Source organism: Haloarcula salina, assembly GCF_010119195.1.
GTDB lineage: Archaea > Halobacteriota > Halobacteria > Halobacteriales > Haloarculaceae > Haloarcula > Haloarcula salina.
In genome coordinates this window covers 57,672-113,835 of the sequence record NZ_WRXL01000006.1, presented here as the reverse complement: position 1 = coordinate 113,835, position 56,164 = coordinate 57,672, and the positions used below count along the sequence as shown (strand labels likewise).

52 protein-coding genes (2 of these 52 only partly in view) are annotated in these 56,164 nt (G+C 66.5%); 24 read left to right on the top strand and 28 right to left on the bottom strand.

Annotation, left to right across the window (positions count from 1 at the left end; genetic code table 11):
- Positions 1-53, top strand: the 3' end of a protein-coding gene (locus tag GM656_RS19380) for a DUF4112 domain-containing protein (protein WP_367397975.1). It extends 349 nt beyond the left edge of the window; the window shows 53 of its 402 coding nt (coding positions 350-402); its start codon lies beyond the left edge, outside the window; its stop codon occupies positions 51-53.
- Between the two features lie 218 nt (positions 54-271).
- Here the strand turns inward: GM656_RS19380 and GM656_RS15655 are convergent, their stop codons facing one another.
- Entirely contained in the window at positions 272-607 is a 336-nt protein-coding gene (locus GM656_RS15655) for a hypothetical protein (protein ID WP_162414621.1), read from the bottom strand.
- Positions 608-981: 374 nt separating this feature from the next.
- Between GM656_RS15655 and GM656_RS15650 the strand changes: the two genes are divergently transcribed.
- Positions 982-2,145, top strand: a complete 1,164-nt coding sequence (locus tag GM656_RS15650) for an acyl-CoA dehydrogenase family protein (RefSeq protein ID WP_162414620.1) — start codon at positions 982-984, stop codon at positions 2,143-2,145.
- A 43-nt stretch (positions 2,146-2,188) separates the two neighbouring features.
- Complete coding sequence (locus tag GM656_RS15645) at positions 2,189-3,496, top strand: DUF362 domain-containing protein (protein ID WP_162414619.1); 1,308 nt, start codon at positions 2,189-2,191, stop codon at positions 3,494-3,496.
- A gap of 21 nt (positions 3,497-3,517) precedes the next feature.
- Here GM656_RS15645 and GM656_RS15640 read toward each other — a convergent pair whose 3' ends face one another.
- Genes GM656_RS15640 through GM656_RS15630 form a run of 3 tightly spaced genes read right to left on the bottom strand, consistent with a single transcriptional unit; the run spans position 3,518 to position 4,364 of the window.
- A complete protein-coding gene (locus tag GM656_RS15640; RefSeq protein ID WP_162414618.1) occupies positions 3,518-3,877 on the bottom strand; it encodes a hypothetical protein in 360 nt (119 codons plus the stop codon).
- 47 nt (positions 3,878-3,924) lie between these two features.
- Positions 3,925-4,110 carry a hypothetical protein gene (locus GM656_RS15635; RefSeq protein ID WP_162414617.1) on the bottom strand — a complete coding sequence of 62 codons (186 nt, stop codon included), beginning with the start codon at positions 4,108-4,110 and terminating at the stop codon, positions 3,925-3,927.
- Positions 4,107-4,364 (bottom strand): hypothetical protein, encoded by a 258-nt coding sequence (locus GM656_RS15630; RefSeq protein WP_162414616.1) that lies wholly within the window; start codon positions 4,362-4,364, stop codon positions 4,107-4,109. The genes GM656_RS15635 and GM656_RS15630 overlap by 4 nt, the downstream gene beginning before the upstream one ends.
- A gap of 347 nt (positions 4,365-4,711) precedes the next feature.
- On the opposite strand from GM656_RS15630, the gene GM656_RS15625 reads away from it, so the two are divergent.
- Positions 4,712-5,245: a type IV pilin gene (locus GM656_RS15625; protein WP_162414615.1), complete on the top strand. Its 534-nt coding sequence runs from the start codon at positions 4,712-4,714 to the stop codon at positions 5,243-5,245.
- A 121-nt stretch (positions 5,246-5,366) separates the two neighbouring features.
- Here GM656_RS15625 and GM656_RS15620 read toward each other — a convergent pair whose 3' ends face one another.
- From GM656_RS15620 to GM656_RS15600, 5 genes are read right to left on the bottom strand one after another with little or no spacing between them, the layout of a single operon-like run.
- Complete coding sequence (locus GM656_RS15620; RefSeq protein ID WP_162414614.1) at positions 5,367-5,816, bottom strand: PTS fructose transporter subunit IIB; 450 nt, start codon at positions 5,814-5,816, stop codon at positions 5,367-5,369.
- Positions 5,813-7,495, bottom strand: a complete 1,683-nt coding sequence (gene ptsP / locus GM656_RS15615) for a phosphoenolpyruvate--protein phosphotransferase (RefSeq protein ID WP_162414613.1) — start codon at positions 7,493-7,495, stop codon at positions 5,813-5,815. Before ptsP ends, GM656_RS15620 begins: the two co-directional genes overlap by 4 nt.
- A gap of 2 nt (positions 7,496-7,497) precedes the next feature.
- Positions 7,498-7,776: an HPr family phosphocarrier protein gene (locus GM656_RS15610; protein ID WP_162414612.1), complete on the bottom strand. Its 279-nt coding sequence runs from the start codon at positions 7,774-7,776 to the stop codon at positions 7,498-7,500.
- Positions 7,773-8,249 (bottom strand): PTS sugar transporter subunit IIA, encoded by a 477-nt coding sequence (locus GM656_RS15605; RefSeq protein ID WP_162414611.1) that lies wholly within the window; start codon positions 8,247-8,249, stop codon positions 7,773-7,775. The genes GM656_RS15610 and GM656_RS15605 overlap by 4 nt, the downstream gene beginning before the upstream one ends.
- 14 nt (positions 8,250-8,263) lie before the next feature.
- Positions 8,264-9,400: a PTS fructose transporter subunit IIC gene (locus tag GM656_RS15600; RefSeq protein ID WP_162414610.1), complete on the bottom strand. Its 1,137-nt coding sequence runs from the start codon at positions 9,398-9,400 to the stop codon at positions 8,264-8,266.
- A gap of 244 nt (positions 9,401-9,644) precedes the next feature.
- On the opposite strand from GM656_RS15600, the gene GM656_RS15595 reads away from it, so the two are divergent.
- Positions 9,645-11,600, top strand: a complete 1,956-nt coding sequence (locus GM656_RS15595) for an archaea-specific SMC-related protein (protein ID WP_162414609.1) — start codon at positions 9,645-9,647, stop codon at positions 11,598-11,600.
- Positions 11,601-11,606: 6 nt separating this feature from the next.
- Here the strand turns inward: GM656_RS15595 and rdfA are convergent, their stop codons facing one another.
- Genes rdfA through GM656_RS15555 form a run of 8 tightly spaced genes read right to left on the bottom strand, consistent with a single transcriptional unit; the run spans position 11,607 to position 20,479 of the window.
- Complete coding sequence (gene rdfA, locus GM656_RS15590; protein WP_162414608.1) at positions 11,607-12,221, bottom strand: rod-determining factor RdfA; 615 nt, start codon at positions 12,219-12,221, stop codon at positions 11,607-11,609.
- 52 nt (positions 12,222-12,273) lie between these two features.
- On the bottom strand, positions 12,274-13,443 hold the full coding sequence (locus tag GM656_RS15585; RefSeq protein ID WP_174242994.1) for an ABC transporter substrate-binding protein: 1,170 nt from the start codon (positions 13,441-13,443) through the stop codon (positions 12,274-12,276).
- Between the two features lie 2 nt (positions 13,444-13,445).
- A complete protein-coding gene (locus GM656_RS15580) occupies positions 13,446-14,699 on the bottom strand; it encodes an ABC transporter substrate-binding protein (RefSeq protein WP_162414607.1) in 1,254 nt (417 codons plus the stop codon).
- Positions 14,696-15,913, bottom strand: a complete 1,218-nt coding sequence (locus GM656_RS15575; protein WP_162414606.1) for an ABC transporter substrate-binding protein — start codon at positions 15,911-15,913, stop codon at positions 14,696-14,698. Before GM656_RS15575 ends, GM656_RS15580 begins: the two co-directional genes overlap by 4 nt.
- The gene (locus tag GM656_RS15570) at positions 15,910-17,133 is read right to left on the bottom strand and encodes an ABC transporter substrate-binding protein (protein WP_162414605.1); all 1,224 of its coding nucleotides are present in this window, start codon (positions 17,131-17,133) and stop codon (positions 15,910-15,912) included. The genes GM656_RS15575 and GM656_RS15570 overlap by 4 nt, the downstream gene beginning before the upstream one ends.
- A gap of 51 nt (positions 17,134-17,184) precedes the next feature.
- A complete protein-coding gene (locus GM656_RS15565) occupies positions 17,185-18,159 on the bottom strand; it encodes an NAD(P)/FAD-dependent oxidoreductase (protein WP_162414604.1) in 975 nt (324 codons plus the stop codon).
- A 2-nt stretch (positions 18,160-18,161) separates the two neighbouring features.
- The gene (locus GM656_RS15560; RefSeq protein ID WP_162414603.1) at positions 18,162-19,385 is read right to left on the bottom strand and encodes an ABC transporter substrate-binding protein; all 1,224 of its coding nucleotides are present in this window, start codon (positions 19,383-19,385) and stop codon (positions 18,162-18,164) included.
- Positions 19,386-19,444: 59 nt separating this feature from the next.
- Entirely contained in the window at positions 19,445-20,479 is a 1,035-nt protein-coding gene (locus GM656_RS15555) for a HEAT repeat domain-containing protein (protein WP_162414764.1), read from the bottom strand.
- A 341-nt stretch (positions 20,480-20,820) separates the two neighbouring features.
- Here GM656_RS15555 and malA point away from each other — a divergent pair, with 341 nt between their 5' ends.
- The 4 genes from malA (at position 20,821) to GM656_RS15535 (ending at position 29,099) form a co-directional block, all read left to right on the top strand.
- Positions 20,821-22,803, top strand: a complete 1,983-nt coding sequence (malA, locus tag GM656_RS15550; protein WP_162414602.1) for an alpha-amylase MalA — start codon at positions 20,821-20,823, stop codon at positions 22,801-22,803.
- A 128-nt stretch (positions 22,804-22,931) separates the two neighbouring features.
- A complete protein-coding gene (locus GM656_RS15545; protein WP_162414601.1) occupies positions 22,932-27,461 on the top strand; it encodes a glycoside hydrolase family 15 protein in 4,530 nt (1,509 codons plus the stop codon).
- Positions 27,462-27,502: 41 nt separating this feature from the next.
- Positions 27,503-28,447, top strand: a complete 945-nt coding sequence (locus GM656_RS15540) for a sugar phosphate nucleotidyltransferase (RefSeq protein WP_162414600.1) — start codon at positions 27,503-27,505, stop codon at positions 28,445-28,447.
- Positions 28,448-28,748: 301 nt separating this feature from the next.
- Positions 28,749-29,099 (top strand): DUF7510 family protein, encoded by a 351-nt coding sequence (locus tag GM656_RS15535; RefSeq protein WP_162414599.1) that lies wholly within the window; start codon positions 28,749-28,751, stop codon positions 29,097-29,099.
- Between the two features lie 12 nt (positions 29,100-29,111).
- Here GM656_RS15535 and GM656_RS15530 read toward each other — a convergent pair whose 3' ends face one another.
- Positions 29,112-30,167, bottom strand: a complete 1,056-nt coding sequence (locus tag GM656_RS15530) for a glycosyltransferase family 4 protein (RefSeq protein ID WP_162414763.1) — start codon at positions 30,165-30,167, stop codon at positions 29,112-29,114.
- Positions 30,168-30,330: 163 nt separating this feature from the next.
- Here GM656_RS15530 and malQ point away from each other — a divergent pair, with 163 nt between their 5' ends.
- Positions 30,331-31,821: a 4-alpha-glucanotransferase gene (gene malQ / locus GM656_RS15525; protein ID WP_162414598.1), complete on the top strand. Its 1,491-nt coding sequence runs from the start codon at positions 30,331-30,333 to the stop codon at positions 31,819-31,821.
- 166 nt (positions 31,822-31,987) lie between these two features.
- A complete protein-coding gene (locus GM656_RS15520; RefSeq protein ID WP_162414597.1) occupies positions 31,988-32,341 on the top strand; it encodes a DUF7344 domain-containing protein in 354 nt (117 codons plus the stop codon).
- Positions 32,342-32,354: 13 nt separating this feature from the next.
- On the opposite strand, the gene GM656_RS15515 is transcribed toward GM656_RS15520, so the two are convergent.
- Positions 32,355-33,149, bottom strand: coding sequence for a TrmB family transcriptional regulator (locus GM656_RS15515; protein ID WP_162414596.1), 795 nt, complete (start codon positions 33,147-33,149; stop codon positions 32,355-32,357).
- A 287-nt stretch (positions 33,150-33,436) separates the two neighbouring features.
- On the opposite strand from GM656_RS15515, the gene GM656_RS15510 reads away from it, so the two are divergent.
- The 5 genes from GM656_RS15510 to GM656_RS15490 all read left to right on the top strand — a co-directional run bounded on the left by GM656_RS15510 (position 33,437) and on the right by GM656_RS15490 (position 38,619).
- A complete protein-coding gene (locus GM656_RS15510; protein ID WP_174242993.1) occupies positions 33,437-34,267 on the top strand; it encodes a TrmB family transcriptional regulator in 831 nt (276 codons plus the stop codon).
- Positions 34,268-35,443: 1,176 nt separating this feature from the next.
- Complete coding sequence (locus tag GM656_RS15505; protein ID WP_162414595.1) at positions 35,444-36,223, top strand: IclR family transcriptional regulator; 780 nt, start codon at positions 35,444-35,446, stop codon at positions 36,221-36,223.
- Between the two features lie 111 nt (positions 36,224-36,334).
- Entirely contained in the window at positions 36,335-37,498 is a 1,164-nt protein-coding gene (locus GM656_RS15500; protein ID WP_162414594.1) for an amidohydrolase family protein, read from the top strand.
- Positions 37,495-37,893, top strand: coding sequence for a Rieske (2Fe-2S) protein (locus tag GM656_RS15495; RefSeq protein WP_162414593.1), 399 nt, complete (start codon positions 37,495-37,497; stop codon positions 37,891-37,893). Before GM656_RS15500 ends, GM656_RS15495 begins: the two co-directional genes overlap by 4 nt.
- 39 nt (positions 37,894-37,932) lie before the next feature.
- On the top strand, positions 37,933-38,619 hold the full coding sequence (locus GM656_RS15490; RefSeq protein WP_162414592.1) for an RraA family protein: 687 nt from the start codon (positions 37,933-37,935) through the stop codon (positions 38,617-38,619).
- 69 nt (positions 38,620-38,688) lie between these two features.
- Here the strand turns inward: GM656_RS15490 and xacF are convergent, their stop codons facing one another.
- The gene (xacF, locus tag GM656_RS15485) at positions 38,689-40,140 is read right to left on the bottom strand and encodes a 2,5-dioxovalerate dehydrogenase (protein ID WP_162414591.1); all 1,452 of its coding nucleotides are present in this window, start codon (positions 40,138-40,140) and stop codon (positions 38,689-38,691) included.
- 197 nt (positions 40,141-40,337) lie between these two features.
- Between xacF and GM656_RS15480 the strand changes: the two genes are divergently transcribed.
- The 5 genes from GM656_RS15480 to GM656_RS15460 all read left to right on the top strand — a co-directional run bounded on the left by GM656_RS15480 (position 40,338) and on the right by GM656_RS15460 (position 44,704).
- Positions 40,338-41,282 carry a glycine betaine ABC transporter substrate-binding protein gene (locus GM656_RS15480; protein WP_162414590.1) on the top strand — a complete coding sequence of 315 codons (945 nt, stop codon included), beginning with the start codon at positions 40,338-40,340 and terminating at the stop codon, positions 41,280-41,282.
- Position 41,283: 1 nt separating this feature from the next.
- Complete coding sequence (locus GM656_RS15475; RefSeq protein WP_206673728.1) at positions 41,284-42,033, top strand: ABC transporter permease; 750 nt, start codon at positions 41,284-41,286, stop codon at positions 42,031-42,033.
- The gene (locus GM656_RS15470) at positions 42,030-43,064 is read left to right on the top strand and encodes an ABC transporter ATP-binding protein (RefSeq protein WP_162414589.1); all 1,035 of its coding nucleotides are present in this window, start codon (positions 42,030-42,032) and stop codon (positions 43,062-43,064) included. The genes GM656_RS15475 and GM656_RS15470 overlap by 4 nt, the downstream gene beginning before the upstream one ends.
- Positions 43,057-43,731 (top strand): ABC transporter permease, encoded by a 675-nt coding sequence (locus GM656_RS15465; protein WP_162414588.1) that lies wholly within the window; start codon positions 43,057-43,059, stop codon positions 43,729-43,731. Before GM656_RS15470 ends, GM656_RS15465 begins: the two co-directional genes overlap by 8 nt.
- A 166-nt stretch (positions 43,732-43,897) precedes the next feature.
- Positions 43,898-44,704, top strand: coding sequence for an aldo/keto reductase (locus tag GM656_RS15460; RefSeq protein ID WP_162414760.1), 807 nt, complete (start codon positions 43,898-43,900; stop codon positions 44,702-44,704).
- Positions 44,705-44,838: 134 nt separating this feature from the next.
- On the opposite strand, the gene GM656_RS15455 is transcribed toward GM656_RS15460, so the two are convergent.
- The 3 genes from GM656_RS15455 to GM656_RS15445 all read right to left on the bottom strand — a co-directional run bounded on the left by GM656_RS15455 (position 44,839) and on the right by GM656_RS15445 (position 47,044).
- Positions 44,839-45,939 (bottom strand): MFS transporter, encoded by a 1,101-nt coding sequence (locus GM656_RS15455; protein WP_162414587.1) that lies wholly within the window; start codon positions 45,937-45,939, stop codon positions 44,839-44,841.
- A 298-nt stretch (positions 45,940-46,237) separates the two neighbouring features.
- Positions 46,238-46,582, bottom strand: coding sequence for a hypothetical protein (locus GM656_RS15450; RefSeq protein ID WP_162414586.1), 345 nt, complete (start codon positions 46,580-46,582; stop codon positions 46,238-46,240).
- Positions 46,583-46,627: 45 nt separating this feature from the next.
- Positions 46,628-47,044, bottom strand: a complete 417-nt coding sequence (locus GM656_RS15445; RefSeq protein ID WP_241692801.1) for an EamA family transporter — start codon at positions 47,042-47,044, stop codon at positions 46,628-46,630.
- A gap of 344 nt (positions 47,045-47,388) precedes the next feature.
- On the opposite strand from GM656_RS15445, the gene GM656_RS15440 reads away from it, so the two are divergent.
- Positions 47,389-49,020 carry a BCCT family transporter gene (locus GM656_RS15440; protein WP_162414585.1) on the top strand — a complete coding sequence of 544 codons (1,632 nt, stop codon included), beginning with the start codon at positions 47,389-47,391 and terminating at the stop codon, positions 49,018-49,020.
- An 18-nt stretch (positions 49,021-49,038) separates the two neighbouring features.
- Here the strand turns inward: GM656_RS15440 and GM656_RS15435 are convergent, their stop codons facing one another.
- Positions 49,039-49,467, bottom strand: a complete 429-nt coding sequence (locus GM656_RS15435) for a universal stress protein (protein WP_162414584.1) — start codon at positions 49,465-49,467, stop codon at positions 49,039-49,041.
- Between the two features lie 114 nt (positions 49,468-49,581).
- Here GM656_RS15435 and GM656_RS15430 point away from each other — a divergent pair, with 114 nt between their 5' ends.
- A complete protein-coding gene (locus tag GM656_RS15430) occupies positions 49,582-50,835 on the top strand; it encodes a saccharopine dehydrogenase family protein (protein ID WP_162414583.1) in 1,254 nt (417 codons plus the stop codon).
- 756 nt (positions 50,836-51,591) lie between these two features.
- On the opposite strand, the gene GM656_RS15425 is transcribed toward GM656_RS15430, so the two are convergent.
- On the bottom strand, positions 51,592-52,443 hold the full coding sequence (locus GM656_RS15425; RefSeq protein ID WP_162414582.1) for a translation initiation factor eIF-2B: 852 nt from the start codon (positions 52,441-52,443) through the stop codon (positions 51,592-51,594).
- 202 nt (positions 52,444-52,645) lie between these two features.
- Here GM656_RS15425 and GM656_RS15420 point away from each other — a divergent pair, with 202 nt between their 5' ends.
- Positions 52,646-52,966 carry a DUF7130 family rubredoxin-like protein gene (locus GM656_RS15420; protein ID WP_162414581.1) on the top strand — a complete coding sequence of 107 codons (321 nt, stop codon included), beginning with the start codon at positions 52,646-52,648 and terminating at the stop codon, positions 52,964-52,966.
- A 682-nt stretch (positions 52,967-53,648) separates the two neighbouring features.
- On the opposite strand, the gene GM656_RS15415 is transcribed toward GM656_RS15420, so the two are convergent.
- From GM656_RS15415 to GM656_RS15405, 3 genes are all read right to left on the bottom strand, one after another.
- Positions 53,649-54,644 (bottom strand): formylglycine-generating enzyme family protein, encoded by a 996-nt coding sequence (locus tag GM656_RS15415; RefSeq protein ID WP_162414580.1) that lies wholly within the window; start codon positions 54,642-54,644, stop codon positions 53,649-53,651.
- Between the two features lie 6 nt (positions 54,645-54,650).
- A complete protein-coding gene (locus tag GM656_RS15410; protein WP_162414579.1) occupies positions 54,651-54,902 on the bottom strand; it encodes a hypothetical protein in 252 nt (83 codons plus the stop codon).
- A 103-nt stretch (positions 54,903-55,005) separates the two neighbouring features.
- Positions 55,006-56,164, bottom strand: the 3' portion of a protein-coding gene (locus tag GM656_RS15405; protein WP_162414578.1) for a sulfatase family protein. 308 nt of this gene lie beyond the right edge of the window; only the last 1,159 of its 1,467 coding nucleotides appear in the window; its start codon lies off the right edge, out of view; its stop codon occupies positions 55,006-55,008.

The window sequence follows — 56,164 nt, the reverse complement described above, 5'->3', positions numbered from 1 at the left end:
AGTGGAACGTCGAACTGGCAGTCGAAGACCTGGCCGGCGCGACCGAGCGCTGAGCTACCGGTCGGTCTGGTCAATGGGGAACAAGACCGGGTGGGTGACACCCGGCGGGCAGCCGCCCTCCCGTACAGGGGAGCAAGGGAACACGGCCGCTGGGAGCGTACGAGCACGCTTCGTGCCCGCACTGGATACTGCACGCTATCGGGTGTTTGTTATACGCCTCTTTCTCGGTCGCCAAACGCCGCTGCCCGCGTGGTCGGCGGCGGCGGGACACTCACTCCTCGATCGTGAGCTGGGGGCCGGGCTTCCAGGTGTTCCCTTCGAGCACGACGAGGTCGTACCGTTCGAGCACCTGCAGCGTGTCCACGACCGCCTGCGCGTCGAACGTGACGCTCATCGTGTCGGGGAGCTTCTGTGCGATGGCGCTCCGCGTGCCGCCGTCCATCCGGACGACGGTTTCGAGCAGCGTCTCGAGGTCGTCGAGGAGCGGCGCGAGCGACGTCGTCCCCGACTCTTCCATCGATAGCTTCGACATGACTTCTTCGTAATCTCCGGAGATCTCCATCGATACCGTAACGTTCTCGTCTTCGATGTCGTCTTCGTCGCTCATAGTAGCCAATGTGTGCACACCTGTAGAAATACGTTTCCATATCTAACTGTGCGACACCATCTCCGCTCCGTTTATCGTCAAAATATGGGTGGCTACAATGCTGGATGTGCGGACGTGCTGTCGCAAATCCGGGGGTACAACGGCCCGAAATGGCCGTACTTTTAAATATATGGTGTTCTCTACGATAGAATAGGATTATAAACCGCCAAAATGGATGTAGAGTTGGCAATACGATCTCATATCTGCCCGTCTGGGTAACACTACTGCTTCCGCTGTCGTACAGCCCGACTCGTGGCCCGATTTCGCGGTCTGCCCCAGGCTTCGACCGGGGGACTCGGAGAAATCCTTACCTGAGACGCAGCCGTTGGAGGCGTATGATCGATTACCTCGGCCTGGAGGCCGATCTCGGCGAGGAGGAGCGGATGGTCCGCGACACCGCCCGCGAGTTCGTCGAGTCGGAGGTCAGGCCCGATGTGGGGACTCATTGGCTCGACGGGACGTTCCCGACCGACCTCATCCCGCAGATGGGCGAACTGGGGTTCTACGCGCCGACTATCGAGGAGTACGACCTGCCGGGGATCAGCGAGACGGCGTACGGCCTCCTCATGCAGGAACTGGAGGCGGGCGACAGCGGCGTCCGTTCGATGGCCAGCGTGCAGGGCGCGCTCGTCATGTACCCGATCCACGCCTACGGCAGCGAGGCACAGAAAGAACGGTGGCTCCCGTCACTCGGCAGGGGCGAGCGGGTGGGTTGTTTCGGACTCACCGAACCGGAACACGGCTCGGACCCCGCGAGCATGGAGACGAGCGCCGAGCGCGACGGCGACGGGTACGTCCTCAACGGGTCGAAGACCTGGATCACGAACGCGCCGATCAGCGACCTCGCGCTGGTGTGGGCGCGCGACCGCTCCGCCGACGGCGACCCGGTCCGGGGCTTCCTCGTCGAGACGGACCGCGACGGCGTCACGACGAACGAGATCGACGAGAAACTCTCCCTTCGCGCCTCGATCACCGGCGAGATCGCGCTCCAGAACGTCCGCGTCCCCGAGGGGAGCGTCCTCCCGGGCGTCGAGGGGATGAAGGGGCCGCTGTCCTGTCTCACGCAGGCCCGCTACGGCATCGCCTGGGGCACGGTGGGGGCCGCGAGAAACTGCTTCGAGACCGCACGCGCGTACGCGACAGACCGCGAGCAGTTCGGCCGCCCCGTCGCCGGCTTCCAGCTCCAGCAGGAGAAGCTCGCGGAGATGGCGACCCAGATCACGACGGGGCAACTGCTCGCCCACCGGCTTGCCGACCTCAAAGAGCGGGGCGACCTCCGGCCGGAGCAGGTGTCGATGGCCAAGCGACACAACGCCCGGATGGCCCGCGAGCAGTCCCGCGTCGCCCGCGAGATGCTCGGCGGGAACGGCATCACCGCCGACTACCCGCCGATGCGCCACCTGACGAACATGGAGACCGTCTACACATACGAGGGAACCCACGACATCCACTCGCTCGTGCTCGGCCACGACCTGACCGGCATCTCGGCGTTCGAGTGAGGCCGATCGCGGATTTTGTATGGCGCGCCGCCGTTCGTCCGGTATGGACTTCCCCGACCGAGCGGCCGTGGACGACCTCATCGAACCACAGCCGCTCCCCGCGTTCGCTCGGGTCAGGTACGACCCCGAGACCGCCAGCGTCGCGGATCCGGTGGCGGCCGCCCGGGCCGAACTCGACGCCCTCGACTTCGACCGGCTCGACGCGGGAGCCACCGTCGCCGTCGCCGTCGGTAGCCGCGGCATCCACCGCATCGACGACATCGCCCGGGCCGTCGTCGAATCTATCCGCGAGCGGGGGCTCGAGCCGGTCGTGGTCCCCGCGATGGGGAGCCACGGCGGTGCGACGGCCGAGGGCCAGCGCGAGGTCCTGTCGGCGCTCGAAATCACCGAGGACCGCCTCGACGCACCGATCGACGCGGGGATGGACACCGAGGAACTGGAATCGGTGACGGTCGGCGACACCGAGATGACGGTCCACGTCTCGACGGCGGCGCTGGAAGCGGACGCCGTCCTCGTAGTGAACCGCGTGAAGGCCCACACTAACTACAGCGGCCGCGTCGAGAGCGGGCTGACGAAGATGTCCGTCGTCGGCCTGGGGAAGCAACGCGGCGCGAAGGCGTTCCATTCGACGGCCATCCAGGAAGGGTACGTCGAGACGCTGGAGGCCGCGCTCCCCGTCGTCGAGTCCGCCCTGTCATTGCTCGGCGGCATCGCCCTCGTGGAGAATTTCCACGAGGAGACCGCCCGCGTCGAGGCCGTCCCGGTCGGATCGTTCCTCGACCGCGAGCCAGACCTGTTAGCGAGCGCCTACGACGAGATGGCGACGCTCCCGGTCGACGACATCGACCTGCTCGTCGTCGACGAACTCGGCAAGGAGATCTCCGGCGCGGGGATGGACACGAACGTCGTCGGCCGCTACCGCGTCCTCAACGCGCCCGACCCCGACGAACCGGCCGTCAAGCTGCTGTACGCCCGCGGGCTCACCGAGGCGACGAAGGGCAACGGGGCCGGCATCGGTCTCGCGGACCTCACGCGGCAGGCGGCGATCGACCAGCTCGACCTGGACAAGACCTACGCGAACGTGCTCACCAGCGGCTCCCTGGCGAAGGCGACGCTCCCCGTGGTCGCGCCCGACGACGAGTTCGCCCTCCGGACGGCCTTGACCGCTCTCGGTGGCTACGACCCCGAGACGGTCCGAATCGTCTGGATCCGCAACACGCAGGACCTCGCCGACCTTCGCGTCTCGGCGGCCGTCGTCGCGGACCTCCCCGACGCCGCCGAGGCCGTCGCCCGCGAGTCGCTGACCTTCGAGGACGGAACTGCGACGTTCACGTCCGACTCGGGAGACTGACGCTCTGGGTGGTTGTCACCGTCACGGTTCGCTCCCCGCGTCGCCCCAGTAGCCCCCGAGAACGAGTACGAGCAGGACGAAGTACGTCGCGAGCCCCCAGCAGGCGGCGGCGACGACGAGCGGCCCGCCGACCGTCGCGAGGCCGAGCGCGCCCGCGACAAGCGCCGCCGCGCTCGCGAGCCTGACCCCCCGGCGCTCCCACAGCGTCCGGACCGGCGTGTCGGCGACGAACATCGCCTCGAGGGCGAGCGCCGCCCCGACGCCGGCGGCGGCCGCCGGGAACGAGCCCAGCGCGGCCGCTTCGCCGGTCAGGAACAGAGACGCCAGCAGACACACCCCAGAGAGCCCGGCGAACGCGGCATCGCGACGGAGATTCGGCACGGCGGACAGTGGGTCCTGAGTCCGCAAAACGGTGGCGACGGAACGAGTCAGGGCCGGGGGCGGTCGACGACCGTGTCGCCGCAGCCCGGACAGAGCAGCCGACGGCGCTCGGTCCCGTCGTCGTCGATCCAGCCGTCGTCCATCGCGCTCTCGTGGCCGCAGGTCGGACAGAACAGGGTCCGCTTCGTCCGGCCGTCGGCCGCGGCTCGCGCGGGGGAGGCTTCGAGCGTCATGCCTCCGGCGAGTGGTTCCGGCCGACGACGGCGCAGGCGACGTTCAGTCCGACGAGGCCGGCGACGGCCAGCGGCGCGGACGCGACGAGTCCCGACACGAGCGTGACGACGAGCACGGCCGGCAGCGGGATCGTCAGCCAGAAGGCCAGCGCTCGGACCGCCGCGGTGACCGTGCCGAGGGCGTCCGACGCGAGCTTCTGACTCGTCGCGACGGCGTCCGGCCGTTCTCTGGTGGAGGGCGTGGAGGTAGACATGAGTGGGCTCTGTCCGTTCTATGTCTCCATACCCGCATATAACGGACAGACCGTTGGCGTCGATTCAGTACGATTTCCCCGGCCGCGAGACGTTTTAGCTGTTTTTCGTGACGTTTCACGAACGCATGAGACGGGCTGAAAACTGCTGAGAAACTTTATCGGTGTTTCTATGAGCGTTTCGACGAGTAGCTATTGAGATCTCTATAGCGCTCTATCGCCGCGGTCGCGGGCGCGGTGACGGAGTGCCTTCACTGGTCGTCGGCCTCCCCGCGAGGGCGGGGGATTCGGGAACGAGACCTGAGTTGCCCGAAACGTATTTACTTCCCATTCCCCCTCTTTCGAGGCAGATGGGTGACTGGGGATCACGGGGCGTCTCGTCGGTTATCAGCGTCGTTCTACTGGTCGCTGTGACGGTCGTTCTCGCCGCGACGATGACTGTCTTCGTCGTCGACATGGGGTCCGGTCTCCAGTCGACGGCCCCGGTCATGGACCTCTCGCACGACCTCGTCCCGGACGGCGGCGAACAGACGGTCGCGATCACGCTGGTCGCCGGCGACGCGGCCGAGACCGAGCAACTCTACGTGACTGGCTCGACGGACCTCGACATCGGCGGGTCGCCGGACAACGGGACCCCCGCGAACGACGCCTACGCGAGTCGCCTGGAGAAGTTCACCGAGTCGTCGGGGAACAATCCCCCGCAGGTCGGCATCGGGTCGACGTGGGACGCCGGTGAAACCGTCTACGTGGACCCGGCGGGGAGCGCGGACGGGGTCCGAATCACGGTCTACTGGAGCAGTCGGTCGGTGGTCGGCGTCAACCCCGGCGACCCGACCGGCGAGGACACCTACCGGCTCGAGACGTTCACCGTCCGCGAGGGGTGACCAGTGGGGCGAGACTGCGAGTGGAGGTATCGGTATCAGCCGGCTTCGCTTCTCCGAACCGGTCGCCGACGCCGTTCGTGTTCGCATCGGCGACCGACGATGTGGTTCGGCGGAGATCGGATCAACTGAACAGGCGCTTCAGCCGCGCGACGAGGCTCTTGGAGCGGTCGCCACCGCGGCGGCGCTGCTGTCCGCCGGTATCGCCACCGCTGCCGGCGTCTGACTTGTCGGAGCCGCCCGCGCTGGCACCGTCGCTACTGGCGTCGCCGTCGGCGGCGGCGAGAGCCTCTTCGATCATGCCTTCGGCGTCGTTGACGGCGTCCTTGACGGTCCCCTTGACGAGCGGGACGTTCTCGAAGCGGTCCCGGTTGACCGCCGTGTCCGCCGCGATGATGACCGCGTCGGCGGCTTCGATGTCGGCCGCGGAGAGCTCGTTCTCCGCGCCCATCGCGCCCTGGACCTCGACCTTGATGTCGTGGCCAAGCTGTTCGGCTGTCTGTTCTAGGTTCTCGGCTGCCATCTGACTGTGGGCGATCCCAGTCGGGCAGGACGTGACTGCGACGAGTTTCATTGGGTGAGTGCGTCGTGAACCGCGCTGCGCGTTGCGGCGAAGCGAGCGGCGTCGGCCAGCTCGCTCGCGGTGCTGTACTCCGTCTCCCGGACGGCGGCTTTCACGTCGGGAATCGTGACGGCGCTCATGCTGAGTTCGTCGAGACCGAGGCCGACCAGCAGTTCCGTCAGGTCGGGGTCGCCGGCCATCTCGCCGCACATCCCGACCCAGGCGTCCGCGGCGTGGGCAGCCTCGACCGTGCGGTGGATGGCCCGGAGCACGCCCGGATGCGTCGGGTCGTGGAGGTCGCCGACGCGCTCGTTCTCCCGGTCGGCGGCCATCACGTACTGCGTGAGGTCGTTCGTGCCGATGGAGAGGAAGTCCACGCGCGCGGCGAGTTCGTCGGCCACGAACACGGCGCTCGGCGTCTCGATCATCACGCCGACTTCGGGTCGCTCGGCGTCGACGCCGCGGGCTTCGAGGTCGTCGAGCGCGTCGTCGAGCGCGGCCAGCGCGGCGTCGAGCTCCTCGACCGTGGCGACGAGCGGGAACATGACCGCGAGGTCGCCCGCCCCGTCGGCGGCGGCGCGCAGGAGCGCGCGGAGCTGCGTCGCGAACAGGTCCGAATCGGGGTCGAGCGAGCGCCGGATGCCCCGCTCGCCGAGGAAGGGGTTCTCCTCCTCGGGCAGGTCGAGGTAGGGGATGCGCTTGTCGCCCCCGATGTCCAGCGTGCGGACGACGACGCGGCCCTCGGGGAAGGTGTCGAGCGCTTCCCGTACGGCCTCGTACTGCTCGTCCTCCGAGGGCGGCGTCTCCCGGTCGAGGAAGAGGAACTCGGTCCGGTAGAGACCGACGCCGTCGGCCCCGCGGTCCGCCGCGGGTTCGAGTTCCTCGGGACGGCCGACGTTCGCCGCGACCTCGATCTCTCGGCCGTCGGCCGTCTCGACCGCGCCCTCGACGACGGTCGCGCCCGAGTCCGCCGCGGCGGCCTCGTGCTCGTCGTCGTCCGGCCCGACGAGCAGTCGTCCCCCGTCGCCGTCGACGACGACCTCGGTCTCTTCCTCGACGGTCTCCAGTTCGTCGCCGACGCCGACGACGGCCGGCAGCGCGAGCGAGCGGGCGAAGATCGCCGCGTGGGAGGTCCGCCCGCCGGTGACCGTCGCGAAGCCGGCGACGCGCTCGGGATCGAGTTGGGCCGTGTCGCTGGGGGTCAGTCGCTCGGCCAGCACGACGCTGCCCTCGGGCAGGTCGCTGAGGTCGACGCGCTCGCCGTCCGTCAGCAGTCGGAGGAGCCGGTCGCGAACGTCCCGGAGGTCGTCCGCGCGCTCGGCCATCCGGCCGTCCATTCCCTCGAACTGCTCGATGTGCTCGCCGAAGGCGTCGTCGACGGCGTTCGCCGCGTCCAGGCCGTCGCTGATGCTCGTCTCGACGGCGTCCTCGATGGTCGGGTCTTCGAGGAACTGGATGTGGGCGTCGAAGACGGCGGCCTCGCTCTCGCCGACCCGTTCGGCCGTCGCCTCGCGCTCGGCTTCCAGTTCGGCGCGCGCCGTCCCGACGGCGTCGGCGAACCGCTCGATTTCGGCCTCGGGGTCGACCGCGCCGTCGGGGTCCGGAAGCGAGATGTCGCGGCCGTACCAGACGACCGTCCCGACGCCAGAGCGGGGCGTCGCGCCGGTCCCCCGGAGCGTGCGCTGGGCCATCGTCAGGCGTCCAGTTCCTCCTCGGGCGTGGTGAGGATCCGTTCCAGTTCGTCGAGGACGGCCTCGGCGTCGGGCCCCTCGGCGACCAGCCTGAGGTCGTCGCCCTGGCCGGCCCCGAGGCTGGTGACGGCGATCATGCTCCCGGCCTGCACGAGGTCGCCGTCCGGCGGCCCGGCCGAGACCTCGGCGTCGTGGTCGGTGACGGCCTTGACGAACGCGGAGGCCGGGCGGGCGTGCAGGCCCGCCTCGGGGACGATGGTGACGACGCGCTCGCGACTCATGCGATGGCCTCCCGGAGCGCGTCCTGGACGGCGGCCTCGTCCTCGGCCGCGTGGAGGTCGTCGCGGACCTCCTCGTGCATCAGGCCCCGCGAGAGCGAACTGAGGATCTTGAGGTGGTCCTCGCTGCCCGAGGCCGGCACGAGGATCATGAAGATGAGCGTCGCCGGCTCGCCGTCCATCGAGCCGAAGTCGACGCCGTCTTCTGAGCGGGCGAACGCGAGCGAGGGGCGGCTCACTGCGTCGGTCTTCGCGTGGGGGATGCCGATGCCCATTCCGACGCCGGTGGTGGTCTCGGACTCGCGCTCCAGCAGCGCGGCGAGCGCCGTCTCGCGGTCCTCGACTCGTCCGGCCTCGACCAGCAGGTCCAGCAGGTACTCGATGCAGGCCTCCTTCTCCGCGGGCGGTTCAGTCAGCGAGATGTGGCTCGCCGGGATCAGTTCGTCGATGTCGTCCGCTTCGATTGCGTCTGTCATTGTGTGGTGTGTCGTCAGTCGTCGGTCGGCTGTGCGGTGCTCGCTTCGGCGCCCGTGTCGACGCGGTCCTCGAAGTCGGGCTTGATGACCGTCGCGATGACGGCCGTGACCAGTGAGCCGACGACGATGCTCGCGAGGAACATGAGCGGCTTGTTCGACAGCGGGATGACGAAGATGCCGCCGTGGGGCGCGGGCATCGTCACGCCCAGCGCCATCGACATCCCGCCGCCGACGGCGCTCCCGGCGACGATGGCCGGGATGACCCGGAGCGGGTCGGCGGCGGCGTACGGAATCGCGCCCTCCGTGATGAACGAGAAGCCCAGCACGACGCCGCTCTTTGCGTTCTCGTACATCTCTGCCGCGTACTTGTGGGGCGCGATGAAGTTCGAGAGCGCCAGACCGATCGGGGGGATCATCCCGCCGATCATGACCGCGGCCATCGGCGCGTAGATCTCCTCCGTGATGAGCCCGGTCGCGAACACGTAGGAGACCTTGTTGACGGGACCGCCCATGTCGAAGGCCATCATCCCGCCGAGGATGAGGCCCACGACGATGGCCTGCCCGCCGCGCATCGACTGCAGGAAGGAGGTCAGCGCCTCGTTGGCGAGCGCGACGGGGACGCCCAGCACGAACAGCATGATGGGCGTCAGGACCGCCATCGTCGCCACCGGGATGAGCAACACCGGCATCATCGGCTGGATGAACTCGGGCACTTCGAGGTTCTTGAAGAAGCGCGCGACGTAGCCCGCGAGCAGTCCGGCCACAATCGCGCCGAGGTAGCCCGCGCCGGCCTCGCCGCCGGAGAGACCGATGACCGTCGCCGCCTCCGAGACGACGGTCCCCTGCTGGAGGATGTACGCCAGCAGGAAGCCCGGCGCGAGCCCCGGGCGGTCCGCGATAGCGTACGCGATGTAGCCACCGAGGATCGGGACCATGATGGTCAGCCCCGCGACGCCGATCTGGGCCAGGAACCAGCCGGCCGACCCGGTGTTGTCGAAGACCGCCTGCGTGTCTCCCACCGCGTACGCGACGGCCAGGAAGATCCCGCCGATGGTCACGAAGGGGATCATGAACGATACGCCCGTCATCAGGTCCTCCTTGACGGAGGTCACGTGAGAGCGCAGGGCGCTCTCTGCTCTGTTTTGTGCCATTGTGTCCGACGGAGACAGCTACATAGAAGGGGATAGATAAGCGTACGTGTTTCTGCGCGTTCTTCACTGTATTTGCTCGCTATATGGATTTGCACGATTGTTTGTGACTGGAACTAGTCGCCGGCGAGCCATAGACTAACAGACATATGTCTGTTAGCCCTTCTGCGCGTCGGCGGCGGCCACCCGCTCGGCGGCCGTCGCGCGCGTCACAGTGCTTATGCCGGTGACTCGCACAGTTGGGATCATGGGCTCACTCCCGGTGACCGAGGAGACGGCCACGTTCTCCGTCGAGAACGTCGGTGGGATCGACGAGACGACGGTCGAGGTCTCTCCCGGCGTGACGGTCCTCCGCGGCCGGAACGCGACGAACCGGACCTCGTTTCTCCAGGCCGTGATGGCGGCCCACGGCAGCGAGTGGGCGAGCGTCAAGGGCGACGCCGACAGGGGCCGCGTCGAACTCGCTCTCGACGGCGAGACCTACGAGCGGACGCTCACGCGGACCCAGGACGGCGTCGTCGGCTCGGGGGCCGGGCTGCTCGCCGACGCGACGATGGCGGACCTTTTCGCGTTTCTCCTCGAGGACAACGAGGCCCGGCGCGCGGTCGAGCGCGGCGACGACCTCCGGGACCTCATCATGCGGCCGATCGACGTGACCGCCATCCGCCGTGAGATCAGCGAGGCGGAGGAGCGAAAGCAGGAGATCGACGACGAACTCGACCGGATCGCGTCGCTCAAGCGCGACCTCCCCGGCCTCGAACGTCAGCGGGCGGACCTCCGCGAGGAAGTCACCGCGGTCAGGGCGGACTTAGAACGCGTCGAGGAGCGCATCGACGAGCGCGACCTGGACCTGGAGACGACCCGCGAGAACCGGGACGAACTGGAGACGGCGCTTGACGAACTCCAGGCGACCCGGTCCGAACTCGCGCGCGTGCGAGATGAGATACAATCCGAACAGGAGAGCATCGCGGCGCTGCGCAATGAGCGGGGCCGTCTCGCCGCCGAACTCGCCGGGCTCCCGGACGCCCCCGACGACCGCCTCGAAGCCATCGAAGCGGACGTCGAACGGCTCCGCGAGCGAAAGCGAGAGCTCTCCGAGTACACGACCCGACTGCAGAACGTCATCGGGTTCAACGAGGAACTGCTGGCCGGCGAGCACTCCCAGATCACCGACGCGATAACCGCGAAGCCAGAGAGCGTCGGCGACATCACCGATCAGCTCTACCGGGGCTCGAAGACGACCTGCTGGACCTGCGGCTCACACGTCAAGGCGGAGCGCATCGAGTCGACCATCGAGCGCATGCGCGAGCACCGCCAGGAGACCATCGACGACATCGACGACATCGAGTCCGACCTGGACGACCTGCTGGAGCAGCGCCGGGACATCCGCGACACCCTCTCTCGGACGCGGGACCTGCGCGAGACGATCGACGACGTCGACGGCGAGATCGACCGCCGCCAGTCGACGGTGACCGACCTCCGACAGCGCCGGGACAACCTCTCTGACCGCGTCGCCGCTCTCGAACAACGGGTGTCCCAGCTCCGGACCGAGGGGTTCGACGAGGTGCTCGAACTCCACACGGAGGCCAACGAACTGGAACTGGAACTCGACAGCCTCGAATCCGAACTGGACGAGGTGACCGACGAGATCACCGAGATGGAGGCGGAGATCCGGCGCGACGACGAACTGGTCGCCGAGCGCGAGGCGGTCGTCGACGACCTCGTCGACCTCCGGTCGCGGATCGACCGCCTCGAGGCCGAGGCGACCGAGCAGTTCAACGAGAAGATGGCCGAGGTCCTCGCCCTCCTCGAGTACGACAACGTCGAGCGCATCTGGCTCGAGCGGACGGACACGCCGACCGAGGGGGTCGACGACGCCGACGGCGACGCGGGCTCGACGTTCGATCTCCACGTCGTCCGGAGCACCGAGGGCGGCACGGTCTACGAGGACACGGTCGACCACCTGAGCGAGAGCGAGCGCGAGGTCACGGGCCTCGTCTTCGCGCTCGCCGGCTACCTCGTCCACGACGTGTACGAGGACGTGCCGTTCATGCTGCTCGACTCGCTCGAAGCCATCGACGCCGAGCGGATCGCCGCGCTGGTCGAGTACTTCGCCGACTTCCCCGCGTTCCTCGTCGTCGCGCTGCTCCCGGAGGACGCCGAGGCGCTCCCGGAGCGCTACGACCGCGTCGACGAGATCTGAGCCCGCTCACTCGCAGTCGCAGCCGCCGCGTCGGAGCAGGTCGCTGACGCTGTAACGCGACCCGCACTCCGCACAGAGGACGTCGACGGTGACGAAGACGCGGTACTCGCCCACCGAGAGCTTCCCGGCGGCGTTCAGCCGGTCGACCGTGTCCCGAACGATGGTCTCGACGCGGCTGCGCAGGCGGTCGATGCCCCCGCGCTCGCGCTCTACCTGCCCGCTGTCCGCGTCGCGCTCGTAGGTCGCACCACGCACCTCCGTGAGGTAGTGGCGGATCGCCTGGTACGTGACGAAGTCGTCCCGCAGGCCGTCCACGTCGACGCCGGCGCGTTCGAGGCGGTTCTCGGCCTCGATGCGCGTGCCAGCGCTGACATCGTCGTCGGTCAGGAGCCGATAGAAGTTCTCGGGCTCGCCGTCGACAACGTCCATGGTGGCGTCGCGGATCTCGGCGAGGAGGAGCGCCCGATTGAAGCGGTCGGCCAGGGCGCGGAGGCTCTGACGCTCGCGGCTCTCGCCGAGCCACGCGGCCTCCAGCTCCGACCCCATCGCACCCAGTTCGTACGACTCGATGAGTCGCGCGACCTTCGACCGCCGCCCGGCGTTCGATCCGTCGGACCCCATCGTCGATAGATGGAGTGACCGCGGTAAATCCGTTGTGCTGTCCCGCGTCGACTCAGAAATCTCCGGTGACGATGTCGGCGACGCGCTGGCGGTCGAACAGCCGTTCGTCCGAGTCGAACTCTCCGGGGTAGAGCTGCTTCGCGGCGCGCTCGGTCAGTGCGAGGTTCTGAATCGGCCCCTGATAGAAGCCGCCCGCCCGATATACGTTCCCCTCCCGCACCGCGGTCAGTTCGCTGGCGGTCTCGTGGTCGCGGAAGAACGAGAGGAACGTCTCTCGGAACGCCTCGGGCGACATGGACTCGTACCCGTACAGCAGCAGGTAGTCCGGGTCCGCGTCGAGCAGCGCTTCGTACCCCATCGTCCCTCGTGAGGCGGTGAACGACTCGATTCCGGACCCGTCCAGGCCGTCGGGGACGCCGAGGTCGCGCCACTGCTTCCAGCCGGTCCCCCGCTCGATGCGGAAGGGGTAGAACTTCGACGGCTCCTCGGAGACGACCATCAGCAGGGCGACCGACGGCCGCTCACGCTCCGGGGGGATGCGCTCGTCGAGTCCACCGAGGACCTCGTCGTGAAGGGAGCGAAACGCCTCGAATCGCTCTCGCTCTCGGAACACCGCCGCCAGCTTCTCGAAGGCCTCGTACAGCGAGTAGTAGCGGTAGTCGTCGTGCCAGGCGTACTGCCGGCTGAAAATCGTGTTCCCGAAGAACGGGGCGACGGTCGTCGCCAGTTCGTCGATGTCCTCCGCGGCGATGTTCTCGATTCGGTTCGTCAGGAAATGCGGGTCGAAGACGTGGAGGTCGACGTCGAGCTCGTAGAACAGCTCCTTGTCGATTCCCGCGTCGTAAAGCTGGAGGATCTCGTCCTTGTCCACGGAGACGCCGGGGAGGTCGTCGTAGTGGTGCGTGTGGTAGCGACTCGTGCTCGTCACCCCCGCTGGCGGGTCCTGCCCGAGCGCGATTCCCATGTCGGCCCAGCCGCCGGTCATCGCCAGCCACGTCTCGGGCACGTCGTCGAAGGACACCTCCCCGACCGGCTCCATCGACACCGAGTAACCCGCGTCCTCGCTCGTTGCCGGCTCCGAATCCGTCGACGTGACGGTGGTCGGCGTCGAGTCCGTCGCCTCGTCGCCGCGACAGCCGGCGAGGAGGCCGCCGCCGACGACCGTGCCACCGTACTTGATGTAGTCTCTGCGGGTCGGTGACGTTGCGATGTCGTCGTCCATTGTCAGTAGTCTCCGGTGACGATGTCGGCGACGCGCTGGCGGTCGAACAGCCGTTCGTCCTCGGGAATCTCCGGATAGTGGTCGCCGTCCTCGTAGGTCGGCCACGCGCCGAAGACGTCGGGGTAGAGCTGCTTCGCGCCCATCTCGATCTGGAAGAGGTTCATGATGGGGCCCTGATAGCGCATCCCGGCGGGGTAGACGCGCCCTTCCTTCACTGCGGTCAGCTGGCTGCCGGCGGCGTTGTCTTCGAGCTTCGAGCGCGTGTCGGCCATGCTGTAGCTCGGGGTGAGTCCCCAGAGGTGGAGGAACACGTCGGGGTCGGCCTCCAGCATCACCTCGTAGTCGACCGTGCCCCAGAGCCCGTTCCACTCCTCGTCGCCGAAGGCGTCGTTCGCCCCCAGCGGCCGCGTGTCCGCGAGCCAGTAGCCGGGTTCGTTGAGGTGGTACGTCCAGAACTTCGAGCCGTCGCTCGAAAGGGTCGCCCGCACCGCGGTCGGACGCTCCTCTCGCGGCGGAAGGTTCGACTGGACGTGCGAGACGAGGTCCGCGTGGACCTGCGCGAGCGCCTCGTAGCGGGCCCGCTCCTGGAACACCTCGGCGACTTTGCCGAACAGTTCCCAGAGGGTGTAGTACCGGTAGTCGGCGTAGCCCTCCGGCGGGGCGTCGTGGGTCCCGCTGTAGAAGTTCCCGACCCAGGGGGCGAGCGTCGAGGCCACCTCGGCCACGTCGTCGGTGCTCCACCCCTCCTGTGTCGACACCCAGGCGGGGTCGGCGAGGTGCACGTCGCTGCCGCGCTCGTAGAGGGACTCCTTCGAGAAACCGTCGGTGAGCGGGTCGTGCAGCCCCTCCCAGTCCAGCGAGACGCCGTCGAGGTGGTGGTAGTAGTGGTTCATCGTCGTCCCCGACATCTCGGGGACGTACACCGAGTTCACGCGCTCGCCGTGGCCCAGCGCGACGGCCATGTCGAGGTACTGCGGGTAGACGGTGAACACCTCTTCCGGGACGGCGTCGAAGCGCACGTCGCCGACCGGCGACATCGACACCGTGTAGCCCTCGGTCGTGGTCGACTGTCCGTCGGCGGCGTCGGTCGGCGTCGTCGCTCCGTCGCTGCCGTCGCCCGTCGACTGCGAGGTCGGCGTCGCACTGTCTCCGCTCCCGGCACAGCCGGCGAGCAGGCCGCCGCCCAGCAGCGCGCCGCCGAACTTGAGGGCGTCTCGCCGCGTCGGCGAGCGCCGCGAGTCCGCGTCGTCAGTCATTCGTCGACCCCCTCCGTGATGATCGAGGCGAGCCGCTCGCGGTCGAACAGTTGCTCCTCCGAGAACGCGTCTGGGAAGTACGCCGTGGCGTACCGCTCGATCATGAAGAGGTTGTGCAGCGGGCCGGCGTAGATGGGGCCGCCGCGGAACACCATGTCGTTCTGGACGGCGGTCAGCTGACTGCCCACCTCGTGGTCCTTCATGTAGTCGAGGACCGTCGCCTCGAACTCCTCGCGGGTCTTGCCTTTCCGGTGGTAGCGAAGGAGCAGCGAGTCGGGGTCGATCTCCAGCAGCGTCTCGTAGTCGACGGTGCCCGTGTCGCTCGTCGAGAGCCCCTCGACGCCGCTGTCCGCGAAGGCGTCGGAGAGACCGAGCGTGTGGAAGTGCTCCTTGTTCGCGCCGTTGCCGGACAGGCGGTACGGGGTGAACTCCTCGGGCTCCTCGCCGGCGAACATGAGCGCCGCGTTCGGGCGCTCGTCCGGGGCGGGGAGCCGGGACTGGACCGTCGCGACGAGGTCCTCGTGGATGGCCCGGATCGCCTCGAAGCGCGCCTGCTCCTGGACCACCTGCGCGACCGTCTCGAAGGCCTCGTACAGCGAGTAGTAGCGGTAGTCGTGCCACGAGTCGGTCCGCCGGAAGATGACGTTTCCGAGGAACGGCGCGACGTTCTCGCGGATCTCGTCGAGGTCCTGCTCGGACCACGCCTGGAACCAGTCCGTCAGGGCGTGGGGGTCGATCAGGTGCAAGTCGGCGTCCATCTCGTAGAACAGCTCCTTCGAGATGCCGTCGTTCCAGAGCTGGGTGAGCCGCGAGAGGTCGATGGAGACGCCGTCGAGTTCCTCGTAGTGAGTCGTCTTGTACCGCCCGCGGTACCAGATGGACTGGGCCGCCTCGCCGTGGCCCAGCGCGACCAGCATGTCGATGTAGTCGGCGGTGAACGGCGCGATCGTCTCCGGCACGGCGTCGAACTCGACGGTTCCGACCGGCTCCATCGTCACCGAGTACGAGCCGTCGCCCGTGGCCGACTCGGTCGCCGCGGCGTCGGTTTCCGTCGTCGTCGCGGCCCCCGTCCCGTCGTCCGTCGCCGCGGGCGTCGCGCTGTCGCCGTCCCCGGTACAGCCGGCGAGCAGGCCGCCGCCGACGAGCGCACCGCCGTACTTGAGCGCGTCCCGGCGCGTCGGGCCCCCGCTGTCGGTCGGGCCGTCGCCGCTCATTCGTCGAACGCTCCCGTGACGATATCCGCGACGCGCTGGCGGTCGAACAGTTCCTCGTCGTCGGTCACCTCGCCGAACTCGTCGGGGTAGAGCTGCTTCGCCGCCCGCTCGGTCAGGAAGAGGTTGTGGATCGGTCCCTGATGCAGGTAGCCGCCGCGGTACACCCGGCCGTTCTGGACGGCCGTGAGTTCGCTCGCGACGGAGTGATCCCGCATGTACCCGAGGACCACGTCGCGGAACTCCGCGGCGGACTTGCGCTCGTGGCCGCGCACGAGGATGACCTCGGGGTCGATTTCGAGGAGGTTCTCGTAGTCGAGCTCGCCGCGGTTCGTCGTGCTGAGGTTCTCGATATCGGTGCCGACGAGGGCGTCCTTCGCACCGAGGTCGTGCCACTGCTTCTTGCTCGTCCCCTTGTCGCTGAGCCGGTACGGCGAGAACGTCGCGGGTTCGTTCGTCCCTTCGAAGGTCAGGAAGACCTCGGGGCGCTCGTCCTCAGGCGGGAGCCGCTCCTGGAGACCGCCGATGAACTCGTCGTGGAGCGACCGGAACGCCTCGAAGCGCGCCCGTTCCTGGAACACCTGCGCCACCTTCTCGAAGGCCTCGTAGAGGGTGTAAAACTGGTAGTCGTGCCACGCGTCCGAGCGGCGAAAGAGGAGGTTCCCGAAGAAGGGCGCGACGTTCTCGCGGATCTCGTCGACGTCCTCCTGACCCCAGTCGAACCAGTTCTTGAGCATCTCGGGGTCGTAGAAGTGCACGTCGGCGTCGACCTCGTAGAACACTTCCTTCGTCCGCACCTCCGGGTACTGCTCCAGCATCGCCTCGTCGATATCGACGCCCGGGAGGTCGTCGTACACGTAGGTGTAGTAGCGGTCCACGCCGTCGATGCCGGCGAACCCGTCGGCCTGGCCAAGCGCCACGGCCATGTCGGCGTACCCGCCGCAGAACGCGACCCACTGTTCTGGGGCGGACTCGAAGGTCACCTCGCCGACCGGTTCCATCGAGACCGAGTACGGGCCGTCGGTGCTCGGCGTCTCGGTTTCGGTCTGCGGGTCAGTCTCTGCCGCCGTCTCGGTCGCTGGGTCGTCGGTCGACGTCGACGCCGACCCGCCCTCGCTGTCACCGGCACAGCCGGCGAGCAGGCCGCCGCTGACGAGCGCACCGCCGTACTTCACGTACTCGCGCCGCGTCGGTCCGCCACTTCGCGTCGGTTCTGGTACCATGTGGTTTAGGCCTCCCTAACACTACCTAAACGCTTCGATATTTTGGCCAGCCTAAAGACCGTCGCCGTCGGGCGTCTCGTCGGCCTCGACGTAGCTGCGAATCGCGTCGTCGTCCATCGCCTCCAGCAGGGCGCGTTCGCCGACGCCGTCGACGGCCGATTCGGCGTCGAGGTGTGCGGCCAGCGCTTCGTGACCCCGTTCGGCCCGCGCTTCGATCTCCTCCGGGTCGATGTACGCCGACCGGGCCTGCTCGACGGTCGCGTCCCGGACGCGCTGGAACCGCTCCGAATCCGGGTCGACGGGCGCGTCCGCGGCGTGGCGCTCGTCGAACCACGTCACCCACCGCTCGCGGTCGGTCCACTCGTCGTCGAGTTCGGCCTCGCGCCGGACCCAGTCCACGCCCTCGGCGACGCCCTCCCACCAGCCGTCGTCGCGGCGGGCGTCGGCGACGACCCGGCGGCCGGCGCGCGCACCGCGAGCGGCCGCGAGAATCGCCTGCCTGTCCGCACCCGGGGTCGGCGAGGCGACGTACAGCCCGTCGACGGGCGTCGACCCGTCGCGGTCGGCGTAGTCCCGGGCGAAGCGCTCGTGCTCTTCCCCGTGGTGCTCGTTCGTCTCGATCATCGCCTCGCCGTCGAGGCCCTGCAGGTACGTCCCGTCGTAGCGCGTCGCCGCGACCACCCGGCGAGCGGTGACCGGCTCCCCCTCCTGCAGGTCCAGCGCGAAGCCGGACTCGTCGGTCCGGTCGACCGATTCGACCATGTCCGAGACGAGCGCACAGCCGGCGGTCTCGGCGTGGGCGTGGAACAGGTCGTACAGCGTCTCCACGTCGATGCCGGCGGGGAAGCCGAGGTAGTTCTCCAGGTGGGCACACCGCTTGAGCGAGGAGCGCCCGCGATCGAAGACGACCGTTTCGAGCCCCTCGCGGGCGGTGAAGACGCCGGCCGAACAGCCGGCCGGGCCGCCGCCGACGACGGCCACGTCGTAGTCGAACGCGCCGTCGGCGCGCCCGTTCGTGCCGGCCATGGTCAGAGCGCCCCGTTGACGACGTCGGCGACGCGCTGGTAGTCGAACAGCCGCGCGTCCGCGTCGGCCAGCGTGTCCAGGCCGTCCCAGGCCCCGAACGTCTCGGGGTAGAACTGCTTGGCGGCGGCCTCGGTCTGGAACAGATTGACGATCGGCCCCTGATAGGAGGTCCCGCCGCGGTAGAGCCGGTCGTTCTCGACGGCCGAGAGCTGCTGTCCGACGGGGTCCTCGCGCATCGCGTCCATCCGCCGCTCGAACTCCGCCGTCGAGACGTGCGAGAAGCCGTACTGGAACAACAGTGCGTCCGGGTCGATTTCGAGGATCGTCTCGTAGTCCCACTCGGCGTAGCTGCCGTCGATGTGGTCGTCGAACGCCCCGCGCATCCCGAGGTCGCGGTACTGCTTGTGCCCGTTCCCGTCGTGGACCGGGTACGCGTAGAACGCCCCGTTCTCGAAGTCGGAGTTGACAGAGAGGAGCCCGACGGTCGGGCGCTCGTCCTCCGGCGGGAGATCGGCCCGAATCGTCGCCAGGAGGTCGTCGTGGACCGACTTCAGCGCCTCGTATCGCTCGCGCTCCTGGAACACTTGCGCGACTTTCTCGAAGGCCTCGTACAGCGAGTAGTAGCGGTAGTCGTGCCAGTCGCTCCCGCGACGCCGGATCGAGTTACCGACGATTGGGCCGACGTTGGCGTCGACCTCCTCGAAGTCCGCGGCGTCCATGCCGTCGGCGAGGCGGGACAGGAAGGTCGGGTCGAACAGGTGTACGTCACAGCCCAGCTCGTAGAACGCCTCCTTGTCCAGCCCGTTCTCGCCCATGAGCTGCGTGACGCCGTCGAAGGACACGTCCACGCCGGGGAGGTGGTCGTAGAACGCGAGCGGCCAGTTCTCCGTGAAGACGAGCCCCTGGAGCCCGTCCAACTGCCCGAGCGCGATTCCCATGTCGCCGTAGGTGCTGAAGTACGCCAGCCACCGTTCGGGGACCGACTCGAAGGTCACATCGCCCATCGGCTCCATCGACACCGAATAGCTGTCGCCGCCGGTCGCCGTCTGCCGGTCGTCGGTCGCCTCGGTGGTCGTCACCGTGTCAGTCGGCTCCGGACTCGCCGTCCCCGACGGCTCGCTCCCGCCGGAGCCGGTGCAGCCAGCCAGCGCCCCGGTCGCGGCCGCTCCGAGACCGGTCGCGATGAACTGCCGCCGCGTCGAATCGCCGCTTCGATCGTCGTCCATGTGGATTAGGCCAGCCTAAAGAGATATAGCGGTTACGATATTTCGGCGGGCCTAAAACGTCACCGGGGCGCTCCGCACCGCGGACACAGCGGCGGGCCATCGGTCGGGAGTCCGAGGCCGCAGTGGCGACACTCGGCCTCGCCGCCGCCCGACGCGATGGCGGTGGCGGCCTCCTCCGTCGTCTCACGGATCGACGCCAGCGTCCCGACTCGCGGGCCGCTGTCCGCGTCGGTCTCTGTGGCTATCTCGCCATCGGGCACTGGCGCGTCCGCTCCCGCGCGGGCCGCGAACCGGACGCGCTCGGCCACGAACGGGTCCGCGTCGTCGGGGTCGGGTAGCGAGTCGACAGCCACTGTCTCCGCCGAATCGGCGCGGGCCGCCAGCCCGAGTGCCTCGGCCGCTCGACCTCGGACGGAGGCGCTCTCGTCGTCGAGGCGCTCGCTGATCTCGTCGCGCGCGTCCCGGAGCCGGTCGGGGTGCTCACAGCCGACGGCGACGAGCGCCGTCGTCAGGTGATACCGGACGAGTTCCCGGTCGTCAGTCAGGTGTTGGGCGAGGTCCGAAACGCGGTGACGAAGTCGGGCCGGGTCGCCCAGCGCCACGCATTCCAGTGCTTTCGCCAGCTTCTCTCGCACCTCCGGCTCGTCGAGCGCCAGCCCGACGCGCAAGTCGGCGAGCACCTCGGGCGAGGCCACCTCCGCGGACCGTTCGACGGCGACGTACCCCAGCGCTTCGGCCGCCCGGGCCCGGACGTAGTAGAACTCCTCGTCGTCTCCCAGCCGCGACGCGAGGGCGGACACCGCCGGCACGACGGCGTCGGGCGCTCGCTCGGCGACGGCGACGAACAGCTTCGCGGTCGAGAGCCGCACCGCCCGCTCCTCGTCGGTCAGGGAGGCCGTAAGCGGTTCGACCAGCGGGGCGACCGCTTCGGGCGTCGAGTCGGCGAGAGTTCGGAGCGACCGCAGCGCCGCTTTCCGCTCGTCGGTGGCGGCCGTTTCGAGGTCGGTGACGCGCTCGGCCGCCGCCTCGTGGTCGCCCCGCTCGAGAAGTTCGACGAGGCGATCGGCCACCGTCGGATCGTCCGTGTCCTCCATCTGTATCCCGTTGGCGAGTGGCTGCACGGCCCGACGATATAACGGTATTGCCCGGTCACCGCGGCGACTGCGCTCTCCGGAAGGCCCGAGACACCGCTCTATCGGCCGACCGACGCGCACTACCGTCATCGATAGACCCGGAGTGGGCGATCCAGAGCTAGCCCGTCGGATCCGGCGACACCGACGCCGCGGACGCGGCCGAAACCCTGTCCGTCTCGCCTCGAAGTCGTCGTCGGCTCGGGAACTCCCGGCCGAGGACATACACCGCGATGCCGGCTCCGCCCGGGTTCGAATATCACGGTCACCACAACTATCAAGGCGGTGTCAATCGCAGTGAGCCTATGCATCACCCTGGTCCGCCGAAGTTCGTCGCGACGGGGGACGAGGTCGAACTCGCGCCTCGCGACCCCGATCCGTCGGCGACGTACTCCTGGCGGCTGACGCGCGTCCCGGACGGCTCGACCGCGACGCTCGGCGACGACCCCGTCGAACACCTCGTCCCGGACGCCCCTGGCAGATACGTCGCCCGGCTCTCCGCGCCGGACGGCGACCACGAGGTCACCGTCCGCGCGTTCCCGGGCGCGCTCAGATCGAGCGGCATCCACACCTCGGGCCGTTCGGGTCGCTCCGGTTCGTCTGGCGGGCGGAGCGGCCCCGGCGTCTCCGGCGGCCGGAGCGGCTCCGGCCCCGTTGGGAGCGGCCACGGCGCACAGACCGGATCCGGCGACGGCGGCGGCCGGCCGCGGCTCACCCTGCGGCCCGCCGTAGAGGGCGACGAGGCCGTGGTCAGGGCCGACGTGAGCCCGCACCCGGACGCGAGCGAGACCGCGAACGACCTCGCCGTCGAGTTCCTGCTCGACGACCGAGACGAGGTCGACCCCGACGCGGTGATCGAGGGCGAGCGCGAACTCCGGATTCCGCTGGACGCGCTCCCGGACCGCGCCCGCGTGCACGCCGTCGCGGTCGGCGAGGCCGGCTACAGCGTGCCCGACCAGGCGGAGTTCACCCGCACCGCCACCGACGGTGGGAGCGCGGTCGTCCCCGGGCGACCCTACGACGCGCCCGAGTGGGCCGAAGACGCCCTCATCTACGAGATATACGTCCGGACGTTCGCCGGCGACGGCGAGGACTCGCCCTTCGACGCCATCGTCGACCGACTGGACTACCTGGACTCGCTGGGCGTCGACGTGCTCTGGCTCACGCCGGTCTTGCAGAACGACCACGCACCCCACGGCTACAACATCACGGACTTCTTCGCCATCGCGTCGGACCTGGGCACGCGCGAGGACTACGAGCGGTTCGTCGAGGCCGCGCGCGACCGCGGCTTCAGGGTCCTGTTCGACCTCGTCTGTAACCACTCGGCGCGCACGCACCCGTACTTCGAGGCGGCCCGCGACGACCCGGACAGCGAGTACCGCGACTGGTACGAGTGGCGCACCGAGACCGAACCGGAGACGTACTTCGAGTGGGAGCACATCGCGAACTTCGACTTCGATCACCTCCCGGTCCGTCGGCACCTGCTCGACGCGGTCGCCCAGTGGGCGGAACTGGTCGACGGCTTTCGGTGTGACATGGCGTGGGCGGTGCCCGACGGCTTCTGGCGCGAGATCCACGACTACTGCAAGGACCGCGATAGCGAGTTCCTCCTGCTGGACGAGACCATTCCGTACATTCCGGACTTCCAGGCCGGCCTGTTCGACATGCACTTCGACTCGACGACGTACGCGGCGCTCCGGCGGGCCGGCGGCGGCGACGACGCCGAGACCGTCCTGGACGCCATCGACGAGCGGGCGCGGATCGGCTTCCCCGACCACGCGTCGTTCATGCTCTACGCCGAGAACCACGACGAGACGCGCTACCTCGTCGACTACGGTCGCCCGGCCGCCGAGGCCGCCGCCGGCGCGCTGTTCACCCTGCCGGGGTCGCCGCTGCTGTACGCCGGCCAGGAGTTCGGCCAGCGCGGCCGGCGCGACGCCCTCGCGTGGGACCACGCCGACGAGTCCCTCCAGGCGTACGTCGGGGACCTCTCGGCCGCCAGACACGGCCTCCCGGCGCTGTCGACCGACGCCGACCTCGTCCGCGTTCCCTACGACGTGCGCGAGGGGCCGTCCGACCGCGTGGTCGCGTTCGCCAGAGCGACCGAGACGGACGCGGCCGTGGTGGTCCTCAATTTCGGGACGGACCCGGCGACGGTCGAGGTGCCCGACGCCGCGGGCGAGACGGACGCCGTCTCGGGCCAGTCCGTCGCGGCCGACGGCGACGGCGCGGTCACCGTCGACAGCGTCGCCGTGCTCCCGGCTGACGCCGCCGCGCTCGACCTGTAATCGGTCGCCGAGTCCCGTGTCAGGGGTTCGCGAGGACGAATCTGGGCGATAGCGACCGTCGATCCGGCGCGTTCGACTAATTTGCAGAAATCACAGGTGTTTATAGAGATTGGTCTGATTTGATATGTATGCGGCTTACGACGGCGCTCAACGAGTTCAAGACTCGTCGCGGGCGCTTCCCGGAGGAACGGCGAACTATCTCGGGCTCGTTCTCCGGACACGGCGACCGCCTGGTCCACGTCGGCGAGAACGGCACGCTGAGAGACTACTCCGACTCGCTGTCAGGGCTCTCCGGTATCGATCGGTCCCAGCTCGGGATCCTCATCGGTGACGAGACGCGGTGGTTCTACGACCTTGAGACCATCAGACAGCACTACTATCGCGACACGCGCCTCGTCGAGACCGAGTACGACGCGGGGTCGTTCACCGTCCACCAGTACGACCTGACGCTCGGGCGGGCCCACGTCACACACGTCGAGATGCGGGGGGCCGTCCCCCAGGACGCGAAGCTCGTCGCGTTCGTCACGATGGCCCCCGAGGGCTCCGAGAGTGGCGTCGGCTCGCTCATCCACGAGGACGGCGGGCCGGCGGACTCGCGCGTGCTCGAAGTCTTCCACCGCCGCGAGCACGACTACCTCGCCGCCTCCACGGGACTCGACGCCGTCGACGGACAGCGACCGGAGCGCCTCGCCGAGATCTTAGCCGACGAGCCGGTGACGTTCCCGCGGTCCGCCCCGACCGAGCGCCGCGACCAGACGCGGCTCACCGGCGACTTCCTCGTGACCGCGCCCCTGGAGCGCTCCGGGCGGAGCAACAGCACGACGCTCATCAGCCAGCTCTCCGACCACGACGAGGTGGACCGCGAGACGGCGCTGCTCGACCTCTCGGCGTGTGCGCGCGAGCACGCGAGCGCGGACGAACTGCGCCAGGCCGCCCGTGATCGGACCCGTGTCACCGTGCCCGAATCGGCCCCGCGCTGGGAGTCGGTGCGGACGGACCTCCGGGTGATGGAACTGCTGTCGTCGCCGATGGGCGGTCGCATCGCCGCCCCCGAGTTCGACCCCTTCTACGCCAACTCCGGGGGCTACGGTTACGTCTGGTTCCGCGACGACGCCTCCGTCTCGCGGCACCTCCTCGAAGCCGGCGACCGCATCGACATCGAGACGCTCGGCGTCCTCGCCGAGAGCGCGCGGTTCCTCTGTGACAGCCAGCGTCCCGACGGCACCTGGCCCCACCGCGTCTGGGCGGACGACGGCTCGATCGCGCCGGGCTGGGCCAACGCCAGGGTCGAGCACGACGACTCCCCCGAGTACCAGGCCGACCAGACCGCGACCGTCACCGCCTTTCTCGCGGCCCTGTTGCGAAAGCACCGCGCCGACCTCGACGACGACCTGACGGCCGAGATCCGCGACACGATCGAGGCGGGCGTCGACGCCCTCGTCGCAGACGTCGCGGACAACGACCTGCCCGCGCCGTGCCAGAACGTCTGGGAGGACTCGGTCGGGCAGTTCGTCCACACCGCCGCGACGTTCATCGAGGCCTTTTCGGCCGTCGCTCGCGCGCCGCTCCGGGAGGACGTCCGGGAGCGCGGCCGCGACGCCGCGGACCGCGTGATCGACGGCCTCGACCACCTCTGGGACGAGGACATGGAGGTGTACCTGATGGCCCTGCGTGACGGCGACCCCGACCACCGCATCGACGCGGCGGGGCTGCACCTCGCAGACGCCATGGACGAGTACCTCGGCATCGAGACGGCGTCGCTCGACTACGACCAGCTCACCCGCCTGGCGGACCACGTGAGCACGACGCTCGACACCCTGTTCCGAAACCCTCCGGGGAGCCAGGTCGCGGGCCTCGTCCGCTACGAGGGCGACCGCTGGCGGACCGGCCACCAGGACGCGGAGAAGGTCTGGTCCGTGACGACCGCGATGGGCGCGCTCGCCGCCGCCCGCGTCGGGTCGCTGCTGAACGACCGCGGCCGACGCGGCGACGCCTACCTCGACCGCGCGAGCGACCTGTACGAACTGCTCTCTGACGACGGGCCGCTCACGACCGGGGCGGGCTACCTCGCCGAGCAGGCCTTCGACGACGGCGACCTCGACAGCGCCGCGCCGCTGGGCTGGTCGCACGCGCTCAGGCTCCACGCGACCGCGCTGCTCGACGACCTGAACGCGCTCCCGACGACCTCCGCGGTGACCGAGGGGCCGAGCGCGAACCCGACGTGGACCACCGGCGAGAAGTACGGCGTCGGGACCGTCGCCGACCACGGCGAGCAGGACCCCTCTCGCGTGTGGTTCACGCTCACCGAGGGGGCCCTGACCGAGGCGCGGTACCCGCAGGTCGACCTGCTGAACCTCCGGACGCTCGACTTCCTCGTCAGATGCGTCGACGAGACCGACTACGCCGTCCGGACCCACCGGGAGAACCGCCGGGTCGACGACACCGTCGAGCGCCGCGTCGAACCGGTCGACGACGAGTCGCTCCTCTTCCGGCACGTCTTCACCGAGACGGGCGACGGCCGGGGCCACCGGTGGACGCTGACCGTCGACTACGCCACCGACCCCGAACACGACGCGATCGTCGCCGACGTGGCCTTCGAGGCCGAGGACGACAAGCTCTACGACGTGTTCTCGGTCGCCGACATCGCCCTCACCAGCACCGACCGCCACGACCGCGGCATCAGGTACGGGAAGCCCGGCAGCTACCACCTCGTCGCCCGCAATCCCCGGGCCTACACCGACGCGACGGACAACGACCTGCTGGTCGACGAAAACGGCGACGCCTACTCAGTCGCCGTCGCGCTGGCGTCGGACGGCCGCTTCGACTGGGCGACGGTCGGCGCGGCCGGGAGCGACCGCCTCGACGCGCTGTACTCGAAGGGCGACCTCCCCGACCCCGTGGAGTCGGTCGACGGGACGAACGTCGTCCTCGTCGGTCGCCTCGGGACCGGCACTCGGACCAGCGAGACGCTGGCGCTCGGGTTCGCGCGCCACGCGGACACCGCCGCCGCACTCGGCGAGGCCGACGGCGCGCTCGACCGCGGCTACGAGACCGTTCAGTCCGAATACGCGGCGAGCTGGCGCGACTTCCTCGACGACAAGCGACTGCCCGACGCGGTCGCCGACGACGAGGAGCTGGCCAATCAGTACCGGAGCGCGCTCATGACGCTCCTGGCCGTCGAGGACAAGACCTACCACGGGGCGTCCATCGCCTCGCCGTCCGTGCCGTGGGGCGAGGCCGTCAACGCCGAGCAGCCCAAGGGATACGGCTACAACTTCGTCTGGTCGCGGGACCTCTATCAGGTGTTCACGGTCTTCGACGCCGTCGGTTCGCTCGACATCGCCGCCGGGCAACTGGAGTACATCTACCGCTACCAGCAAGACGAGACGGGGTTCATCCCGCAGAACACCTACGTGAACGGGACGACCCGCTGGGGCGGCGAGCAGATGGACAACATCTCGTTCCCGCAGGTGATGGCCTACCACCTCGCCGAGGCCGGCGTCGACTTCGAGGACGTGGACTACGGCTACGAGAACGTCCGCCGGTCGGCCGACTACGTCGTCCGCAACGGCCCCGAGACGGCCCAGGAACGCTGGGAGGAGGAAGCCGGATTCTCGCCGTCGTCCATCGCGGCGGAGATCGCCGGGCTGGCCTGTGCGGCGAAGCTCGCGATCGACACCGGCCACGACGACGACGCGCTCGTCTGGCTCGCGCTCGCCGACCACTGGGCGAACAACGTCGACGACTGGACGGCGACCGAGACCGGGACCGAGCGCCACACCAACACGCCGTACTATCCCCGGATCACGCTCGACGGCGACCCCGAGGCCGGCCACCTCCGGACGCTCGCCAACGACGGGCCGACGCTCGACGAGCGCAACATCATCGACGGCGGCTTCCTCGAACTCGTCCGCCTGGGCATCAAGCCCGACGCCGACGCGGTGATCCGGAACTCCCTCGCCGAGGTCGACGAGACGATCCGCGTCGACACCGAGTGGGCCCCCGGATTCTACCGGTACAACGGCGACGGCTACGGCGAGCGCGACCGCGAAGACCAGGGCGCGCCCTGGTCGGTCGAGCACAAGGGGAAGGGCCGCCTCTGGCCGCTGCTGACCGGCGAGCGCGGCGAGTACGAACTCCACCGCGACGACCCGGACGTCCGCCCCGCGGACTGCCTCCGGATGATGCAGCAGGTCGCGAACTCCGGGCGGATGATCGCCGAGCAGATCTGGGACCGCGAGCACACGACGGAGTACGACTGGGAGTTCGCCGAGGGGACCGGGTCGGCGACGCCGCTGGCGTGGTCGATGGCGCAGTACGTCCGCCTGGCCCACGGCGTCAGCGCGGGCGAGCCGATCGAGACGCCGGCGTTCGTCCACGAGCGCTACCGCGAGGACGGCGTCCACCAGCCCGACCGCAGTCCGGCGCTGCGCGTCGACACGCAGTTCCGCGGCAACGAACTGGTCGTCTCCGGCGAGACCACCGGCGTCTGCGTCGTCATCAAGACGCCCGCCGACAGCGCGTTCGTCACCGTCGACGACCGAGAGTTCAGCGTCGCGCTCGACGTGGAGCCCGGCGAGAACCAGGTCATCGTCGCCGCCGCTGACGACGAGGACCTGGAGGAAGCCGGGACGACCGTCTGGCGACTCCGGCTCTAGCTCCCCATACCACTTTACCAGTCACCGGCGAACGTGGAGGTATGGACGCGATAGTCTTGGCCGGCGGATACGCGACGCGACTGTGGCCGATCACCCGTCGACGTCCGAAGATGCTGTTGCCGATCGGCGAGACGACCGTCATCGACGGCGTCCTCCGGTCGCTCGAGGACGACGAGCGGGTCGAGACGACCTACCTGAGTACGAACGAGGCCTTCGCCGACGACTTCAGGGCCCACGTCGACGAGATGGGCTACGAGAAGGTCAGGCTCTCCGTCGAGGACACGTCCGGCGAGGACGAGAAGTTCGGCGTCGTCGGCGCGCTGGCCCAGCTCGTCGAGCGCGAGGGCATCGACGACGACCTGTTCGTCATCGGCGGCGACAACCTCATCGGCTTCGACCCCTCGGAGTTCCTCGACTTCTTCGAGGCGCGAGACGCCCCGTCGCTCGCCGCCTACGACGTGGGTTCCCGCGAGAAGGCGAAGTCCTACGGGCTGGTCGAACTCGACGGCGAGCAGGTCGTCGACTTCCAGGAGAAGCCCGACCACCCCAACAGCACGCTCGTCTCCATCGCCTGCTACGCCTTCCCGGCCGATTCGATCCGCTTCGAGGAGTACCTCTCGGACGACAACAACCCCGACGAGCCCGGCTGGTTCATCCAGTGGCTCCAGGCCCAGGAGCCGGTGTACGCCTTCACCTTCGACGACGTCTGGTTCGACATCGGGACGCCGGAGTCGTACTTCGAGACGGTCGAGTGGAAGCTCGACGGCGGCTCGCTCGTCCACCCCGACGCCACCGTCGAGAACTGCGACATCGGCGACACCGTCCACGTGATGGCCGGCGCGGAGGTGGTCGACACCAGCCTCGACCGGGCGATCATCTTCCCGGACGCCACGGTGCACGACTGCGCTCTCACCGAGACGATCCTCGGCGAGAACGTGTCCCTCGAGGGCCTGGATATGGCCCGCTCGCTCGTCATCGAGCGGTGAGCGGTCGCGCCGCCGGGGACGACCGGCGCGTCCCATCCCTTCACATGACACTATATCGCATGTGACAGTGTTCAAGACATCGGACCGTACACCGCCGCTTGTTCGGCACTGCTGTGTCGAATATATCAGGGTATTAGCCCCTCTACGGGCGCTTCACGGCGGTGCGTCTAACAGCAGTACGGGTGTTACAAGATTCCAGCACCGGGTGACACCTCTCTCGAAATACCGTCCTGTTGATCGGTTCTGCCAGTCGCGCCGGGCGCTGGCCAAGGATTAAGTTCGGTACAGCCGTGGGTCCGGCATGAGCAGCGAACCGGAGGAGGAGGGCGGCGCGGAGCCCAGACCCGTCGATTTCGACATGACCATCGACGACGGCCGGACCAGGATCGAGGTGTCCGGCGACCGCGACACGGCGGTCGTCGTCGAGTCCGCCTCGGGCGAGAAGATCTACCTGCCGCCGGAGGACTTCGACCGCGAGCCGGCGGACCGCCAGTCGCCGTACGACAGCCCCTACCAGCCCGCCAGCCAGACCGCCGACAGCCCGTACCAGACCCATCCCGACGCGACCGCGGTGACTGGCATGGAACCGACCGCCGACGGCTACCTCGTCGTCCACCCGGAGCCGGTCACGGACGTGCGCTTTCTCCGCTGAGGCGGCCGCGATTCAGGCCCCGTCCAGCACCTCGTGGTAGAACTCGACGTGTTCGTCGGCCACGTCCTCCCACGTTCGAACCTCGTACTCGATGGGCGTCTCCAGCGACAGCGCGTGTTCGATGCCGTCGGCGATGGAGTCAGAGTTGGGTTCGACCTCTGTGACGCAGTCCTCGTTGAGAAGCTCGGCGGCCCCGCTCTCGCAGGCGACGACGCGCGTGCCGACCGACAACGCCTCGACGATGGTGATGCCGAAGGGCTCGGCCAGCGACGGCGAGACGAACAGGTCGGCGCTCTCGTAGTAGTCTCCGAGTTCCTCCTGCGGGAGGTAGCCCGGGAAGACGACCTGGTCGTCGATGTCAAGCAGCTCCGCGAACCGTTCGAGCTGGTCGGTGAGGTGGCCCGACCCGCCGAGGACGAGCGTGATGTCGTCCCGGCGGAGCTTCGAGAGCGCGTACAGCAGGTACGAGATTCCCTTCTGATCGGTGTGTCGGCCGACGAAGAACAGCATCGGCCCGTCGATGCCGAGTTCGGCCTTCACGTCTCGGTCGGTCGGCTCGACCGACGAGAAGCCGTTGTAGATGACCGTCGAGTCGACGTCGTAGTGCTCGCGGATCCGACGCTGGGTGAACTTGCTCACGGCGACGACGTGGTCGGACCGGTTGGCGACCCGCTGTTCCGTCTCGACCTCTCGCTGGGGCGGCGAGACGTTCCGGTCGGCCGACAGCGAGTGGAAGGTGCTGATCCACTCCACGTCGTGGGCGGACGTGGCCCGCGAGCCGGGGTTGTAGCCGAACCAGTCGTTCGTGTGGATGATGTCGGCGTCGGCCGCCCTGTCGGCGAACTCCCCGGCGAGTCGGCCGATCCGCGTGATGATGTCGCCGTTTCCGGTCGGGACGCCGTGGATGCCCTCCCTGTCCGCCGGGGCGTACTCGTCGGGCAGTACCAGTTCGAACTCCACGTCGTCTCTCGGTTCGAGCTGATCGAACAGTTCCCCGACGGCGGTGTCGAGCCCGCCGGTGACGTTCGGCGGGAATCCCCATCCGAGCATCAGGACTTTCGGTGGCATCTCTCTGGCTGGCACTCCTACGCCAACGTCGGAAGGAGGCGGTATATATGTTTGCGTGCCCGCAGATCGGCGGTCCCGGCGGTCGCGACTCGTCCGACCGTCGCGGCCCCGGCGGCTCCGGGCTACCCGTGTCTTGAAATAGCTGACAGGGAAACAGTGGCGTATGCGATTCCAACGACAGAGTGGCGTCTTTCTCCACCACACGTCGCTGCCGAGCCCCCACGGCATCGGCGACCTCGGCTCGGGTGCGCGGGCCTTCGTCGACTTCCTCGACCGGGCCGACCAGTCGCTGTGGCAGTTCTGCCCGCTCGGGCCCACGTCGAGCGTCCACGGGAACTCGCCCTATCAGTCCGCCTCCGCCTTCGCGGGCAATCCCCTCCTCGTCGACCTCCGCGACCTGGTCGAGCGGGGCTACCTCGACGACGGCGAAGTCGAACCGCCCGACGGCGTCTCGGACCAGCAGGTGCGCTACGACCGCGTCACCGCGTTCAAGACCGAGCGTCTCCGGACGGCGTTCGAGCGCTTCGAGGAGCGTGCGAGCGACGACGACCGAGCTGCCTTCGAACGGTTCCGCGAGCGCGAGTCGGCGTGGCTCGAGGACTACGCGCTGTTCACCGCCTTGAAAGGGGCGCTCGACGACGGGGCCTGGGTCGACTGGCCGGCGGGGATCAAGACCCGCGACCCGGACGCGATGGCGCGGTACCGCGAGGAACTCGCCGACGAAGTCCGATACCACGCGTTCGTCCAGTGGTGTTTCGACGAACAGTGGCGCGACATCGCCGCGTACGCCGACGAGCGCGGCATCGGACTGGTCGGCGACCTGCCCATCTACGTCGGCTTCGACTCGGCGGACGTGTGGGCCAACCCCGAGGCGTTCCGGCTCGGCGACGACCGCCGCCCGACGGAGGTGGCCGGCGTCCCGCCGAACATGGGCGACGACGGCCAGCGCTGGGGGAACCCGGTGTACGACTGGGACGCCCTGCGCGCGGACGACTACGGCTGGTGGCTCGACCGCTTCGAGCGGCTGTTCGACCTGATCGACATCGCCCGCATCGACCACTTCAAGGGGTTCGACGAGTTCTGGTCGATCCCCGCCGACGCCGAGGACCCGGCCGCCGGCCAGTGGCGCGACGGCCCCGGCGCGCAGTTCTTCGAGACGGTCGAGGCCGAACTGGGCGACCTCCCCTTCCTCGTGGAGGACCTGGGCTTCCTCGACGAGGGCATCGTCGCCCTCCGGGACGAGTTCGGCTTCCCCGGCATGCGCGTCCCGCAGTACGCCGACTGGTGCGAGGAGGGCCACATGTACCAGCCGATGCACTACCCCGAGCAGTCCGTCGGCTACACCTCGACCCACGACACCGACACCGTCGTCGGCTACTACCGCGACCTCTCGGACCGCCAGCGAGACTGCCTCCACTACAACCTCGGGACCGACGGGAGCGAGATCAACTGGGACCTCATCGAGGCCGTCTGGAACTCCAACGCCGGCGTCGCGATGACGACGATGCAGGACCTCCTCGGTCTGGGGAGCGACGCCCGGTTCAACGTCCCGGGCACCGCGACGGGGAACTGGCAGTGGCGCGTGACCGAGGACGGCCTCGGCTCGGACGTGGCAGAGCGCCTGCGGCAGGTCACCGATCGGACGATCCGCTGACGCGGTTCCCGACCGCCGGCGCGCCGGGAACCGCCGAACGGCCCGTCTCGCTCCCGTCAGGCTGGTTGTGATGATCTGAATTACCGACAGGGATAATGGTGCCGGTGACCGAACTGTGGGCATCTGTTTACACTCATCCAGTCAAGTCTGAACACGGTATGACACCATGACCGACTCCACTCAGTCGCTCGCGACCGAGACCGTCCTCGAACTGCTGAGGAAGCCATCACGGAGAGTGGTCGTCGACCGACTCGCCGACGCGTCCGAACGGGCGACTCTCGATACGCTGGCCGAGGCGTTGCGGAAGCCGGCACACGCCGAGACCCCCTCTCACGAGCGCACCGACGCCCCGAGCGTCCACCTTCACCACGTCGATTTACCGATGCTAGCGCGAGCGGACGTTATCGAGTACGACCCGGACGCGGGGACGGTGGGGCGCGGGACGAACTTCGAGGAAGTGGCCGACCTGCTGGAACTGATCGAGAATCATCGGGGCGACGGGTCGGTGGCGTTCTCCTGAGAACGGGGCCGCGCTAGTCCCGTGTCCTGTCGAGTTCCCAGGTGAACAGCGCCTTCAGAACGACGACCAGGCTATTCGTCGCGCCCGCGCCCCAGATGGCGGTCTCGTCGCGGGGTTCCGGCGGGTGATCGCCGTTGCCCTGGACGAGGACGCTCACGAGCGTCCGCTCCCGGTCGGCCATGAGGAGCCGGCCCGCGGGCGTGTCCGTCCAGTCCCAGAGCGAATTGAACAGTTCCGCGTCGGGGACCGTCTCCCGGACACGTTCCTCCGCCGGCCCCGACATCTGCGCGAGTCGGATGGAGACCCCGCGGTCGCTCGCGGCCGCGAGGCTCTCGACGATTTCGTCGGTGAGTAACGTCTCGGCGGTCGTGTACACGACTTCGTCTTCGGCGGTCGCGACGAAATCGACGACGCGCTCGGACACCGTCTCGCGACCGGTCACCGTCCAGACGCCGCGCTGCTCGCTGCGGCGGTCCGAAGCCGTGAGGGAATCGAGCGCCTCGGTCATGGTGGTCACGCGGTGGTCGTACTCCTGCTCGAAGTGGCGACCGACGGTCTCCGAGGAGATCGCCCAGAACCGCTTCGGACTGGTCCGTTTCACGTCGACCAGCCCGCGCTCACGGAGTTCGTCGGCCGCGTCGTAGACGCGCGTTCGGGGGACATCTGCCACGTCCGTCACGTCCTGTGCCGTCCCCTCGCCCAGGGACGCGAGGGCCACGAACGTCCTGGCGGCGTAGGTACTGAGGCCCAGAGCCTTGAGTTGCTTCACTGCCGTGGACCACGCCTGGTCGGAGTCGTCGCTAGACATCGGGTGTCACTGAGATCGTGAAAACAACGCCGATCGGCCGCGGGTACGATCTCGATGCCTGAGTGAGCAAATCTGTGGGAACACGCTGGAATATTCTGGGGGAGATACACGTATAGATGTACTGTAATTAATTGGGTGAATAGATTTCGGGATTCTCCCTCGTACGTCCCTGAGGCTCCCTATCGCCGGAAAAATCTGTAACTCGTCGAGTTACGGAGTCGGTGAAACAGGGGAACGGACTAAACCCCTTGGCCGAGAACCAGACACAATGGGAAACCAACTGCTACATGACCGACCACTCTGACAGTGAGCAAGCGGTCGAGTTGCTCAAGCAACTCGGCCTCAAGGAGTACGAATCGAAAGCGTTCGTCGGGCTCACGCGCCGAGAGAGCGGGACGGCCAAAGAGGTCAGCGAAACGTCCGGCGTCCCCCGGACGCGCGTCTACGACGCGATTCGCGTGCTGGAGTCGAAAGGACTCGTCGAGACGCAGCACCTGAGCCCCCGGATCTATCGGGCCGTCTCCATCGACGAAGCCATCAACACGCTCAAGGCCGAGTACCTCGACCGGACCGAGTCGCTCCGCCGGACGTTGATCGACCTCGAACCGGCTCCCGACACCTCGACCGAAGACGTCACGCACGAGGTGTGGGCGCTCTCAGGCGATCAGGGGATCACCGCTCGGGCGCGGGAACTGATCGACGGGGCGTCGGAGGAAGTCCTCCTGGTCATCGGCCACGAGGACGTCTTCTCCGAGGACCTGGCAGCGCAGTTACGGGCGGCCCGCGAGCGCGGTGTCGACGTCATCGTCGGCACGGCTTCGGAGGCGCTCCAGTCCGACATCCGCGACGAACTGGGCGGTATCGAAGTGTTCGTCTCGACGCTGGACTGGCTGAGCCGGTCGCCGCTGCCGAACGACAACACGGAGATCAGTCGACTCCTGCTGGTGGACCGCGAGGCGATCCTGGTGAGCTCGTGCAGAATCGCGGACGGGGGCCGGCGAACACACGAACAGGCCGTGTTCGGGCGCGGGTTCGACAACGGCCTCGTCACCATCGTCCGACGGCTGATGGCGACCGGGTTGCTGTTCAACGAGAGCATAGAGAGCGGCGGGTCCTGACCGTCGCGCGTGCCGGCCATTCCGCCGACGGTCTGTGTCCCGTGAACTCCGTCGCAATCCGACTCAGCGGACACGCTCTGACCCCTACGACCCGTATATGGTACCGTAACGCCAGTAAAACTACTGCATAGGAGAGAAATTCATGCAAATATACGATATTTAATACTAAAAACCCATGGTCGATAACACAATGGGGAAATTGAGAATGAACGCTGAAAGATCGAAGTACGATCGAATATACTGATCCTATCGGGCCAAATATAGATATAAAGATCTGGGCCGGATGAACTACCGACCCCACTTTGTCCGCACGAAACGAACGGTGTCGACGAGGACATACAGCAGATCCGATGAGCGACGCGATCTCTGACCGGAGAGACGTACCCGTCTTCGGCGTGTTTCGAATCCATTCGTCTACTGTCTTCTGTCGACGGGAATAACAACCGTACGGGTGGTAGTCTCAGTCACCTTCTGTTCGGCACACCCCAACGGCGCTGACAGCGGTACCCCTCTCTGAGGGAGACGTGGCTGTCGCCACATGGTATCAGGTGACTACGAACAGCGAATGAGGGACTCAACGACACGGTGTGGGGGCCATGGGGAGACACGAAGAGATGGAGAGGCCTCCAGTCAGACGGTGTCGTGCCCTGTACGGAGCCACACGACCGACGCCTTCGGATGTAGATCGAGCACAGAATACTGGTTTGTCAGTCGACCGGTGAAGCAGTCAGAGCGGTGCGAACCCGGCGTTCTATAACACAAAACCAGCAGTCGAGACGGAACGATGATTCAGCGGACCATCGGTAGCTCAGTAGACAGCAGCGAGATCCGCTCTCCCTCTCGCGGTAGCTGTGACTACAGATCGGCCCACGGTCGGACGGAGTCCTGTGGAGCGGGTACGACAGAATAACACTAGTACGCTCGTTATTCTCTTCGCGGTCTCGCTGTGATCGCCCAGTTGCGACCGGCTCGTATCCGTTTTGTGACGCAAAATAGCTCATTCGATCCGGAATCGCACCGAAGACCGTGAGAATCTATGGCGTGGACACCCGTTTTTGGCCGTCTAGAGAGAGCTACTGGTCGTGATTCTATTGTGGAAATATGGTCCAGAGACGGGCCAACTGTCCAGATATCGTCACACAAAACTGTAAAGTGCCATCGGTCCGGAAATACACCATGGTACACACGGCGAAGAACCCCATTCGGTCCGATCTGACGCTGTTGGCGATACTCGAGGGAGTGGAACGCCTCGGTGGGGGCACGATTCGGGAGGTCGCCGACGAGACGGGCATCACGAAGAGCACAGTTCACAACCACCTCAGTACGCTTCGACAGGAGGGGTACGTGATCAAGAAGGGCGATAGCTACCAGCTCGGACTACGGTTTCTCACGCTCGGCGAGGCCGCACGGAACCAGGGGCCGCTGTTCGCTTTCGGGCGACCGGAGGCCGACCGGATCTGCACCGAGACCGGCGAACTCACCAACCTCTCGACCATCGAAAACGGGCGCGGGGTGTATCTCTACCGAACGAAGGACGAACCCGAAGTGCGATTTTCGACGGATGCCGGCGAGTACCACGACCTTCACTGCTCCGCGACCGGGAAAGCGATGCTCGCGTTTCTGCCCGACCGGGTACTCGACGACGTCATCGAAACGCACGGACTCACTGAACACACGCCGAACACGATCACGTCGCGCGACGCGCTCGAAGACGAACTCGAAACCGTCCGTGAGGAACAGCTCGCACTCGACCTCGAGGAGTACGAGAAGGGACTGCGCTGTATCGCGTCACCGATCCTCGACGAAAACGATGAGACGCTCGGTGCCATCAGTCTGTCCGGACCGGCGATGAAATTCACTGGCGAGTATTACCACGAGGAACTCGCCGAAGCCGTCAAGAGCGCGGCGAACGTGATCAGTCTCAATATCACGCGTACCGATGAGTCCACTTATTGACCGCTAGAGTGCCTGAAACTACTGATTTTGTCTTACAAAATCAGGGCTGCACACCTGTGTGATGGGGTGATGGAGAACATTTATAATGAATGTATTCGAATGGTGCAGTGTATGGTAAACCAGTCCGACAGTCTCGCCGAACGAAGCGAGCAAGCGCGCACAAACCCGCTTGCAGACCAGTTGAAGGAGGTCCCGGTCATCGACATGGACGTCCACACGTCGTTCAGACACGAAGAGATCCAGCGCGACATGCTGGCTCACCTGGACGACCCGTACCGTCAGGAAGTGGAGTACTACCTCGAGCCGGGGCACTCCTCCTACGACGGTCTGTACCCGACGGACAACTACAACCGCGACCTCAACGGCAAACTCCCGACCGAGCTGATGCAGGTCACGGACTCGAAGGAGGACATCGACGACGTCCTGTCCAGCGAGTTCCACGTGGACTATCCCATCGTCAACATGCTGCCGGAGCTCAACATGGTCCGGCAGACGGACAAGGCGGTCGCGTTCAACCGTGCGGCCAACAACGTCCTCGTCGAGCGGTTCCTCGACGGACACGACAACTTCCGAGGACTGGCGTCGGTCGTTCCGCACGACCCTTCCGCGGCGGCCGAAGAAGTCGACCGAATCGCCCAGGAAGATCAGATCTGCGGCGTCTTCATCAATTCGAGCGGGGTGAAGACGCCCCTCGGTGACCCGAAATACGACCCGATCTATCGGGCGGCCGAGGACAACGGTCTCCCCGTCGTCTATCACGGCGCGGCGGCTCCCGGACTGGGGCTTGACTTCCCGATCATCCAACACGAGATGCAGACGTACATGGCCAACCACGCGCTCGGCCACGTCTACTCGCAGTTCCTCAACCTCACCAGCCTGTTCGAGAACGGCACCCCGGCGAAGTTCCCCGACGTGGACTTCGTGTTCCAGGAGGCCGGCATCGCGTGGCTGTCGCTCATCTTCAGACTCAACCGTGAGTACAAGCAGCGACGGAGCGAGGTCCCGCTGCTCGAAAAGACGCCCGAGGAGTACGTCCGAGACCAGTTCTACTTCGCCACCCAGCCGCTCGACGAACCGAACGACCAGCGCATGATGAAACAGCTCATCGAGATGTGGGGCGGCGACGTGCTCATGTTCGCGACGGATCACCCTCACTTCGACATCGACAACACGGAAGCGCTGCTGAAATTCATGGGTGACTTCTCCGAGGAAGAGCGTAACAAGGTGCTCTACAAGAACTCCGCGGAGGTCTTCGACATCGACGTATCAACATGAGCACGAACACCCACGACCTGGCGCTCGACGACGACGAACACGTCGTCGCCAAGACGGACGAACTGGCCGAGGGCGAGCGACTCATCGCGCTCTTGGACGGCAAGGAGATCGGCGTGTTCAACATCGGCGGCGAGCTGTACGCGTACCCGAACTGGTGTGCCCATCAGGGCGGTCCGCTGTGCGAGGGGATGCTCAGCGGCACCGTCGAGGGCGAGTTCGACCGAGATTCCCTCGAAACTGAACTCGAGTGGAATCGCGAAGGCGAAATCCTGAGCTGCCCCTGGCACGGCTGGGAGTTCGACGCCACGAGCGGCGACTGCCTCGTCGACGACGGCTGTCGGCTCCGGTCGATCCCCGTGCGAGACGAATCCGGCCACGTCGTCGTCACGCTGTAATCACACCTGCAACCACTCCATCCAACACCACACCAACCAATGTCTGAACAATCATCTGTCGAGAGAGAACGAGTCACGGACACCGAACTGCTCGCGAAATACGAAGAGCTGTACACGCCGGCAATCGCCGACGTGCTCCACGAGTACGGCCACGAGGAACAGACGCTCGACCCGCAGATCACCCCGCTCGAAGACGGGATGAACGTCGTCGGAAGCGCCTTCCCGATCGTCGGCCGACCGAACCGCAGCGTCGACGCCGACGAGGTCCTGGGCCGCTTCCTCGAAATGCACGAGGACGTGCCGGAAGACGGCGTCATGATCTACGACACGAACGACACAACGTCGGCCCACCTGGGCGAACTGGAAGTCACGTCGCTCCAGCCGAGCGGCGTCGCCGGTGCGGTCATCGACGGCGGCGTCAGAGACACGAGTGTGATCCGCGATCGGGGCTTCCCGGTGTTCAACAAGTACACGTCGCCTGTCGACTGCATCTTCCGCTGGGAACTGCTCGACTGGAACACCGACGCGGTCGTCGGCGGCGTGCGGGTCTCGCCGGGTGACATCGTCGTCGGTGACGGCGACGGCGTCGTCGTCGTCCCCCAGGAGATCGCCGAGGAGGTCGCCGAAGACGCCCACGACATGGCCACCTCGGAGGACGCGGTCCGCGACGCGCTCGAAGAGGGCGTCGAAGCGACCGAAGCCTACGAAGAGCACGGAACGTTCTGAGAAGCGGCCGCGTTCCAGTTCACGACGAGTCAGCCGCGAAAACGAAGGGACAGACGCCGACCGCGTCGGTCAGTAGTTCGAGTAGACCGTCTTGGTCGTCGTGAAGAAGTCGACTCCCGCGTCGCCCTGTTCGCGATAGAGTTCGTTCGAGGAGTCTTTCATCCCGCCGAAGGGGACGTGCAGTTCGAGGCCGGTGGTCTTCTCGTTGACCTTGACCACGCCGGATTCGACGCCGTCGACGAACGCGCCGATCTCGTCGGCGTTCTCGCTGACGATGCTCGCCGAGAGTCCGTACTCGGTGTCGTTCGCCACGTCGAGGGCCTCCTCGAAGTCGCTCACTTCGATGACGCTCAGGAGCGGCCCGAACACCTCCTCCTGGGCGATGCGCATCTCGGTGTCTACGTCGGAGAACACGGTCGGCTCGACGTAGTGACCGCTGTCGTACTCGCCGTCGCTGAGCGCGTCACCGCCGGTCTCCAGCGTGGCACCGTCGTCGTCGGCCACGTCGACGTAGTCGAGCGTGACCTCCAGTTCGGACTCGCTGACGTGCGGACCCATGTCCGGGTCTTCGAGTCCGGGACCGATGTCGAGCGATTCGGCGTACTCGACGACGCCGTCGAGGAACTCGTCGGCGACGTCCTCGTGGACGATGGCGCGGGAAGCGGCCGTACAGGCCTGGCCGGTGACGCCGAATGCCCCCGCACCGACGATATCGACGGCGTCGTCGACGTCCGCGCTGGGCATGACGACGGTGGGGTTCTTCCCGCCCATCTCGAGCTGGACGCGCTTTTGATCCTCGGCGGCCTCCTGGTAGACGACGTCGCCGGTCTTCGAGCTCCCGGTAAAGGAGATGGCGTCGACGGCGTCGTGAGAGACCAGGGTGCTCCCGATCGTGCTCCCGGAGCCGGTGACGAAGTTGAGGACGCCGGGTGGAAGCCCCGCGTCGTCGAGGCACTCGACCAGTTTCTTTGCGCTGATTGGTGCCTGCGACGCGGGCTTGAGGACGACGGTGTTACCGGTCGCCAGCGCCGGGGCGAGCTTCCAGGCGGGGATGGCGATGGGGTAGTTCCAGGGGGTGATGAGGCCGGCGACGCCCAGCGGCTCCTTTTTCGTCTGAATCTGGCGGTCCGAGGCGCTCGCCGGCTTGCTGGTCCCGCCGTGGTCGCGGGCCTTCTCCGCGTAGTAGAACAGGATATCGATGGCGCGCTGGACTTCGCCTGCTGCCTCTGAGCGTGTCTTCCCCTCTTCGCGAACGAGCGTCTCGACGAGTTCGTCTTTCCGGTCGCCGGCGATTACGCCCGCGTCGCGGAGGATGCGACCGCGCTCGGGACCGGACGTGTTCGCCCACTCTTCCTGTGCGTCGGCCGCGGCGTCGATTGCCCACTCGGTGTCGCTTTCGGTCGAGTAGGGGAGCCGTCCGACAACGTCTGTCTCCGCCGCTGGATTCGTGACGGTGAACGTCTCGCCCGATTCGGAAGCGACCCACTCGCCGTTACAGTAGTTGCGATGCTCGGTTGGCATACACCCATCCTGTTGCAATCCCTCTGTATAATTGTTTGGGATACAGGGTGTTCGAGCGCTCTCGGACGTCCGACTCGTCGCACGCACCTTGGGCCGAGATTCGCGGACGGCGCGGTGTTCGGCCGGCTCACACCCCAGAATATTCCGGGTCGTCAGTAAGACTTAAATGTCTGGGATCCAGACCATCAGAATGAATCATGGATAATAGTAGACGGTCGTTCCTTCGGTCAGCAGCAGCAATCGGTGTCGCAAGCACGGCGGGATGTACGAGCCTGGTCGGCAGTGGGGGCGGAGGGGCCGGCAGTATCACCATCGGTTCCAAGCGCTTCGCCGAGCAGGAGATCCTGGCTCACATGTCGATCATCGCGCTGGAAGAGAACACTGACCTGGAAGTCGTAGACGAGACCGGCCTCGGGGGCACGTCGCAGAACGTCAACGCGCTCAAGAACGGCGAGATCGACAGCTACTGGACGTACACCGGAACGCTCTGGCATCAGATCCTCGGCGAGTCCGAGGTCATCGCCGACCCCGAGACGATCTACGACCGGGCCGAGGCGGCCGCCGAGGAGAAGTGGGGGCTGACGCTCACCGAACCGTCCAAGGCCGACGCGACCTGGACGATCATCGCACGCCCCGACTGGGCGAACGACACGGGAATAGAGACCATCAGCGACTTCGCGGGGTACATCAACGAGGGGAACACCGACTTCACGTTCGTCTCGTACACCGAGTACGCCGAGCGCGAAGACGGGCTACCGGCGCTCATCAGCGACTACGACATCGAACAGTCCATGTGGGACGAGGTCAGTCTGAAGAAAGTCGGCTACGGTGGCCTGAACTACCAGATCCTCAACGACGATCAGGCGGTGGCGACCTCCGGCTGGCAGACGCAACCCCAGATCTTCCGATACGACCTGCAGATCCTCGAAGACGACAGGGACCACTTCTCGGCCTACGACATCGTCCCCATCATCCATCAGGACTTCATCGAGGAGCACCCCGAAGTCGAGGAGACGCTCGATGCGGTCGCGCCGACCGTGACGACGGAGAAGATGCAGAAGATGAACCTGGACGCCAGCATCGAGGACAAGGAGCCCTCGAGCGTCGCCCGAGAACACCTGAAATCGGAAGGACTCATTTAACATGAGTACGCTGGCGACCCTCGTAGCGGATTCCGCCGATCTCACGCCGGTACTGCAGGCGTCGGGTGTCCAGCAGTATCAGACGTTTCTCTCACGGTACGCCGGCGAACTGCTCGTCCTGGTGGCCGAGCACATCGACATCATCGCCGTGTCGATGCTGCTCGCCATTCCCATCGGGATCACGCTCGGCGTCCTGATCACGTTCAACGAGACGGCGGCCACCGTGGTCCTGTGGCTCGCCGGCGTCGCGATGACGGTCCCGAGCATCGCGCTGTTCGGGCTCCTCATCCCGGTCTTCGGCATCGGCGAACCGCCCGTCATCGTCTCGCTCGTCGTGTACTCACAGCTCCCGCTGGTCCGGAACACGTACGTCGGACTGAACGGCGTCGACGACGCCGTGACGCAGGCCGGCCGTGGGCTGGGGATGACGCAGGTGGAGCGACTGCGCCAGATACAGGTCCCGATGGCGCTGCCCGTCATCATGACCGGGCTCCGAAACGCCGTGGTCATCATCATCGGCGTCGCCGCCATCGGGGCGTTCGTGGGAGCCGGCGGACTCGGCGACTTCATCTTCCAGGGTATCCGGGAGCGGAACGTCCCCATGATCGTCGTCACCACCGTCGTCCTCGTGCTGTTGACGCTGGCGTTCGACTACCTCTTCGCCATCAGCGAGCAGTTGTTCAGACTCAGGAACGGCGAACAGATCGACCAAGCACGACCGACCCGCGCACTCTGGAAAATACTCTCATGAGCCAACACGCAATCGAATTCGAGAACGTTCGGAAATCGTACGGAGACACGCTCGCGCTCGACGGAATCAGTTTCTCGGTCGAACCGGGAACCACGACGGTCCTCGTCGGGCCGTCGGGCTGTGGAAAGACGACGACGATGAAGCTCGTCAACCGCCTCGAAGACCCGACCGACGGGACCGTCAAGTTCGAGGGACAGGACGTACAGGAGGTCGACAAGATCGACCTGCGTCGGAGTATCGGTTACGTCATTCAGGACATCGGGCTGTTCGACCACATGACCGTCGCCGAGAACGTCGCGACGGTCCCGCGACTGCTCGACTGGGACGAGGAGCGAATCGACGAGCGAGTCGACGAACTGCTGGAACTGATGGACCTCCCGCCGGCGCAGTACCGCGAGGACTACCCGCGAGAGCTCTCCGGCGGGCAACGTCAGCGGGTCGGGGTCGCCCGCGCCCTCGCCGCCGACCCCGACGTGATGCTCATGGACGAGCCGTTCGGGGCGCTCGACCCCATCACGCGGGACAATCTCCAGGACGAGTTCCTCGAGATTCAGGAGCAGATCAACACCACGATCCTGTTCGTCACCCACGACATCGACGAGGCGCTGAAGATGGGCGACAAGATCGCCATCTACGACGTCGGGGAGGTCGTCCAGTACGACACGCCCGAGAACATCCTCGAGAACCCGGCCACCGAGTTCGTCGAGGACTTCATCGGCCAGAACCGCGGCCTGAAGAAACTGCAGGTGCTCGAGGTCGGCCACATCATGAGCACCGACGGACGGATCGTCGGCCAGTCGTGGGCAGACGTCAGATCCACAGGGTCGGTTCCCGCGGAGGTCGCCACCGACGAGTCCGGGACGCCCGCCCACGTGGCCGCGGACCAGAGCACCGAGACGGCGCTCTCGAAGCTCGTGGAGTCCGACGGCTCGAAACTCCCGGTCGTCGAGAACGGGAGCGTGGTCGGGACGGTGAGCGTCGACCAGATCAACGACGCCTCGTCGGAACCGAAGGAGATCGTATATGAGTAATCTGCTGTTCGAGGCGTTCACCTACCTGACGAGCAACTTCGACACGTTCCTGGCGCTGTTGCGAGAACACATCGTGCTGGTCCTCGTGGCGCAAGTGGCCGCCACGGTCGTCGCCGTGACCGCCGGCATCCTCGCGACGCGGAACGAGCGAGTCAAGACCTGGGTCCTCTCGGGCGGCAACGTCTCGCAGACGATTCCGCCGCTCGCGGTCATCGCGCTGGTGTTCCCGTTCGTCGGCATCGGGTTCAACTCCGCGGTGCTCGCGATGTGGGTGTACGCCCTGTTGCCCATCATCACCAACACTATCGCCGGCATCGAGGAGGTGCCCGAGAGCACGATCCGGTCGGCCGAGGGCATGGGCATGACCGACTGGGAGATCCTCCGGAAGATCCAGCTCCCGCTGGCCGTTCCGGTCATCTTCGCCGGCATCAGGACCAGCACCGTGATGAACGTCGGGACGGCGTATCTCGCGATCTTCATCGGTGCGGGCGGGCTCGGCGACTGGGTCGTCACCGGCATCCAGCTGTTCAACAACCCCCAGATTCTCGCGGGCGCGATCCCCGGCGCGCTGCTGGCCATCTCGCTCGACACCGTTCTCGGATTCGTCGAACGGAGCCTGGACACGCAGACGACGAGCGGTGGCGGCGGAGCGGCCGCGGACGCGTGAATTCGCGTCGATACGGTCTCGTGACGAGCGCGGTCGTTCTGGGCTGACTCGACACGCACACAGTCCACAAACGCGGGTCTCGAAGCGGCGCTCTCTTTCCGAAGTGTGAATCGTTATTATGGGTGGGCGGCTACGTCGAAACGTGCGAACTGACAACGACTTCCGCATGGGTATCGGTACGTGGTACCCCGACCAGCGAGAGCGATGTATCGACAGCGTCCTGTCGGCGCTGGAGCAGGGCTATCGCCACGTCGACACCGCACAGCAGTACGAAACGGAGGAGTACGTCGGCGAGGCGATCGACCGCTCGGACGTCCCGCGCGAAGACATCTGCGTCGCGACGAAGGTGCGGCCGCGAGACCTCGAACACGACCGCGTCATCGAGACGACCAAAGAGAGCCTCGACGAACTCGGGCTCGAAACCATCGACCTCCTGTACGTCCACTTCCCGCTGAAGGCCTACGACGCCGAGGAGACGCTGGCCGCGTTCGCGGAACTCCGCGAGCGTGGCTACGTCGATCAGATCGGCCTGAGCAACTACACTGTCGAACTGCTGGACGAGGCGATGGACCACCTCGGCGCGGCCCCGTTCGCCCACCAGGTCGAGATGCACCCGCTGCTCCAGCAAGAGCGCCTGCTGGAACACGCACAGGAACACGACTACTGGCTGGTCGCGTACCGGCCGCTCGTCGGCGGGAAGATCACCGAAATCGACCCGATCGTCGAGGTCGCCGAGGAGCACGACGCCACACCGGGACAGGTGACGCTGGCGTGGTTGCTGAGCAAGGATCGGGTCGCCGTGGTCCCGAAGGCCACCGGCGACCACGTCGCGGAGAACTGGGCCGCGCGGGACCTGGAACTCACGGCGGAGGACGTCGCTCGAATCGACACCATCGACCGGGAGGAACGGACCGTCACCCGCGAATCGAGCCTGATGATTAACGACGAGCCGATGCCGTGGGACCGTGCGTAGCGAAACACGGCGACAGGTAGTGTCCCGGTAGCCGCCGGCGAGTGTCGCGTAGCCGTGACGGGGACGACGCGTCGAGACGGAGACACAGTGGGCCGCGTTCGATGTTCCCCGATGTCGGTCGGCCCGCCGCTTTTCTACCGCCGTGCGAGCCAGACGAGCGCGCCGACGGTGAGGCCGAAGCAGACGAACAGGCTCGTGAACGCCGTCGAGTAGTCGAAGCGAGCCGCCATCGTACCGACGTACGCCGGCCCGAGACTGCCCACCGCGAAGTACACCGTCCGCAGCGCACCGAGGTCACCGCCCAGCGTCTCGTCGGAGAGCACCTCGGACAGGTAGACGTACATGACGGGCCAGATGGCCGTCAGGCCGACGGCGTAGGCGAAGAGCGCGGCGGCGAGGCCCACGAACGAGTCCGTGACCACCAGTAGCGCCAGCCCGACGATCCCGAATCCGGTGGCGACGATCCCGGTCCTGATCGGCGTCCAGAACTCGCTGACGGCTCCGGCCAGCGGCGTGACGACCATCCCGACGACGAAGATGAACGAGAACGCGACTGTCGCTTCGAACGACGTCAGCGACTTCGACGCCTGGAGGTACGTGGGGAGGAAACTCGCGCTCCCCTGCCAGACGAACATCGAGACGGACATGACGAGCAACACCACGTACGTCTGTCGGGAGCGGAACAGCCGACGCCCGACCGTGACGAGGTCGAGGCGGACGCGTGAAACGGAGTACGACCGGCGGTTCAGTCGGTGGCTCCCGACCGTGACGAACCCGAGCAAGACGAGGACCGGAAGGAACGCGTCTCGCCACTGCGTCGTTCCGACGACGGCGACCGCCAGCAGCGCCGACAGGGCGCTCCCGAGGTTGACCGCCGCGTCGCGAACGCCGAACGCCCGCCCGCGCTTCTCGGTGAAGTGCGTCCCGAGGAGGACGAACCCGGCCGTCTCGAACATGCCGTACCCCGCCCCGATGAGGCCGAGACCGCCGACGAACATCGGGAACGTCACCGCGGTCGCGAGCAGGAGGAATCCCGCGATCATCACGCTCTGGCTCACGACCAGGACGATCCCGGACGAGAGACGGTCGGAGTAGCGACCGCCGGGATACTGCGCGAGGGCGTTACACGCCCACATGAACGAGATCGAGACGCCGGCCTCGGCCGACGTGATCTCGAAGTAGTCGATTATCTCCGGGAGCATCGGCGCGACGACGAGGACTCCGGAGAGTGACACTACGATACCCAGCGCGTGGACGTTCAGTTGCTTGCCGCTGTGATTACGAAAGGTTTCGAACATCGATTTGCTTGCTCACTCGATCCGCATCCGATCGCTCGTTCTCTCGCCGTCCGGCTGTGCTCGGCTCGATCGCACGTCGTCAATCCGCTCCGTACTGCGGAACGTGCCCACAGTTCGGGCACTCGCCTCGTCGTGACGGCTCGAACGCTCGATTGCACTCGCTACACGCGTGCTCGTACATACGAGACGTTCCACTTCGCGGTCAGATAAAACTGCCGAGGAGAGCCGGTCGCACTCAGTCGTCGGTCGTCACGTTCGACTCGACGACGCGCTCGAACTCCGCTTCGGTGATTCCGAACACGGTATTGGCGTCCACGTCACGCGTCCGATGCACCGTCTCGACCGGGTCGCCGTCGACGCGGATCTCCCACCGACTGGCCTTCTTCGGCGACGGGTCGATGAACTGGATCTGACAGTCGAGCCGCGATTCGAGGCGCTCGACCACGGTGTGCACGTAGGTACCGTCTTGGAACTTCGGGGCGTCGTAGCCCGGCAGATCCAGTTCCTCGCGGATGTCGACGTTCTCGTCCCACCACGGCGGTGCGTCGTCTGGGTCGTCGGTCACGGACTCGTCTCCCATGCCAGAAAGTCGCGCGGCCACCACAATGAAAGTTCGCCCGCCGGCTCACTGCGAGAGCAGGACGACGGCGACGACTGCGAGGCCGAGGCCGGCCATCTCCATCGAGCCGAGGGACTCGTCGAGGAAGAGAATCGCGAGGACGGTCGTCACGAGGAGGTACATGCCGCTGATACTGGTGGCGATCGCCGCCGAGCCGGTGTCCAGCGCCGAGTAGTACGCGAGCGTTCCCAGTCCGAGGAACAGCCCGCTCGCGAGGGCGTACCCCAGGCCGCTCACCGAGCGCACGAGGTTCGCGTCCGTAACGAGCAGATAGCCACCGACTGCGACGAGTCCCGCCACGTAGGTCACGGCGACGGCGTGACCGACCGGAATCCGCTGGGTCGCGAACTTCGCCAGGAGCGCCCAGCCGGCGTAGAGGAACATCGCGGCGACCGCAAAGAGCAGCGACTGATTAGTGACCACGGTTCGACCCCGCAGATTCGGCGTCGGCTGGCGTATTCAGGCGGCGGTGCTGTCGAAACTGTGCGCGCCGGTCCATACGTCACCATGTCGGGTCACGGTGTTAAAACTAGTCGCACCGATCGGGCATCGCGCCGCGGGCCGGGTCGCAAAGCAAATTTTTATATGTGATAGAATGTGTACGTTCGTGCAGAACATGCCTTCAGAGGTCAACCGTCACCAGACACCGCTCCGCGGGCGAGCGCGGCCGTCGCTCGCTGGAGACGGTCGCCGAGCAACTCGGAGTGACAGGCGCGCTCAGGGTCGAAGGCGTCCGCGATCGGGTGCCGTGAACACGAGGTGGTGCGATGAGCGGTGACGCCGACGGGCTGGTTACGGCGTTCGTCGACGAGATCGACCCGTGGGTGTACGCCGGCGGCGCGCTCCTCACCATCCTCGCGATCTCCCTCATCGCGACCCGGCCCGCAGCCAGTAGCGAACTTCTGACGCGGTGGAACGAACTACTCTGGCGCGAACTCGGGTGGGTCTACCTGTGGGCGATGTTCCTCGCAGTCGCCTTTTGCGTGTGGCTCCTCGTCGGCCCCTGGGGGAGCATCAAGTTCGGGAAACCGGGCGACACGCCCGAGTTCTCGTACGGGTCGGTCCTGGCGATGCTGTTCTCCGCGGGGCTGTCGACCGGCCTCGTCTTCTACGGTCCCGCCGAGGCGCTGTATCACTACGGCTCCGGGATGCCGCTGTTCGGTTCGGAGGCCGAGACCGCGGCCGCCGTGCCGCACGCGATCCAGTACACGTTCCTCCACTGGGGTCTCTCGCCGTGGTCTGCGTATCTCGTCGTCGGGATCACGATCTCGTACTACGTCCACCGCAAGGACGCTCCGATCCGGCCGTCGACGGTGTTCGCACCGTTCATCGGCGTCCAGAATCTGGACAGCAAGTGGGTACGGCCGCTCGACATCCTCATGGTGGTCATCTCCGTCGGCGGCGTCGCCGTCTCGCTCGGCTTCGTCGTGACGCAGTTCCTCTCCGGACTCGCGTACAACTACGGCGTCGAAGTCGGCAACCTCGGAACGCTGTTGGTCACGGTCGGTCTCACGGTCGGGTTCACCATCTCGGCGGCTCTCGGTGTCAAGCGCGGCATCCGCCGTATCTCGAACTTCAACATGTACCTGTTCGCCTTCCTGCTCGTCGTCGTGTTCGTTTTCGGGCCGACGACGTACCTGCTCACCGCCGGGACGGAAGCGCTCGGGGGCTACATCGGCGACTTCGTCGTGATGAGCCTGTACACGAACGCCGCAAACGACATGGCGTGGGTCGGCGGTTGGACGGTGTTCTACTGGGCGTGGTGGTTCTCGTTCGCGCCGATGATCGGGATCTTCATCGCCCGCATCTGTCGCGGGCGCACCGTCCGGCAGCTCGTCTTCGCCGGCCTCGTCGGCACCTCGGCGGCCTCGTTCCCGTGGTTCGTCGTGATGGGCGGGTCGTCGCTGTGGGCGCAGACGACGGGGCGCATCGACCTGCTCTCCATCGCGTCGAATCAGGGAATCTCCGTCGTGGGGTTCCCCCTGTTCGAATCGATCATCCCCCTCGGCGAACTGTTCGCGGCCGCGTACCTCCTCCTCGTACTGACGTTCCTCATCACGACCGTCGACTCGACGACGCTGAGCCTGGCGATGTTCACCACCGGGGGCGACGAGAACCCCTCGACCGTCAACCGCGTCTCCTGGGGCGTCATGGTCGGCCTCCTCACGTCGCTGCTCCTGATATCGGGCGGTCTCGCGGCGCTGAAAGACTTCGTCGTGCTGCTGGGGCTGCCCATCGCCTTCGTCATCGCGCTCTGTATCGTCGGACTCGTGCTCGAACTGGAGCAGGCACGCCCCGTGCTCCTCACCGAGCGATACGAGGACACGGACAACGACGACACCCAGACCGTCGCCGGGTTCGTGGCCGACCGACGTTCTGTCGCGCCGGACGACGACTAGACGGTCCGGGGGAGTCCGCTATTCGACCGCGACGCTGAGAACGGGGACCGGTGATTCGAACAGTACCTGCTGGGTGACGCTCCCGAAGAGCGCCTTGCCCGTCGGGGATCGGTTGCGACCGCCGACCACGACGTACCGGGCGTCGACCGACGACGCGTACTCCACTACCTGGGTGGCCGGGTCACCGACTCGAACCGTGGTCTGTATCGACTCGGCCGTCGCAGCGTCGGTTCGCTCGGCGACGATGTCTCGACCGATGTCCTGTACCTCCGCGTTCTCGACCAGTTCTTGCCCCTCGACGGCCGTCTCCGCGATCGACGAGAGGTCGGCGCGGGAGACGACGTGCACCGCGTGGACCGACGTATCGAGGTCGTCGGCGAGTCTGTTCGCTTCGCTGAGCACTGCCTCGGTCTGGTCTGAATCGTCTATCGCTGCGACGAGTACCATACGGACGACCACGTCGGACCCACACTAAATCGCTTCGACGGCGAGTCACCACGCGTGGTCGCGGACGAAACACCCCAGACTTAATATCCTCCGCTGAAGAAATATGAACGACGTATGACTGATAAGACCGTCGTCCTCGGTGGCTCCGGAGCTATGACTTCGGGCTGCGTCTACGACTTGCACAAGACCAGCGACTTCGACGAGATCGTGGTCGCCGACGCCGACGAGGACAACGCGCGGAGACTGATCGAAACGCTCGACGACGACCGATTCCGGTTCGAATCGGTCGACGCGACTGACGCTGACGACATCGCCGGCGTCCTCGAGGGAGCCGACTACGTGGTGAACGGCCTGCCGTACCAGTTCGAGGAGAACGTCCTCGACGCGATGGCGCAGGTCGGAGACCTCACCGGCGTCGACCTGAACGCCTTCGACTTCGACGACGTGCTCAGCCGCTCGGAGGAGTTCGCCGAAGCCGGGAACTCGCTGTGGTTCGCCAACGGTGGCCTCGTGAGCACGATCGCCCTCGGGATGGCCGGCTGTGAGACGCTCGACGACGTCGAAGACGTCAACTTCTACTGGGGAATGTGGCGTCTGCTCACCCAGACGACACCCGGCCTGACCGATACCGTGACCTACGAACACGACCCGAACGTCGACGAGCGGGCGAAGTGGGTCGACGGCGAGGTCGTCGACGACCTCCCGGCGTTCAGCGAGGAGCGGATCTTCGAGTTCCCCGACCCCATCGGCGAGGAGTCCACCTACGTCATCTCCCACCCCGAACCGATCACCTTCCCCGAGGCTCCGGTCGCACAGGAGAAGGACGTGGACACCATCATCACGCGCGGCGCGTGGCACGACGAGTGGAAGGAATACGAGCGCACCCTCCACGCATCGGGCGCGTTCGAGACGGAGGGCGTCGACGTCGACGGGACGACGGTCGACCCCGTCGAAGTGATGCAGAACCAGGTCAAGGCCGAGGGGCAAGCCCGCGAGTCCGAGTGGCAACCGCCCGAAGAACTGTCGCCCGAGACGGAGTGGACCCCGCAGACGATCCTGTCCGCCGAGGTCACGGGCTCGGTCGACGGACACGAGGACGAGACGGTGCTCCACTTCGAGCAGCCGTTCCCGTTCTTCGACGGGAAGGAGATCACGCTCATGCGCGAGTACGGGTGCTACGTCGGCGTCCCGCTCTCGGTGACGCTGCAGCTGATGGCCGACGGCGCTGTCGACGAGGACGGCATCTTCATCACCGAGACCAGTGGTCTCGACGCCGACCGCTACTTCGAGGAGATGGAGGCGCGCGGCTTCACCCTCATCGAAGAACGGACTCCGGACACCGAAGCCACCGCACCGACTCAGGACTGAACCCGACGGCGTGACCGCACCACAGCGGCGCAGTGGCGACACCGTCGATTCACACCGTCTGGACCGAAACCGCGTCCGCTGTCGAGCTCCCGACCCGGAGAGAGATACCTCGACTGCCCCCACGCATCGTGCACACTGGAGGAGTACGTATCGGGAGGATTCGGTGACGACGACGTGATCCGGTGGTCATTTGATATGCGAGTGAGCGTCGACGAGATGCGTCGCTGAGCCTCGGACACGGCGGTGCAGGAACCGATCCTCTCGGAGTGATGAGCTACCCGACGCGGAACTGGGGTCACCCGTCCCGAAGCAGCCTCGACCGTCTGTTCCCGTTCGAATCCACAAGGCGGAGGTTTATTCATAGAAACAGATATTTGGAGCGGCGTGGGCGCGTGAAGGGCAATACTGGGGAGAAATTAAGATATTTGATACCATTGTACCGTTTTTCACCTCCAATACTCCTCCAGGTGTATGGGGAGAACACTTGTCTGAGCGAGATACCTTCAGTTTGTGGTCGGTATGGGTTCTCGTCGGCTCACGCACCCTGATATCTATCATTTGAAAAATCGGTTCCCACCCGATCGCAGTGTGTTCTCTATTCGATCGTTCAGATAATTGTCCCACGAGACAGCGTGACTGAGGGCTGGTCTGGGTGGCTTCGATCACTGGTACAGCTGAGAACCGGCTGACAGTCTCGCTAACCATCCCGTGATCCGAGTTTCCTATCACCGTCACGCTCGGTGGCCGGGTGCGCCTTCAGAACTCCAGAATGCCGTTCTCCGTGACGACCGTGTCGAGCAGTCGCGTCGGCGTCGCGTCGTAGCCGGGGTTCGCGACCTCGAACCCCTCCGCCGGTTCGAGCATCACCTCCGAGGCCGAGCGATACGAGTTCGTGAACGTGAACCCGCCGCCGATGAACTTCGACGACGACCCAACGACGGTGGCCGGCACGCCCACGTCGTTGGCCGTCGCCACGATGGGGTAGGTCCCGATGCGGTTGTACACCGTGTCCTCGATGAGGCAGTTCATCCCCGTGAACACCCGGTCGCACTCGGGGAGGTAGTGTCCCGCCGCGCCGTCGACGATGAGCGTCACGTCGACGCCCTCGCGCGCTCCCAGTTGCCGGGCGGTCCGCCGCCCCAGGAAGTGCGGCCGCGACTCGGTCGCGTACACGTCGAACGCCTTGCCGTCGTCGAGCGCCTGCGTGAGCGTCGCCATCACCGTCGAGGAGTTCTCGTGGACGAGGAGCGTGTCGCCGTCGTCGATCAGCGTCGCGGCCCGCTCCGCGGCCCGTTCCTTGCTCGATTCGACCTCCGTCACCACCTCGTCGATCGCGGCGAGCAACTCCGTCTTAGCGGCCTCGACGGACTCGGGGTCGGCGTCTTTCAGGTCGGAGACGATGCGCTGTTGGGTCGTGTACAGCGGCGCGTGCGACCGGTTCGCCCGCTGGAGCGCGCTGCTGTTTCGCTCGACGAGACGGACGAAGTCCTCGACCGTGTGGCACTCGCGGTCGGTCAGTTCCTGTAGTGCCCTCGCGGCCTTCACGGCGACGATAGAGGAGCTCTGCGTCTCCATCTCCTCGATCTGGCGCACCGTCTCGTCTATCATACCACTACGTGGGGAAGCCACCCTTATAATTATTTCAAGCCGACAACCGTTCGCTCCGGCCGCGAATCGCAGAACGGCTCCCCTGTGTGCGGCTCGCCCGACCGGACAGGTCGGACCGGGACGTCTGCCGACGGCTGGCGATCCCAGCGACGTTGCACAGGCAAGCAACAGTCGTGGGGCCGTCGCGGCCCGACCCACGCACATGACGAACGAGATTCCGACCGAAACGGACGGACAGACCGTCGAAGTTGGCGAAACGGTTCACGACGAGGAGGGCACCGTCGTCGGTGTCGTCCAGAGCGTCTCGTCCGGGACGTTCACCGTGGATACCGTCGACGAGGCGACCGTCGACGGCTCGTTCGACAGCGACGAGAACGTCCCCGGCGACGAGTTCGGCGAGGGGTATCTCATGTGGCGCTGTACCGAGTGCGGCGAGATGGGGGACCTCGACGGCGGGCGTCCCGACAACTGTCCGAACTGCGGCGCGCCGCGGGACGCGATCGCGAAGGCCCGCGAAGACTGACACCGGCTGCCCACGGCTTCGGGAACGCGTTGAGATTCTCCCTACGACGAGACGTATGGCTGTGTCCAGGAGTCCTCGTTAAGAGATATAATTCGGAGATATGGTGTTATTATAGGGAATAATATACCTATACTGCGTAGTATTATCTCATATCGGATGGGATGGGGACTTACCTCGATTATCCAGAGAGGTATCGTAGAATAAGACGCGATAGTTCACTATTCGAGGGCTGGATACCTGTGTCGCGGGTAGCGCTGAGCCGTCGCTGTTCGTTCGACTGTCGAGCGACAATTCGAGGCACAGCACGAGAGCGACTGTGGCTTCGATTCGCGGCATCGTCAACGCCGACAGCGCCACCAGCCAATTCTCCGACGAGACGCGAAGAGAGGGACCGAGATAGCTCTGTTTCGGTCGTCGATTCCGCTGTGATGAATGGGTACATTCGCCTCTGGAGGCGTCTCGTGCTAAATCACTGGGGGTGATGGCATTGGTGTACCCAGTGACTGTGACTGTGACTGACAGACTGTGAGCGAGAACCGTGCGCGAGACTCCACAGATCAGGACGCGTCTATGTCCGTCCCGCTGGACGTCATAGCGTTCCGTGATCCGGTAGCGGTATCGATTCTCTTTCAGCAGCCAATACTCCATTTACGTTCATGGTATATAAATTCACCTGACCCACTCACTCGGCGGTTGCGTCGACAACGCACCGGAAGCCGATATTGCCGGTCGAGCTATCGGGCGTGTTCTTCGACCGCGCAGCGACACGGTATCGATTACACCACGAGCGGTGACAGAGATACGACCCGCCTCGCATCACCCGCTGGTCACCGTCGCTCGGACCAGTCGGATTCTCGTCGTCGTACGCATCGGTCGTGTGGTACTCGGGGCTGAACCAGTCCGCACACCACTCCCAGACGTTCCCCGTTGGATTGAACAGCCCGAAGTCGTTCGGCTCGTATTCGTTGACCGGAGCGGTCCGAACGTAGCCGTCGGTACCCGTGTTGTTCTCCGGGAACTCTCCCTGCCAGATGTTACAGCGGTGCTCGCCGTCCGGCGTCAGTTCGTCGCCCCATGGGTAGCGCTTTCCCTCGAGACCCCCGCGGGCGGCGTATTCCCACTCGGCCTCGGTTGGGAGGCGCTTCCCGGCCCAGTCGGCGTACGCGGTCGCGTCGCGCCAGGAGACGTGCGTCACGGGGTGCTTGAGCAGTTCCTTGCTGTCGAGGACTGACGAGCTCGGGCCGTACGGTCGCAGCCAACTCGCTCCCTGTACTGCAACCCACCACGGGGTTTCGGCGACGCTCTGCTGAACGGCCTCGCGGTCCGCGTCGGCGACGAAGTCCTCGAAGACGAAAGACCAGCCATAGCGCTCGGCGTCGGTTCTGTATCCCGTCTCGCGGACGAACTCGAGGAACTCCGCGTTGGTCACCGCGTACTTGTCGATGAAAAACGGGTCGAGACCGACCTGCCGAATCGGCCCTTCCCCGTCTTCCGGAAAGCCGATATCGTCGTCCGTTCCCATGCGGAACGTCCCTCCGTCGAGACGGACCATCCGCTCCGTTCGGTCGTCGGCAGACGTCGCAGGCGTCGTCTCGACTCGATTCGCGGTCCCGTCGTCTGCCGGCGGGATGTCGCCCTCGCGACCGGACGCACAGCAACTGTGGTGGTCGTCCGACACGCGCTCTCACTCCGTCGCCTGGTCCCGTTCGAGCGCCGACTCCAGGTCCCCCGAAGCCACCTTTTCGACACCGTCTATCGGTCGGAGCGTCCCCCACTCAGGAACTGGCGTTGCACACTCCGGACAGACGCGAACGACGCGGTCTCTCTCCACCTGGACGTCCCACTCCGAAAGAGCCGATTCCAGCCCACTCCACCCACAGTCGCAATGGTACTTGGTTTCTGTCGCACCGACGGAGACGAAAGGTTCGCTCGTCATGGTAGAGATACTTGTGAGCGACTCACAAATATGTTCGCCATGCCGGGACCGACTCGCGCGGACGATTCGAACTGGCGAACGCCGGTCTTCGGTGCCGTACGCGCTACCGGAACTCGGCTGACCAGTCGGCCGTCTGGTGTCCGCTCCGAATCCGCCACTCCCGGAGTTCCGCGAGTAGCTCTCGTTTCACTTCCGCAGCGTCGGGGTCGTCCCAGAGGTTCTCCCGCTCGTTCGGGTCTGTCGAGAGATCGAACAGTTGTCCGTGGGGCTCGTCCAGGAAGTGCACGAGCTTCCAGTCCTCGGTTCGGACCATCGTCATGAACTCGACGTCCGTCAGGATACTCGTCCCCGCGTGTTCCGCGTAGGCGTACTCGCGCCCGCTCCAGTCGCCTCCTTCGAGTGCAGGCAACAGGGATTCGGCCTCCATGGAACTCGGGACGTCGATATCAGCGAGTTCCAGAATCGTCGGCCCGAGATCGAACAGCTGGCAGAGGTCGTCGATTTGACGGCCCCCTTCGAACTGGTCGGGCCACCACACGATTGTGGGGACCCGTGTCGCTTCTTCGTACATGGTCCATTTCTGGATGTGTCCGTGGTCGCCCAGCATCTCCCCGTGATCCGAGGTGAATATCACGACGGTGTCATCGCCGTAGCCGTTCGCCTCCAGCGCGTCGATGATCTCGCCGACCTGTTCGTCGATCATGGCGACGTTTGCGTAGTAGTAGGCCCGCAGCCGGTGGAGCTGTTCCTCCGTCGGATCGAGGGTGTAGCTCACCGAATCGTGGTCGACTGCTGCGTGATGTCGTCGCAACGCCTGCAGACCGGGGGGCTGTGAGTCGATATCTGCCTCCGAGATATCGGGTATCGGTAGCTCTCTGTCGAGATACTCCTCGGCGTACTCCGGGAGCGGGTCGAACGGCGGGTGGGGACCGGGGAACCCGATCTCCATGAACAGCGGGGCCTCGAGTTTCGGCATTCGCTCCAGCCAGTCGACAGCGAGGTCGCCCACGAAGACGTCCGGGTGGGTATCGGCCGGCAGTTCCCATTCGAAGGCCCCCATTCGCTCCTCGTAGTCGTCGCGCTGGCGGTAGAACTCCCGTTGTTGTTTCAGTAGCCCGCGGGCACGCAGGGCCTTGTCCCACTCGTCGAGGTAGTAGCGGTCGCTCGGCAGCGTCGGTTCGTCGTCGGGCATCGCCGCGAGGTAGCGGTCTTTGTTTTCGACGACGTACCGCTCGTCGAAGCCCATTGGCGTTTCGTAGGGC

What these genes read in the sequence shown, in the direction of transcription:
- GM656_RS15655 (WP_162414621.1), bottom strand. Translation starts at nt 607, where the DNA reads ATGAGCGACGAAGACGACATCGAAGACGAGAACGTTACGGTATCGATG.
- GM656_RS15650 (WP_162414620.1), top strand. Translation starts at nt 982, where the DNA reads ATGATCGATTACCTCGGCCTGGAGGCCGATCTCGGCGAGGAGGAGCGG.
- GM656_RS15645 (WP_162414619.1), top strand. Translation starts at nt 2,189, where the DNA reads ATGGACTTCCCCGACCGAGCGGCCGTGGACGACCTCATCGAACCACAG.
- GM656_RS15635 (WP_162414617.1), bottom strand. Translation starts at nt 4,110, where the DNA reads ATGACGCTCGAAGCCTCCCCCGCGCGAGCCGCGGCCGACGGCCGGACG.
- GM656_RS15630 (WP_162414616.1), bottom strand. Translation starts at nt 4,364, where the DNA reads ATGTCTACCTCCACGCCCTCCACCAGAGAACGGCCGGACGCCGTCGCG.
- GM656_RS15625 (WP_162414615.1), top strand. Translation starts at nt 4,712, where the DNA reads ATGGGTGACTGGGGATCACGGGGCGTCTCGTCGGTTATCAGCGTCGTT.
- GM656_RS15620 (WP_162414614.1), bottom strand. Translation starts at nt 5,816, where the DNA reads ATGAAACTCGTCGCAGTCACGTCCTGCCCGACTGGGATCGCCCACAGT.
- ptsP (WP_162414613.1), bottom strand. Translation starts at nt 7,495, where the DNA reads ATGGCCCAGCGCACGCTCCGGGGGACCGGCGCGACGCCCCGCTCTGGC.
- GM656_RS15610 (WP_162414612.1), bottom strand. Translation starts at nt 7,776, where the DNA reads ATGAGTCGCGAGCGCGTCGTCACCATCGTCCCCGAGGCGGGCCTGCAC.
- GM656_RS15605 (WP_162414611.1), bottom strand. Translation starts at nt 8,249, where the DNA reads ATGACAGACGCAATCGAAGCGGACGACATCGACGAACTGATCCCGGCG.
- GM656_RS15600 (WP_162414610.1), bottom strand. Translation starts at nt 9,400, where the DNA reads ATGGCACAAAACAGAGCAGAGAGCGCCCTGCGCTCTCACGTGACCTCC.
- GM656_RS15595 (WP_162414609.1), top strand. Translation starts at nt 9,645, where the DNA reads ATGGGCTCACTCCCGGTGACCGAGGAGACGGCCACGTTCTCCGTCGAG.
- rdfA (WP_162414608.1), bottom strand. Translation starts at nt 12,221, where the DNA reads ATGGGGTCCGACGGATCGAACGCCGGGCGGCGGTCGAAGGTCGCGCGA.
- GM656_RS15585 (WP_174242994.1), bottom strand. Translation starts at nt 13,443, where the DNA reads ATGGACGACGACATCGCAACGTCACCGACCCGCAGAGACTACATCAAG.
- GM656_RS15580 (WP_162414607.1), bottom strand. Translation starts at nt 14,699, where the DNA reads ATGACTGACGACGCGGACTCGCGGCGCTCGCCGACGCGGCGAGACGCC.
- GM656_RS15575 (WP_162414606.1), bottom strand. Translation starts at nt 15,913, where the DNA reads ATGAGCGGCGACGGCCCGACCGACAGCGGGGGCCCGACGCGCCGGGAC.
- GM656_RS15570 (WP_162414605.1), bottom strand. Translation starts at nt 17,133, where the DNA reads ATGGTACCAGAACCGACGCGAAGTGGCGGACCGACGCGGCGCGAGTAC.
- GM656_RS15565 (WP_162414604.1), bottom strand. Translation starts at nt 18,159, where the DNA reads ATGGCCGGCACGAACGGGCGCGCCGACGGCGCGTTCGACTACGACGTG.
- GM656_RS15560 (WP_162414603.1), bottom strand. Translation starts at nt 19,385, where the DNA reads ATGGACGACGATCGAAGCGGCGATTCGACGCGGCGGCAGTTCATCGCG.
- GM656_RS15555 (WP_162414764.1), bottom strand. Translation starts at nt 20,479, where the DNA reads ATGGAGGACACGGACGATCCGACGGTGGCCGATCGCCTCGTCGAACTT.
- malA (WP_162414602.1), top strand. Translation starts at nt 20,821, where the DNA reads ATGCATCACCCTGGTCCGCCGAAGTTCGTCGCGACGGGGGACGAGGTC.
- GM656_RS15545 (WP_162414601.1), top strand. Translation starts at nt 22,932, where the DNA reads ATGCGGCTTACGACGGCGCTCAACGAGTTCAAGACTCGTCGCGGGCGC.
- GM656_RS15540 (WP_162414600.1), top strand. Translation starts at nt 27,503, where the DNA reads ATGGACGCGATAGTCTTGGCCGGCGGATACGCGACGCGACTGTGGCCG.
- GM656_RS15535 (WP_162414599.1), top strand. Translation starts at nt 28,749, where the DNA reads ATGAGCAGCGAACCGGAGGAGGAGGGCGGCGCGGAGCCCAGACCCGTC.
- GM656_RS15530 (WP_162414763.1), bottom strand. Translation starts at nt 30,167, where the DNA reads ATGCCACCGAAAGTCCTGATGCTCGGATGGGGATTCCCGCCGAACGTC.
- malQ (WP_162414598.1), top strand. Translation starts at nt 30,331, where the DNA reads ATGCGATTCCAACGACAGAGTGGCGTCTTTCTCCACCACACGTCGCTG.
- GM656_RS15520 (WP_162414597.1), top strand. Translation starts at nt 31,988, where the DNA reads ATGACCGACTCCACTCAGTCGCTCGCGACCGAGACCGTCCTCGAACTG.
- GM656_RS15515 (WP_162414596.1), bottom strand. Translation starts at nt 33,149, where the DNA reads ATGTCTAGCGACGACTCCGACCAGGCGTGGTCCACGGCAGTGAAGCAA.
- GM656_RS15510 (WP_174242993.1), top strand. Translation starts at nt 33,437, where the DNA reads ATGACCGACCACTCTGACAGTGAGCAAGCGGTCGAGTTGCTCAAGCAA.
- GM656_RS15505 (WP_162414595.1), top strand. Translation starts at nt 35,444, where the DNA reads ATGGTACACACGGCGAAGAACCCCATTCGGTCCGATCTGACGCTGTTG.
- GM656_RS15500 (WP_162414594.1), top strand. Translation starts at nt 36,335, where the DNA reads ATGGTAAACCAGTCCGACAGTCTCGCCGAACGAAGCGAGCAAGCGCGC.
- GM656_RS15495 (WP_162414593.1), top strand. Translation starts at nt 37,495, where the DNA reads ATGAGCACGAACACCCACGACCTGGCGCTCGACGACGACGAACACGTC.
- GM656_RS15490 (WP_162414592.1), top strand. Translation starts at nt 37,933, where the DNA reads ATGTCTGAACAATCATCTGTCGAGAGAGAACGAGTCACGGACACCGAA.
- xacF (WP_162414591.1), bottom strand. Translation starts at nt 40,140, where the DNA reads ATGCCAACCGAGCATCGCAACTACTGTAACGGCGAGTGGGTCGCTTCC.
- GM656_RS15480 (WP_162414590.1), top strand. Translation starts at nt 40,338, where the DNA reads ATGGATAATAGTAGACGGTCGTTCCTTCGGTCAGCAGCAGCAATCGGT.
- GM656_RS15475 (WP_206673728.1), top strand. Translation starts at nt 41,284, where the DNA reads ATGAGTACGCTGGCGACCCTCGTAGCGGATTCCGCCGATCTCACGCCG.
- GM656_RS15470 (WP_162414589.1), top strand. Translation starts at nt 42,030, where the DNA reads ATGAGCCAACACGCAATCGAATTCGAGAACGTTCGGAAATCGTACGGA.
- GM656_RS15465 (WP_162414588.1), top strand. Translation starts at nt 43,057, where the DNA reads ATGAGTAATCTGCTGTTCGAGGCGTTCACCTACCTGACGAGCAACTTC.
- GM656_RS15460 (WP_162414760.1), top strand. Translation starts at nt 43,898, where the DNA reads ATGGGTATCGGTACGTGGTACCCCGACCAGCGAGAGCGATGTATCGAC.
- GM656_RS15450 (WP_162414586.1), bottom strand. Translation starts at nt 46,582, where the DNA reads ATGGGAGACGAGTCCGTGACCGACGACCCAGACGACGCACCGCCGTGG.
- GM656_RS15440 (WP_162414585.1), top strand. Translation starts at nt 47,389, where the DNA reads ATGAGCGGTGACGCCGACGGGCTGGTTACGGCGTTCGTCGACGAGATC.
- GM656_RS15435 (WP_162414584.1), bottom strand. Translation starts at nt 49,467, where the DNA reads ATGGTACTCGTCGCAGCGATAGACGATTCAGACCAGACCGAGGCAGTG.
- GM656_RS15430 (WP_162414583.1), top strand. Translation starts at nt 49,582, where the DNA reads ATGACTGATAAGACCGTCGTCCTCGGTGGCTCCGGAGCTATGACTTCG.
- GM656_RS15425 (WP_162414582.1), bottom strand. Translation starts at nt 52,443, where the DNA reads ATGATAGACGAGACGGTGCGCCAGATCGAGGAGATGGAGACGCAGAGC.
- GM656_RS15420 (WP_162414581.1), top strand. Translation starts at nt 52,646, where the DNA reads ATGACGAACGAGATTCCGACCGAAACGGACGGACAGACCGTCGAAGTT.
- GM656_RS15410 (WP_162414579.1), bottom strand. Translation starts at nt 54,902, where the DNA reads ATGACGAGCGAACCTTTCGTCTCCGTCGGTGCGACAGAAACCAAGTAC.